The 56,309-nt window shown below is 65.9% G+C and carries 56 protein-coding genes and 1 tRNA gene (1 of these 57 only partly in view); 23 read left to right on the forward strand and 34 right to left on the reverse strand.

The features are described 5' to 3' along the window. Nucleotides 1–32 precede the first annotated feature (32 nt). The 10 genes from ABD002_RS01635 to ABD002_RS01680 form a co-directional block, all read right to left on the reverse strand. Entirely contained in the window at nt 33–896 is an 864-nt protein-coding gene (locus ABD002_RS01635) for a sulfurtransferase (RefSeq protein ID WP_343786453.1), read from the reverse strand. Continuing rightward, a complete protein-coding gene (locus ABD002_RS01640) occupies nt 896–1,525 on the reverse strand; it encodes a CoA pyrophosphatase (RefSeq protein WP_343786456.1) in 630 nt (209 codons plus the stop codon). The genes ABD002_RS01635 and ABD002_RS01640 overlap by 1 nt, the downstream gene beginning before the upstream one ends. Next, nucleotides 1,522–1,707 (reverse strand): DUF1289 domain-containing protein, encoded by a 186-nt coding sequence (locus ABD002_RS01645; RefSeq protein ID WP_343786458.1) that lies wholly within the window; start codon nt 1,705–1,707, stop codon nt 1,522–1,524. The genes ABD002_RS01640 and ABD002_RS01645 overlap by 4 nt, the downstream gene beginning before the upstream one ends. 127 nt (nt 1,708–1,834) lie before the next feature. Then, entirely contained in the window at nt 1,835–2,485 is a 651-nt protein-coding gene (locus tag ABD002_RS01650; protein WP_343786460.1) for an FKBP-type peptidyl-prolyl cis-trans isomerase N-terminal domain-containing protein, read from the reverse strand. Nucleotides 2,486–2,641: 156 nt separating this feature from the next. After that, nucleotides 2,642–3,181 (reverse strand): metallophosphoesterase family protein, encoded by a 540-nt coding sequence (locus tag ABD002_RS01655; protein WP_343786462.1) that lies wholly within the window; start codon nt 3,179–3,181, stop codon nt 2,642–2,644. Nucleotides 3,182–3,193: 12 nt separating this feature from the next. Next, nucleotides 3,194–4,051, reverse strand: a complete 858-nt coding sequence (locus ABD002_RS01660; protein ID WP_343786464.1) for a DUF1684 domain-containing protein — start codon at nt 4,049–4,051, stop codon at nt 3,194–3,196. A gap of 190 nt (nt 4,052–4,241) precedes the next feature. Further along, entirely contained in the window at nt 4,242–6,071 is a 1,830-nt protein-coding gene (gene mutL / locus ABD002_RS01665; protein ID WP_343786466.1) for a DNA mismatch repair endonuclease MutL, read from the reverse strand. Nucleotides 6,072–6,116: 45 nt separating this feature from the next. Continuing rightward, nucleotides 6,117–7,451, reverse strand: a complete 1,335-nt coding sequence (locus ABD002_RS01670; protein ID WP_343786468.1) for an N-acetylmuramoyl-L-alanine amidase — start codon at nt 7,449–7,451, stop codon at nt 6,117–6,119. Between the two features lie 112 nt (nt 7,452–7,563). After that, a complete protein-coding gene (gene tsaE / locus ABD002_RS01675) occupies nt 7,564–8,052 on the reverse strand; it encodes a tRNA (adenosine(37)-N6)-threonylcarbamoyltransferase complex ATPase subunit type 1 TsaE (RefSeq protein WP_343786470.1) in 489 nt (162 codons plus the stop codon). After that, on the reverse strand, nt 8,052–9,539 hold the full coding sequence (locus ABD002_RS01680; RefSeq protein ID WP_343786472.1) for an NAD(P)H-hydrate dehydratase: 1,488 nt from the start codon (nt 9,537–9,539) through the stop codon (nt 8,052–8,054). Before ABD002_RS01680 ends, tsaE begins: the two co-directional genes overlap by 1 nt. 76 nt (nt 9,540–9,615) lie before the next feature. Here ABD002_RS01680 and queG point away from each other — a divergent pair, with 76 nt between their 5' ends. Further along, on the forward strand, nt 9,616–10,713 hold the full coding sequence (queG, locus tag ABD002_RS01685) for a tRNA epoxyqueuosine(34) reductase QueG (protein WP_343786474.1): 1,098 nt from the start codon (nt 9,616–9,618) through the stop codon (nt 10,711–10,713). Nucleotides 10,714–10,856: 143 nt separating this feature from the next. Here queG and panD read toward each other — a convergent pair whose 3' ends face one another. From panD to pcnB, 5 genes are all read right to left on the reverse strand, one after another. After that, entirely contained in the window at nt 10,857–11,237 is a 381-nt protein-coding gene (panD, locus tag ABD002_RS01690) for an aspartate 1-decarboxylase (protein ID WP_343786476.1), read from the reverse strand. Nucleotides 11,238–11,525: 288 nt separating this feature from the next. Beyond that, on the reverse strand, nt 11,526–12,377 hold the full coding sequence (gene panC, locus ABD002_RS01695; protein ID WP_343786478.1) for a pantoate--beta-alanine ligase: 852 nt from the start codon (nt 12,375–12,377) through the stop codon (nt 11,526–11,528). Next, on the reverse strand, nt 12,377–13,192 hold the full coding sequence (panB, locus tag ABD002_RS01700; RefSeq protein WP_343786480.1) for a 3-methyl-2-oxobutanoate hydroxymethyltransferase: 816 nt from the start codon (nt 13,190–13,192) through the stop codon (nt 12,377–12,379). Before panB ends, panC begins: the two co-directional genes overlap by 1 nt. A gap of 145 nt (nt 13,193–13,337) precedes the next feature. Continuing rightward, nucleotides 13,338–13,838 (reverse strand): 2-amino-4-hydroxy-6-hydroxymethyldihydropteridine diphosphokinase, encoded by a 501-nt coding sequence (folK, locus tag ABD002_RS01705; protein ID WP_343786482.1) that lies wholly within the window; start codon nt 13,836–13,838, stop codon nt 13,338–13,340. After that, nucleotides 13,831–15,213, reverse strand: coding sequence for a polynucleotide adenylyltransferase PcnB (pcnB, locus tag ABD002_RS01710; protein ID WP_343786484.1), 1,383 nt, complete (start codon nt 15,211–15,213; stop codon nt 13,831–13,833). Before pcnB ends, folK begins: the two co-directional genes overlap by 8 nt. A gap of 76 nt (nt 15,214–15,289) precedes the next feature. Between pcnB and ABD002_RS01715 the strand changes: the two genes are divergently transcribed. Beyond that, nucleotides 15,290–15,365 (forward strand) — tRNA-Glu (locus ABD002_RS01715). 206 nt (nt 15,366–15,571) lie between these two features. Continuing rightward, nucleotides 15,572–15,895, forward strand: coding sequence for a ferredoxin FdxA (fdxA, locus tag ABD002_RS01720; RefSeq protein WP_343786486.1), 324 nt, complete (start codon nt 15,572–15,574; stop codon nt 15,893–15,895). A 73-nt stretch (nt 15,896–15,968) separates the two neighbouring features. Here the strand turns inward: fdxA and ABD002_RS01725 are convergent, their stop codons facing one another. Then, on the reverse strand, nt 15,969–16,634 hold the full coding sequence (locus ABD002_RS01725) for a hypothetical protein (RefSeq protein WP_343786488.1): 666 nt from the start codon (nt 16,632–16,634) through the stop codon (nt 15,969–15,971). 38 nt (nt 16,635–16,672) lie between these two features. Continuing rightward, the gene (dapA, locus tag ABD002_RS01730; RefSeq protein WP_343786733.1) at nt 16,673–17,575 is read right to left on the reverse strand and encodes a 4-hydroxy-tetrahydrodipicolinate synthase; all 903 of its coding nucleotides are present in this window, start codon (nt 17,573–17,575) and stop codon (nt 16,673–16,675) included. 265 nt (nt 17,576–17,840) lie between these two features. On the opposite strand from dapA, the gene ABD002_RS01735 reads away from it, so the two are divergent. From ABD002_RS01735 to ABD002_RS01745, 3 genes are all read left to right on the forward strand, one after another. Continuing rightward, entirely contained in the window at nt 17,841–18,401 is a 561-nt protein-coding gene (locus ABD002_RS01735; RefSeq protein WP_343786736.1) for a glycine cleavage system transcriptional repressor, read from the forward strand. 2 nt (nt 18,402–18,403) lie between these two features. Beyond that, entirely contained in the window at nt 18,404–18,865 is a 462-nt protein-coding gene (locus tag ABD002_RS01740) for a peroxiredoxin (protein WP_343786490.1), read from the forward strand. Nucleotides 18,866–18,998: 133 nt separating this feature from the next. After that, on the forward strand, nt 18,999–20,399 hold the full coding sequence (locus ABD002_RS01745) for a PhoH family protein (RefSeq protein WP_343786492.1): 1,401 nt from the start codon (nt 18,999–19,001) through the stop codon (nt 20,397–20,399). A gap of 34 nt (nt 20,400–20,433) precedes the next feature. Here the strand turns inward: ABD002_RS01745 and ABD002_RS01750 are convergent, their stop codons facing one another. After that, a complete protein-coding gene (locus ABD002_RS01750; protein WP_343786494.1) occupies nt 20,434–21,561 on the reverse strand; it encodes a hypothetical protein in 1,128 nt (375 codons plus the stop codon). A 261-nt stretch (nt 21,562–21,822) separates the two neighbouring features. Between ABD002_RS01750 and thiD the strand changes: the two genes are divergently transcribed. Further along, entirely contained in the window at nt 21,823–22,629 is an 807-nt protein-coding gene (gene thiD / locus ABD002_RS01755; RefSeq protein ID WP_343786496.1) for a bifunctional hydroxymethylpyrimidine kinase/phosphomethylpyrimidine kinase, read from the forward strand. A 22-nt stretch (nt 22,630–22,651) separates the two neighbouring features. On the opposite strand, the gene ABD002_RS01760 is transcribed toward thiD, so the two are convergent. Then, nucleotides 22,652–23,665, reverse strand: a complete 1,014-nt coding sequence (locus ABD002_RS01760; RefSeq protein ID WP_343786498.1) for an isocitrate dehydrogenase — start codon at nt 23,663–23,665, stop codon at nt 22,652–22,654. 227 nt (nt 23,666–23,892) lie between these two features. On the opposite strand from ABD002_RS01760, the gene ABD002_RS01765 reads away from it, so the two are divergent. Beyond that, complete coding sequence (locus ABD002_RS01765) at nt 23,893–25,014, forward strand: hypothetical protein (RefSeq protein ID WP_343786500.1); 1,122 nt, start codon at nt 23,893–23,895, stop codon at nt 25,012–25,014. 10 nt (nt 25,015–25,024) lie between these two features. On the opposite strand, the gene ABD002_RS01770 is transcribed toward ABD002_RS01765, so the two are convergent. Continuing rightward, entirely contained in the window at nt 25,025–25,393 is a 369-nt protein-coding gene (locus ABD002_RS01770) for a carboxymuconolactone decarboxylase family protein (RefSeq protein ID WP_343786502.1), read from the reverse strand. Then, nucleotides 25,390–25,653: a glutaredoxin 3 gene (gene grxC / locus ABD002_RS01775; RefSeq protein ID WP_343786738.1), complete on the reverse strand. Its 264-nt coding sequence runs from the start codon at nt 25,651–25,653 to the stop codon at nt 25,390–25,392. Before grxC ends, ABD002_RS01770 begins: the two co-directional genes overlap by 4 nt. A 203-nt stretch (nt 25,654–25,856) precedes the next feature. On the opposite strand from grxC, the gene ABD002_RS01780 reads away from it, so the two are divergent. The 11 genes from ABD002_RS01780 (at nt 25,857) to ABD002_RS01830 (ending at nt 38,569) form a co-directional block, all read left to right on the forward strand. Next, the gene (locus ABD002_RS01780) at nt 25,857–27,584 is read left to right on the forward strand and encodes a M48 family metalloprotease (protein WP_343786504.1); all 1,728 of its coding nucleotides are present in this window, start codon (nt 25,857–25,859) and stop codon (nt 27,582–27,584) included. 180 nt (nt 27,585–27,764) lie between these two features. Continuing rightward, entirely contained in the window at nt 27,765–28,454 is a 690-nt protein-coding gene (gene phoB / locus ABD002_RS01785) for a phosphate regulon transcriptional regulator PhoB (RefSeq protein WP_343786506.1), read from the forward strand. 292 nt (nt 28,455–28,746) lie between these two features. Further along, nucleotides 28,747–30,060, forward strand: coding sequence for a phosphate regulon sensor histidine kinase PhoR (gene phoR, locus ABD002_RS01790; protein WP_343786508.1), 1,314 nt, complete (start codon nt 28,747–28,749; stop codon nt 30,058–30,060). Beyond that, nucleotides 30,057–30,983, forward strand: coding sequence for a PstS family phosphate ABC transporter substrate-binding protein (locus ABD002_RS01795; RefSeq protein WP_343786510.1), 927 nt, complete (start codon nt 30,057–30,059; stop codon nt 30,981–30,983). Before phoR ends, ABD002_RS01795 begins: the two co-directional genes overlap by 4 nt. A gap of 29 nt (nt 30,984–31,012) precedes the next feature. Continuing rightward, the gene (ppk1, locus tag ABD002_RS01800) at nt 31,013–33,091 is read left to right on the forward strand and encodes a polyphosphate kinase 1 (RefSeq protein WP_343786512.1); all 2,079 of its coding nucleotides are present in this window, start codon (nt 31,013–31,015) and stop codon (nt 33,089–33,091) included. Between the two features lie 267 nt (nt 33,092–33,358). Further along, nucleotides 33,359–34,891, forward strand: coding sequence for a Ppx/GppA phosphatase family protein (locus tag ABD002_RS01805; protein WP_343786514.1), 1,533 nt, complete (start codon nt 33,359–33,361; stop codon nt 34,889–34,891). 274 nt (nt 34,892–35,165) lie between these two features. Then, a complete protein-coding gene (locus ABD002_RS01810) occupies nt 35,166–35,840 on the forward strand; it encodes a peptidylprolyl isomerase (RefSeq protein WP_379988259.1) in 675 nt (224 codons plus the stop codon). Between the two features lie 217 nt (nt 35,841–36,057). After that, complete coding sequence (locus tag ABD002_RS01815) at nt 36,058–36,333, forward strand: antitoxin MazE family protein (RefSeq protein WP_343786516.1); 276 nt, start codon at nt 36,058–36,060, stop codon at nt 36,331–36,333. Next, nucleotides 36,321–36,668, forward strand: coding sequence for a type II toxin-antitoxin system PemK/MazF family toxin (locus tag ABD002_RS01820; protein ID WP_343786518.1), 348 nt, complete (start codon nt 36,321–36,323; stop codon nt 36,666–36,668). The genes ABD002_RS01815 and ABD002_RS01820 overlap by 13 nt, the downstream gene beginning before the upstream one ends. A gap of 23 nt (nt 36,669–36,691) precedes the next feature. Beyond that, nucleotides 36,692–37,450, forward strand: coding sequence for a UDP-2,3-diacylglucosamine diphosphatase (gene lpxH, locus ABD002_RS01825; protein ID WP_343786520.1), 759 nt, complete (start codon nt 36,692–36,694; stop codon nt 37,448–37,450). Nucleotides 37,451–37,660: 210 nt separating this feature from the next. After that, on the forward strand, nt 37,661–38,569 hold the full coding sequence (locus ABD002_RS01830; RefSeq protein ID WP_343786522.1) for a right-handed parallel beta-helix repeat-containing protein: 909 nt from the start codon (nt 37,661–37,663) through the stop codon (nt 38,567–38,569). A 162-nt stretch (nt 38,570–38,731) separates the two neighbouring features. Here ABD002_RS01830 and ABD002_RS01835 read toward each other — a convergent pair whose 3' ends face one another. From ABD002_RS01835 to ABD002_RS01855, 5 genes are all read right to left on the reverse strand, one after another. Continuing rightward, nucleotides 38,732–40,129 (reverse strand): hypothetical protein, encoded by a 1,398-nt coding sequence (locus tag ABD002_RS01835; protein ID WP_343786524.1) that lies wholly within the window; start codon nt 40,127–40,129, stop codon nt 38,732–38,734. 72 nt (nt 40,130–40,201) lie between these two features. Next, nucleotides 40,202–40,708 carry a hypothetical protein gene (locus tag ABD002_RS01840; RefSeq protein ID WP_343786526.1) on the reverse strand — a complete coding sequence of 169 codons (507 nt, stop codon included), beginning with the start codon at nt 40,706–40,708 and terminating at the stop codon, nt 40,202–40,204. A 58-nt stretch (nt 40,709–40,766) separates the two neighbouring features. Further along, nucleotides 40,767–41,528 (reverse strand): hypothetical protein, encoded by a 762-nt coding sequence (locus tag ABD002_RS01845; protein ID WP_343786528.1) that lies wholly within the window; start codon nt 41,526–41,528, stop codon nt 40,767–40,769. A 371-nt stretch (nt 41,529–41,899) separates the two neighbouring features. Then, nucleotides 41,900–42,343, reverse strand: coding sequence for a type II toxin-antitoxin system death-on-curing family toxin (locus ABD002_RS01850; protein WP_343786530.1), 444 nt, complete (start codon nt 42,341–42,343; stop codon nt 41,900–41,902). A 12-nt stretch (nt 42,344–42,355) separates the two neighbouring features. Then, complete coding sequence (locus ABD002_RS01855; protein WP_343786533.1) at nt 42,356–42,577, reverse strand: AbrB/MazE/SpoVT family DNA-binding domain-containing protein; 222 nt, start codon at nt 42,575–42,577, stop codon at nt 42,356–42,358. Nucleotides 42,578–43,002: 425 nt separating this feature from the next. On the opposite strand from ABD002_RS01855, the gene ABD002_RS01860 reads away from it, so the two are divergent. The 3 genes from ABD002_RS01860 to ABD002_RS01870 are packed head-to-tail and all read left to right on the forward strand — an operon-like array spanning nt 43,003 to nt 45,224. Beyond that, a complete protein-coding gene (locus ABD002_RS01860; RefSeq protein ID WP_343786535.1) occupies nt 43,003–43,701 on the forward strand; it encodes a glycosyltransferase family 2 protein in 699 nt (232 codons plus the stop codon). After that, nucleotides 43,695–44,078, forward strand: coding sequence for a DUF2304 domain-containing protein (locus ABD002_RS01865; protein WP_343786537.1), 384 nt, complete (start codon nt 43,695–43,697; stop codon nt 44,076–44,078). Before ABD002_RS01860 ends, ABD002_RS01865 begins: the two co-directional genes overlap by 7 nt. A 12-nt stretch (nt 44,079–44,090) precedes the next feature. Further along, on the forward strand, nt 44,091–45,224 hold the full coding sequence (locus ABD002_RS01870; RefSeq protein WP_343786539.1) for a glycosyltransferase: 1,134 nt from the start codon (nt 44,091–44,093) through the stop codon (nt 45,222–45,224). Nucleotides 45,225–45,388: 164 nt separating this feature from the next. Here the strand turns inward: ABD002_RS01870 and ABD002_RS01875 are convergent, their stop codons facing one another. The 8 genes from ABD002_RS01875 to ABD002_RS01910 form a co-directional block, all read right to left on the reverse strand. Continuing rightward, the gene (locus ABD002_RS01875) at nt 45,389–46,774 is read right to left on the reverse strand and encodes a hypothetical protein (protein ID WP_343786541.1); all 1,386 of its coding nucleotides are present in this window, start codon (nt 46,772–46,774) and stop codon (nt 45,389–45,391) included. Beyond that, nucleotides 46,771–47,979: a hypothetical protein gene (locus ABD002_RS01880; protein ID WP_343786543.1), complete on the reverse strand. Its 1,209-nt coding sequence runs from the start codon at nt 47,977–47,979 to the stop codon at nt 46,771–46,773. The genes ABD002_RS01875 and ABD002_RS01880 overlap by 4 nt, the downstream gene beginning before the upstream one ends. Further along, nucleotides 47,976–48,794 carry a ferritin-like domain-containing protein gene (locus tag ABD002_RS01885; RefSeq protein WP_343786545.1) on the reverse strand — a complete coding sequence of 273 codons (819 nt, stop codon included), beginning with the start codon at nt 48,792–48,794 and terminating at the stop codon, nt 47,976–47,978. Before ABD002_RS01885 ends, ABD002_RS01880 begins: the two co-directional genes overlap by 4 nt. Before the next feature lie 224 nt (nt 48,795–49,018). Continuing rightward, the gene (gene purF / locus ABD002_RS01890; RefSeq protein ID WP_343786547.1) at nt 49,019–50,497 is read right to left on the reverse strand and encodes an amidophosphoribosyltransferase; all 1,479 of its coding nucleotides are present in this window, start codon (nt 50,495–50,497) and stop codon (nt 49,019–49,021) included. Between the two features lie 11 nt (nt 50,498–50,508). Beyond that, nucleotides 50,509–51,075, reverse strand: coding sequence for a CvpA family protein (locus ABD002_RS01895; protein ID WP_343786549.1), 567 nt, complete (start codon nt 51,073–51,075; stop codon nt 50,509–50,511). A gap of 106 nt (nt 51,076–51,181) precedes the next feature. After that, nucleotides 51,182–52,114, reverse strand: coding sequence for an SPOR domain-containing protein (locus ABD002_RS01900; RefSeq protein ID WP_343786551.1), 933 nt, complete (start codon nt 52,112–52,114; stop codon nt 51,182–51,184). 65 nt (nt 52,115–52,179) lie between these two features. Further along, nucleotides 52,180–53,475, reverse strand: coding sequence for a bifunctional tetrahydrofolate synthase/dihydrofolate synthase (gene folC / locus ABD002_RS01905; RefSeq protein ID WP_343786554.1), 1,296 nt, complete (start codon nt 53,473–53,475; stop codon nt 52,180–52,182). Nucleotides 53,476–53,621: 146 nt separating this feature from the next. Continuing rightward, complete coding sequence (locus ABD002_RS01910) at nt 53,622–54,254, reverse strand: rhomboid family intramembrane serine protease (RefSeq protein WP_343786556.1); 633 nt, start codon at nt 54,252–54,254, stop codon at nt 53,622–53,624. A gap of 348 nt (nt 54,255–54,602) precedes the next feature. Here ABD002_RS01910 and ABD002_RS01915 point away from each other — a divergent pair, with 348 nt between their 5' ends. After that, nucleotides 54,603–56,309 carry the 5' portion of a DUF1800 domain-containing protein gene (locus ABD002_RS01915; protein ID WP_343786558.1) on the forward strand. Its footprint extends 222 nt past the window's final position, so only the first 1,707 of its 1,929 coding nucleotides appear in the window; it begins with the start codon at nt 54,603–54,605; its stop codon lies beyond the right edge, outside the window.

Here is a 56,309-nt window from a genome sequence, read left to right on the forward strand (position 1 = left end):
AAAAGCGTGAAGCATCGCGGCTGAAGCCGCTCCTACACAGGATCGATGCCGGTTGCGACCGGGCGCGAGCGGTCACTGATCCATCCGCTCCACGATGGCGCGAACACGCGCGAGCCGGTGAGGCCGGCATGCTCCATCGCGAGCAGGTTGTGACACGCGGTCACGCCTGAGCCGCACATGTGCACGATTCCGTCAGCGGTGCGCCCGTTCCGCAATGCATCGAATTCGCGGCGCAGCTCGGCCGGTGGCTTGAAGCGGCCGCTCGCATCGAGATTTTCCGAGAACGGCCGGTTCAGCGCGCCCGGCACGTGGCCTGCCACCGGATCGATCGGCTCGACCTCGCCGCGGTAGCGCGGTGCAGCGCGAGCATCGAGCAGCAGCGCCGCGGCCTGTTCGCGGCAGCGCTGCAGTTCGTCGAACCAGACGACCTGGCTGCGATCCAGCGCAACCCGCGCACGAGTGGCCTTGCGGTGCACTGCACCGGCTTCCAGCCCGAATCCGGCCGCACGCCACGCAACGAGGCCGCCGTCGAGCACCGCGACACGCTCATGGCCGATGAGGCGCAGCAGCCACCACAATCGCGCCGCGGCGAGCGCACCGTTCGCATCGTCGTACGCGATCACATCGAGATCCGGCCGCCAGCCCCAGCGCGACAGGGCGGACGAAAACGCGTCGTCCTCAGGCAGCGGATGACGACCGAACCCGTGTTTGGAGAGATCGGAGAGATCGTGATCGAGGTGCGCGTAGACCGCGCCGGGAATGTGCGCGGCGGCATAGTCGCGTTCGGCCTTGCCGGCGTCGCCGAGATCGAAGCGGCAGTCGACGACCAGCACGTCGCCCTGCTTCTGCAGCGCGGCCAGTTCATTCGCGGAAACCAGCGTGCGCACCGTTGTCATCACGTGTTCTCCAGACGATCGAGCAGGTTTTTCAGGATCGCGGCGGTCGCGCCCCAGATGCGCCGTCCTTCCCATTCGAACGCGAAGATATCGCGTTCGCGCCCGCGCCACAGGATATGCTCGCGATGCAGGGTGTCCGGCGCCAGGATGAAGTCGAGCGGAACCTCGAAGACCTCATCGACTTCGGCGGCCTCCAGCCGCACCGAATAGTCGCCATGCACGAAGCCGGCGACCGGCGTTACGCAGTAGCCCGACACCGTGTCGAAACAGTCGAGATAGCCGAACGGCTCGACCAGCGCCGGCGCAATGCCGGTTTCCTCTTCGGTCTCGCGCAGTGCGGCGGCGATGGCATCGGCGTCGCCCGCATCGACTCCGCCTCCGGGGAAGCTGACCTGCCCGGCATGCTGGCGCAGATGTTCGTTGCGTCGCGTGAACAGCACGGACAGCGCATCGCCGCGACGCACGAACGGAACCAGCACTGCAGCCGGGCGACGCGACAGCCCCGGCTCGAACACGTCGGTGAGCTCGCCCGCATTCCAGCCTGGCGCGACCGGCGGATCGTCGAGGCTGCGTACCGCGCGGCGCAACCGTGCGGCATCACGCGGTTCGAGCGGCGGCGGCGTCATCATCGCGACGCCTCGCGAAGCGGCAGCACTTCGTCCATGAGGCGGCGGCGCTCGTGTTCGCCCATCGCCAGCCAGCGCGCGATCTCGTCGCCGCTGCGCAGGCAGCCGTCGCAGTAACCGTTTGCACCGAGTCGGCAGATGCCGATGCAGGGGCTCAGGACTGGAAGCTGGAGGCTGATGGTCATCGCCGATCCCTCAAATGCAAACGCCGCGTCTGACGCGGCGTTCGCTGTGTTTCCGTACGGCAATCAAGACGCTGGATCCCGCGTCATCGGCCATCCATGGCCTGCGCGGGATGACGCCATCCTGGCGTCACTTGGCGTCAATGATCTTGACTTCCCAGATATAGACCTGGTTGCCCGATGCCTCTTCCGGCGGCAGGAAGATCGTCCAGTGGTCGCCGACCTTCATCTTCTGGATCACTTCCGGCAGCAGCTTCGTGCCGAAGATGCCCGGCATGTCGGATACCTTCGCCTTGATCGGATCGCCGACGAACGAGCTGCGAATCTCGCGGCCATTGGTCAGCGAGACGCGTACATGGAACGTGACCTCGCTGGTCGGCACGATCGGCTTGCCGGCGCCGTCCTCGATCGCGCGGTATTGCACGCCGTTCGGCAGCGCGACCACGCCCTTCTTCGCGCGGTTGCCCGCCATGAACGTGTCGGCCTCACGCTTGTTGTCGGACAACGCCTTGCTGGCGTCGGCCTTCATTTTCTGGTCGAGCTTTCCGAGCGCGTCACGCATAGCGGCTTCCGGCACCGTCGGCGGCTTTTTCGCGAACGCGTCCTGCACGGCGCGCGTAACCGTCGCGATATCGACATCCATGTTGCGCTCGGCGAGGCCCGAACCGATCTGGTAACCGATCGCGTAAGAAAGTTTGCCCTTATCCGACGTCGTGTCCTGCGCGGACGCGAACCCTGCTACGAACAGCGCCGCGAGGGCGAGTGACCAACCGAACTTCATGCCTGTGTCTCCGGGGTGGAATTGCGAATCGTGTTTCGGACGGACCCGGACGGGTGTCGGGTCGCAAAGCGCGCTAGTGTAACCGAGCCCCGCCAAGGTCCAAAACGACCGATCTGTGAACTTGCCGGGCCGCCAAAGTTCACGGACCCGGCGCCATCATCCGGACCGAGCCTGAACAGCAGCCGAGGGCGGGCTGCTGCCGGCGAAGCGCGATAGCTCGATGTTCCACCGCCGCGCTGTGGCGGTCAGGCGCAGACAACTGGGGCCGCCGAATGTGCGCGCATGGCCGGCAGCACCGGGATTCAGCACCCAGGGCAGCGCGCCGTCGTCGATGACGATCCGATGACTGTGACCGTAGACGATCGCCCGTGCGCCGGGAAATGCCGCACGCAAACGCGCGTGGCGTTGCGCCGCCGGAAACCGGTCACCGTGCACAGCGACCAGGACGCCGCCCGGCAACTCGATTTCCGCATGGTCCTCGAGCGTGCGCAATGCGGCTTGTTCGCCGCCCCACTTCGCCGGTACATCGTTGTTGCCGCGCACCGCGATCACGCTCGGGCAGGCCTTGCGCAGGTCCGAGAGCACCTGCGCCGATCCGACGTCACCGGCGTGCACGACCAGATCGCTGTCGTGCGCGAGCGCCGCGATGCGCGCATCGAGCGTACCGTGCGTGTCAGACAGCAGCAGCACACGCACGATCGCAGGTTCTCAGTGACTTCCGCCGCGATACTTCTTCTCGCCCGCGGTCACTGCGAGATCGAGACGATTCTCCGGCGGCGCCAGCGGGCACGTCGCATAGGGCGTGAACGCGCACGGCGGGTTGTAGGCCTTGTTGAAGTCGATCACCAGCTTGCCGTCCTTCGGCAGATCGGCGTAGAGGAAACGCGCGGCGCCGTAGGTCTCCTTGCCGCTGGTGCGGTCGGCGAAGATGAACCAGACCTCTTTCGCATCCGCCTCCTCGAGCACCGGCAACAGCTCATAGGTCTTGCCGCCGTGCGTGAACACGGCCTTGCCTGGGACAGTCATCTTGTCGACGGTGCCAAGCACGGTCGGGATTTCGAGCGAATGCGCCGGCGTGAACGGCTCCCATTTCGCCTCGACGCGCCACGATGCATCGATCGGGAAATTGTCGATGCCGACGAAATGCGTGCGTGTTTCGGCGTTGCTGTCCTTCACGCGCAGGCCCTTCTTGCCGTTGCGGTCGATCAGATAGAAGCTCGCGGTGCCGAAGGCGACCGTCGTCGGCTTCTCGTGCGAGTCATCGAGCAGTTCGGAGGATTTCGCCTTCTTGCCGTCGATCGTCGCGTCGGCCTTTGCATCGAGCTCGATCGTCGCCTTGCCGTCCTTCACGTCGACGGCACCAAGATGTGTCGGCCCTTTCAGCAGCACGACATCATTGTCCTTCGCGCTGCCGACGGTGTTCCTGCCTTCCTTCAGCCAGTGCAAACCGATCAGGCTCAGCCAGCCGTTCGGTGCCTTCAATCGCTCGACGCGCTGCGCGCGCCAGGTTTCGATCTGCTTCGTGTAGTCGGCGGAGGGTTTGCTGGATTCGACGTTGGCGGACATGAGTTGCACTCCGGCGAAACTGGCAGCAAGTAGGAGGCTGGTCTTGAGCATCGTGGCTCCTCGGTGACGTGGATTTTGATTTTGATTGAAAAGTGCGGCCATGGAAGGCCGCTGGTAGATATCCCGAAGCCGAAACTTCCGCAAGCTGTTGCCGTCCTCGGTCGCGGCGATCCCGGACGGATCGCAAAAATCACCTGCCGCGCAGGAACAATCGGTCGAGCTCGGGAATCGCCAGCTGGACCCAGGTCGGTCGGCCATGGTTGCACTGACCGGAGCGTTCGGTCGCTTCCATCTCGCGCAGCAGCGCGTTCATCTCGGGCACGGTCAGGTGCCGGTTCGCGCGCACGGAACCATGGCAGGCCATCGTGCCGAGCAGTTCGTTCGCGCTTTCCTCGATGCGCCGCGTCTCGCCATGCACGGTGAGGTCGGCGATTACGTCGCGCACCAGCTGAGCGACATCGGCGCCGTCGAGCAGGACCGGAATGCGCCGCACCGCGACGCTCTGCGGTCCGCTGCGCACGACGTCGAAGCCGAGCGCGGCGAATGCCTCGCCCTGCTCCTCGACGACCGCCGCTTCGCGTTCGCTGATCGCCAGCGTCAGCGGGACCAGCAGCAGCTGCGAGCGGATGCCCTCGCCGTCCTGAGCAGTCTTGAGCTTCTCGTAGGTGATGCGCTCATGCGCGGCGTGCATGTCGACCAGCACCAGCCCGTGCGCGTTCTCGGCGAGCACGTAGATGCCGTGCAGCTGCGCAAGCGCAAAGCCGAGCGGCGGAATCCCATGCGCGTCACGATCGTTCGCAGGCGCACCCGCGGTCGAGCCCTGTTCACCGGCGAATGCGGACAGCGAAGCACGTGCCTCGCCGAACAGCGCCGCATAGTCGGCCAGTGGTTCGCGCACACCGAGCCCAAGACCGGCCTGACGCTGCGTCGCGTAAACATACGGCGCCGACGCAAACGTAGCCGATGGCGGCAGTGCCGCATCTACCGCATTCGACGACAGGCCCTGCCGCGGTGCACCCGCGCGCGCGCCGGACAGCGCATCATCGAGCGTGCGGTACAGGAAATCGTGGACCAGCCGCCCCTCGCGGAAACGCACCTCGTGCTTGGCCGGATGCACATTCACATCGACCAGCGCGGGATCGAGTTCGAGAAACAGCACGAACGCGGAATGGCGTCCGTGGAACAGCACATCGGCATAGGCCTGGCGCACCGCGTGCGCGACGAGGCGATCACGCACCAGGCGTCCGTTGACATGGAAATACTGCTGGTCCGCCTGCGCGCGTGATGCCGTGGGCAGGCCGACCCAGCCGGACAGCCGCAGACCCGCGGCCGCATGTTCGACGCGCAGGCTGCTGGCGAGGAATTCCTCGCCGAGCACATCGGCGACGCGCTGCGCATGGTCGCTGTCGTCGCGTGCCGGTTTCAGCAGGCGCACCGGCTTGCCGTTGTGGCTGAGGCGGAACTCGGCGGACGTGCGCGCCAGCGCGATCGACTTCACGAGTTCGTCGATATGCCCGAACTCGGTGCGTTCCGCGCGCAGGAACTTGCGTCGCGCCGGCAGGTTGTAGAACAGATCGCGGACTTCAACGTTGGTGCCCTGCGGATGCTGTGCCGGCACCCGCGCGCGCGGCTTGCCGCCATCGACCTCGATGCGCCACGCGGCATCAGCCTCGCGAGCGCGCGAAGTCAGCGCGAAACGCGACACCGACGCAATCGACGGCAACGCCTCTCCGCGGAAACCGAGCGTGCCGACGTGCTCCAGATCATCGAACGAAGCGATCTTACTGGTCGCATGCGCGGCGATCGCCAGCGGCAGATCCTCCGCGACGATGCCGCCGCCGTCGTCACGCACGCGGATCAGGCGCGCGCCGCCCTGCTCGATATCGATCTCGATGCGCCGCGCGCCGGCGTCGAGGCTGTTCTCGACGAGCTCCTTGACCACCGATGCCGGGCGCTCGATAACCTCGCCGGCGGCGATCTGGTTGACGAGTTCGGTGGGCAGCGAATGGATGCGCGACATGATGGAACCGCAGAGCGGGCTCGCATCATAGCCGAACGCGGCGGGTCAGCCGGACGGGATCTGCAGCACTTCGCCGGGGCGGACGCGCTCGTCGGCCAGTTCGTTCGCGGCGCGCAATTGCGCGGTGGTCATGCCATGTCGTGCGGCGATCTTGCGCAGCGTGTCGCCGCGGCCGACCACATAGCGCTGGGTCTTCGCACGTTCGGCTTCGCGCGAGCGGCCCTGCGCGAACAGGCTGCCCGGCGGTGGCGAGGCGCGGAAATAGTCGCTGACGCCATCGAGGATCGCCGACGCCAGCTTCTCGCGGTGTTCCGGGCTCTTCAGGCGGGCCTCCTCGGCCGGATTGCTGATGAATGCGGTCTCGACCAGGATCGACGGCACGTCGGGCGAGCGCAGCACCACGAAATTCGCGCGCTCGACGTAGGTACGATGCGTGGGACCGAGTTTGCGCAACGCGGCGAGCACCTGCTCGGCGACCGAATTGCTGGCGCCCATCGTCGCGCCCTGCGAGAGGTCGAGCAGCACCTTGGCGAGCGTGTCGTCCTTGTCGTCCAGCGAAATGCCGCCGACCAGGTCGGCGCGGTTCTCACGGTCGGCCAGCCAGCGCGACGCCTCATTGGTCGCGCCACGCGGCGACAGCACCCACACCGACGAGCCGCGCGCGTCGCTGCTGGTGAACGCGTCGGCGTGGATCGAGATGAACAGATCGGCCTTGGCCTCGCGCGCCTTGGCGTAACGCTGTTCGAGCGGAATGAAATAGTCGCTGTCGCGGGTCAGCACCGCGGTCATGCCGGGCGTGCGGTCGACCTGCTTCTTGAGCTGGCGCGCGACGGCGAGCGTGATTTCCTTCTCGTGCGTGCCGCTCGCGCCGGTCGCGCCGGGATCGTCGCCGCCGTGACCGGCGTCGATCGCGATGATCACGTTGCGCCCCTTGCCGGGCGCTGCCTCGACGGCGCTTTTCACCGGTACGGTTTTCGCGGTCGCGGGATACAGATCGAGCACGAGGCGATAGCCGAACTTGTCGGCCGGCGGCAACAGGAAACTCTTCGGATGCACGCCCTCGGCGAGATCGAACACGACTCGAGCGTCATTCTTGCCCTGCTTGCCGGCACGCAGGTTCTTGAGCAGGCCCTTCGCCGCAGGCGCGTTGAAGCCCTCGCCGAGCGTGCTGCCGTGCAGGTCGAGCACGATACGGTCCGGCTTGCTCAGCTCGAACAGCTTGTAATCGAGCGGCCCGGAGACGTCGAACACCGCGCGCGTGTACTCGGGTCCGGCCCAGACCCGCAGATTCTTGATTTCGGCCGCGCGCGTCGCACCGGCGGCCAGCAACAGCGTGGTCGCGCATGCGATCAGCCAGCGATGGTTACGGATCCCCCACATGGCGCGTATTCAACTCGAAAGCGTCGGGGGAAAGCAAGCTTTTTCCTTGAAAATCCGGAAGGTGCAGCGACTTCCTGAAACCTTGTTCAGGAAACACCCTCAACCGGGCGATTCATAACGCACGATCGACTGCCGGCCCGCCCTTCCAGACGTCCAGCAAGCCGCGCCCGCGTGCGCTGTGCGCAACGGCGTCGACGGTGCGCGCAAGGCCCGCATGGTGCAGGGCAATCGCCAGATCCGGGGGCGGCAATGCACCGGCGCCCCGCTCCGGCCACTCGATCAACAGCAATGCCGGAGCGCTCCACAGATCGCCCAACCCGAGCCATTCCAGTTCACCCGCACCGGCGATGCGGTAGAGATCGAGATGATGAATGTCGAGACCGGCGACGCAGTACGACTCGATCAGGCTGTAGGTCGGGCTCTTGACCCGCTCGCCGACGCCCAGCGCCCGCAGCAGCGCGCGGGCGAACGTGGTCTTCCCGGCTCCGAGCTCACCGGCCAGATGGATCACACCGCCACCGCGCGCGGCGGGCGCCAGGCGCGCGGCCAGTTCGGCGAGCGCGGCTTCATCGACATCATGCAGCACCACGCGAGCGCTCATCAGGCGAACCCGTTCGAAAACCGGCGCAAGGCGGCAAACAGGTCCGTTGCCAGCAGGCCACGTGGCGCCTCGCCAGCAGCGAGGTCGCCGGCGCGCGCATGCAGCGCGACGCCGAGGCGTGCGGCATCCCACGGCGACAGCCCCTGCGCGAGCAGCGCTGCGATGACCCCGGTCAGCACGTCGCCCATGCCGCCGGAAGCCATGCCCGGATTGCCCCAGCGGCAGACCGCCACACGCCCCTGCGGATCCGCGATCAGGCTGCCCGCTCCTTTCAGCACGACGACCGCGGCATGGCGCGCCGCAAGCTCGCGCGCCGCGGCGTAACGGTCGCGCTGGACGGCCGTGGCATCGCTGCCGAGCAGGCGTGCAGCCTCGCCCGGATGCGGCGACAGCACCGCGTGCGCAGGCAGCGCGCGCGGCACCTGCGCGAGCAGGTTCAGCGCATCCGCATCGACGACTGCCGGTTTGCCGGAATCGAGCGCCGCGGCATCCAGCGCGCGGCCCCAGGCGCCCTGCCCCAGGCCAGGGCCGACCGCGACGACGGTGGCGCGCTCGAGCAACACAGCGAGCGCAGCCGGATCGTCGACGCCGTGCGCCATCAACTCCGGTCGCGCCGCATTCAGGGCGAGTACGTGTTCGTGCCGCGTGGCGATACTCACCAGGCCCGCGCCGCAACGCAGCGCCGCCTCGCCGGTGAGGCGGATCGCACCACCCATGCCTTCGTCACCACCAATCGCGAGCACATGTCCAAAACTGGATTTGTTGACATTGAGGCGTCGCGGCGCGAGCAGTCCGGTGATCGAATCGTCGAGCAGTTCGGCGTCGGCGATGAACCCGGCATATGCATTCTCCGGAAGGTCCAGCGTCGCCAGTTCCAGTGCTCCACAACAGTCGACGCCGTCGGCGGTGAACAAGCCGCGCTTCCAGGCGACGAAGCTGATCGTCGCCTCGGCACGCACGCACGCGCCGAGCCGGCTGCCACTGTCGGCATCGAGGCCCGACGGCACGTCGAGTGCGAGCACCGTGCGCTGTGCGGCATTGAGCTTGCCGATCAACGCGGCGGCGACTCCCGTGACCGGCCGCGCCAAGCCGGTGCCGAACAAGCCGTCGACGCAGATGTCCGAGTCGGGGATTTCCGTGCCCGCGTCCGCGATCGTGATGTGGCCGCCCGCGGACTCGAACGCGTCGCGCGCACGTGCCGCATCACCGCCCGATCCGGCGGTCAGCGCAATCGCCTCGACCGCAAACCCTGCCTGCAGCGCCAGTGCGCCAAGCAGGAAGGCATCGCCCCCGTTGTTGCCGGAACCGGCGAGCAACGCGATGCGGCGCGCCGCGGGCCAACGTCGGCGCAGCAGCGCAAACGCAGCCGCGGCGGCACGCTGCATCAGCTCGAAACCCGGAATGCCGAGCTGCTCGATCGCGTGGCGATCGATGCCGCGCACCTGATCGGCGCGATACAGTGAAGTTGAGCGGGCATTCGCGGGCATCGCGCGATTCTATAGGCGCGTGCGTCGACGCGCAGCGCGCGCGCTATGCTGCGATTCGGACCATCGCCGCATCCGCATGACCTCGATCGACACCACAACCGTCAACTACGGCGCGCTGCTTGCCGACATCCGCCACTGGGGCGCCGAACTGGGCTTCCAGGCGGTCGGCGTTGCCGGCATCGAACTCGACGAGGACGAGACGCACCTGCTGAACTGGCTCGACGCCGGCTATCACGGCGAGATGGACTACATGGCGCGTCATGGCGGGAAACGCAGTCGCCCCGCGGACCTGCAGCCCGGTACGCTGCGCGTGATCTCCGCACGCATGGACTACGCGCCTTCCGGCATCGCGCACGCCTGGGACGTGATCAACGATGCGGAGCGCGCGTATGTCTCGCGCTACGCGCTCGGGCGCGACTACCACAAGCTTCTGCGCAGCCGTCTGCAGAAGCTCGCGGAGCGGATCGCTGGTGTGACCGGGCCGTTCGGCCACCGGGTGTTCACCGATTCCGCGCCGGTGCTCGAGAAGGCGCTCGGGCGCAATGCGGGGCTCGGCTGGATCGGCAAGCACACGCTGCTGCTCAGCCGTGACGCGGGCTCGTGGTTCTTCCTCGGCGAGATCTACACCGATCTGCCGCTGCCGGTCGATGCGCCGGCAACGGCACATTGCGGAACCTGCACGCGCTGCATCGAGATCTGCCCGACCCACGCGATCGTGGCACCGTACAAGCTGGATGCGCGACGCTGCATCTCGTATCTCACGATCGAACTGCGCGGTTCGATTCCCGAGGAACTGCGTCCGCTGATCGGCAACCGGATCTTCGGCTGCGACGACTGCCAGCTGGTCTGTCCATGGAACAAGTTCGCGCAGAGCACTCCGGAAGCGGATTTCGCGCCGCGGCATGGCCTCGACGGAGCGATGCTGGTCGAGCTGTTCGCGTGGAGCGAGCAGGAATTCCTCGATCGCACCGCCGGCATGGCGATCCGACGTACCGGCTACGAAGGCTGGCTGCGCAATATCGCGGTCGCGCTCGGCAATGCAGCGCCGACGCCGGCGATCATCGAGGCGTTGCGCTCACGCGCGCAGGATGCGTCCGCACTGGTGCGCGAGCATGTTGCATGGGCGTTGCGTGAGTGCGGACGCAAGTCAGCGGCTACGCCCGACGCGTCATGATGGCGTTGACTATGATGATGTAGGAGCGGCTTCAGCCGCGAAGCTCTTGGCATGTCACGGATGGTGAAAAAGCATCGCGGCTGAAGCCGCTCCTACACAAGCATCTACGCGGCAAGAAGGATGCCGGCCCAGCAACAGGCTTGTCAGGCTGCCTGCTTTGGAATCGAGCGGTTCGTGTGCGTCATCTTGTTGTGGCGATCCACGTACACGAGTTGCGGTTTGTGCTGCGCGGCTTCGGCGTCGCTGTAGCCGCCGTAGGCGCAGATGATGACGATGTCGCCCGGCTGCGCGCGATGCGCTGCGGCGCCGTTGATCGAGATGATGCCCGAGCCTTCGTCCGCGCGGATCGCGTAGGTCGAGAAGCGCTCGCCGTTGTTCACGTTGTAGATGTGGATCTGCTCGTACTCGAGGATGCCGGAGACATCGAGCAGGTCGCCGTCGATCGCGCAGGAACCCTCGTAGTGCAACTCCGCGTGCGTCACGGTGGCGCGATGGATCTTCGCCTTGAGCATGTTGAGGTGCATGGGATCTCCGCGGCTGACTGTTGCTTCCGCACAACAAGTGCGTGCGAAACAGTATATCAAAGCATGTGCTAGTGCAGCATCGGCGCTTGCATCAGCACAGGTCGCGCGCGCAACTCATTGATTCGTCTAAATCAGGGACAAAAAAAACCCTCGCGCGATTGCCGCTGCGAGGGTCTTAATCGGAGTGACGATTACCTAAATGCGCCCTGCGTGTCCTCGGGACTGGCAACAGACGTTGCGGAAATCCCTAAGACAGTTGGGAGAATACCACAAGCGAAGACAAAAATGCTACGGCCCGATCAGCAGGTTGTCGATCAGCCGCGTCGAACCCGACCGCGCGGCGATCAGCCCGACCAGCCCATCGCGTTGCCCGGCCGCCGGCTCGCCGAGGTCGTCGGCACGGCGGAGCACCGCATAGTCCGGAACCAGGCCCGATTGCTCGAGGTTCGCTCGCGCCCTTGCCTCGATCGCCGGCAACGGTTCGGCCGAATGCAGTACCTGCTCGCGCATCGACTGCAGGGTCGCGTGGATGCTGCTGGCGCGCTCGCGCTGCCCCGCGTCCAGGTACTGGTTGCGCGAACTCATTGCGAGGCCGTTCGCCTCGCGCACGATCGGCGCGCCGACGATGTCGATCGGCAGCCTGAGATCGCGCGCCATGCGCCGGATCACCAGCAACTGCTGGTAATCCTTCTGGCCGAACACCGCAAGCTGCGGTTGCACGAGATTGAACAGCTTCGCGACCACCGTCGCGACGCCGTCGAAATGTCCTGGCCGGATCGCGCCCTCGAGCAGGTCGGGAAGCTCCGGAACGCTGACGCGGACCGTGCGTTCCGCGCCGTACGGATACATATCCTCGACGGCGGGCAGGAACAGTACATCGCAGCCGCTTGCTGAGAGCCCGGCCGCATCGGCTTCGGGCGTGCGCGGGTAGCGCGCGAAATCCTCGTTCGGACCGAACTGGGTCGGATTCACGAACACGCTGGCAACGACGATGTCGGCGCGCGACCGCGCGATGTCGATCAACGAATAGTGACCTGCATGCAGGTTGCCCATGGTAGGCACCAGGCCGATGCGACGACCGCCGCGCTGGAACTCGGCGACCAGCGCATGCAGTTCGGTCGCCTTGGTGACGGTGCGCATCAGTAGCTGTGTTCCGCGGCAGGGAATTCGCCGCTGCGCACCGCGTGCGTGTACGCCGCGATCGCATCGACGACGGATTGGGTGCTTGCGAGAAAATCCTTGGTGAAGCGCGGCCGCTTGCCCGGCGTGATGCCGAGCAGGTCGTACACGACCAGGACCTGACCATCGCAGGCCGCACCGGCACCGATGCCGATCGTCGGGATGCGCAGTTCCTGCGTGATCTCGGCGGCCAGCGTGGCCGGCACGCACTCGAGCACGAGCAGGTCCGCGCCGGCGTCCTGCACGGCTTTCGCGTCCGCCTTCAATCGCTGCGCATCGGCGCTCGCGCGACCCTGCACGCGGTAGCCGCCCAGGCGATGCACCGATTGCGGCGTCAGACCCAGATGCGCGCAGACCGGCACCTCGTGGCGCTTCAGCGCATCGATGACCTCGCAGACCCAGCCAGCGCCCTCGAGCTTGACCATCGCGGCGCCGCCTTCGGCCATCAGGCGCGCCGCGTTCGTCAGTGCCGTCGCCGGATCGCGGAAGCTCATGAACGGCATGTCCGCGACGAGCAGCGCGCGACGCAGCCCGCGTGCCACGCAGGCGGTGTGGTAGACCATTGCATCGACCGTGACCGGCAGCGTGCTCGTGTGTCCCTGCACGACCATGCCAAGCGAGTCGCCGACCAGCACGAGATCGACACCGGCCTCGTCCGCGCGCGCCGCGATACTCGCGTCATACGACGTAATCGAGACGATTTTCTCCGCACGGCGCTTGCGCTCATGGAGGTCCGGCACGGTGACCGGGGCGCCGGTCGCGGCATTCGCATACATCGGGGGCGGCTATCCGCTGGAATCGGAACGCGCATTATTCCCCGCATGATCCGTGTCGCCAAGCGATGGGTTCATTGAACCGGCGCGGCGACCACTGGCGGGCGGGCAAATGCGGAACCGGATGTTCACGGATTTGCCCTTCGGATCAATCAATCGGCACGCATTCGTTCGCATCGACGCGCGCGAGCAGGTCGCGCACGATACCGACGCCAGGTATCACGAGATCGGCATCGAGTTCCGCCAGGGGCACCAGCACGAACGCGCGGTCGGCGATGCGCGGATGCGGCAACTCCAGTCCGGGCTGCGTCGATTGCATCCCGCCCCAGATCAGCAGGTCGAGATCGAGCGTACGTGGCCCCCAGCGCATGCCGTCACGACGGCGCCCCTGCTCTCGCTCGATCGCGAGCAGGGCTTCGAGCAGTTCGCGCGGACCGAGCGCGGTCGCAAGCTCGGCGACCGCGTTGACGAACGCGGGCTGCTCCGTGATGCCCCACGGTGCGCTGCGATACAGGCGCGACCGGCGCAGCAGGCGCGTGTCGGGAATCCGGCCGAGCGCTTCGAACGCGAGCCTGATCTGCCGCTGGGGTTCGTCGAGATTGCTGCCGAGCGCCACGTACGCGCGCTCGACTGCGCGCGCCTCATTCACCGGTGTCTTTCACCGAGTTCGGTGTTCCGGCCGCCGTGCCTGCCTTGCGACGACGACGGCGCGAACGCTTGCGCTTGCCGCCACCAGGCGCAGCATCACCGGGCCCGGCAGGCGCCGTCGCCAGTCGCTCGATGAGCTCATCGTGACCGAGTTGCTGCGCGTCGGTCCACCACGCCGCGAGGTCGGCGAGTTCCGGCGATTCCCCGGAACGCAGCACGAGGAAATCGTAAGCCGCGCGAAACCGCGGATGCTCGAGCAGGCGGAACGCGCGCTTCTTCGTGCGCTGCGCGAAACGTGGCTGCAGGGACCAGATCTCCTCGATCGTGATCGTGAAGCGGCGCGGGATCGCGACACGCTGCGCCTGCTCGCGCAACACGCGATCGACCGCATGCTGCCACGCGACGGCGGCATCGGTGCCGTTGTCGACCATCGCCTGCGCAGCGGTGCGCACCGGCTCCCACAGCATCGCGGCGAACAGGAAGGCTGGCGTCACCGGCTTGTCCTCGCGCACGCGCGCGTCGGTGCTTGCGAGCGTCTGTTCAAGGAGTCGTCGGAATGGCGAATCGGGGTGACCGTCGAGCACGCGCGCAGTCGCCGGAAACACATGCTTCAGCAGACCGTGGCGCTCGAGCGAGCGGAAGCTCGCCAGCCCGTGTGCGCCGAGAAAGAGTTTCAGCGATTCGTCGAACAGGCGCGCCGGCGGTGCTTCGGCCAGCAATGGCCCGAGCGCCGCAAACGGCGCCGCAGTGGCCGGCTCGACCTCGAAGCCGAGCTTCGCCGCAAGACGCGCCGCGCGCAGCATGCGGACCGGATCCTCGCGGTAACGCTGCTCCGGATCGCCGATCAGGCGCAGGACCTTGTGCTCGAGATCGGCCATGCCGCCTACCGAATCGCGCACGCTGAAGTCGGCGATGTCGTAGTACAGCGCGTTCACGGTGAAGTCGCGGCGCACCGCATCTTCCTCGATGCTGCCGTACACGTTGTCGCGCACCAGGCGACCGTCGACGAGATGGCGATCGCCGCTGCCGTCGTCGCTGCTGCCGCGGAAGGTCGCGACCTCGACGATCTCGCGTCCGAACACGACATGCGCGAGGCGGAAGCGTCGGCCGATCAGGCGGCAGTTGCGGAACAGCGCGCGCACCTGCTCCGGCGTCGCGTCCGTTGCAATGTCGAAATCCTTGGGGTGGCCACCGAGCAGCAGATCGCGCACCGCGCCGCCGACCAGCAACGCGCGGTAACCGGCTTCGTGCAGGCGGTAGAGCACACGCAGCGCGCCCGAGGAGATGCTCTTGCGTGAAATCGAGTGCTCGGCGCGCGGGATGATGCGGAACGACCCGGCGGTCGACGTGTCCTGTTCGATGCGTTCCGAATTCATCCGTTGCTGCTGCTCCAAAGGTTTGCCGCGTGTTACTGATTCGTTATACTACGCAGCTCGGCTTTTCCAAAACAGCGCTCCCTTCGTCTAGTGGCCTAGGACACCGCCCTCTCAAGGCGGGAACACGAGTTCGAACCTCGTAGGGAGCGCCAATAGTTTTTGCGTTCGTCCATGAACGCTGCAGTTCCGAACGTCGCATAGCCTTGATGGCCTTGATCGCACCGGAATCCAGAGCGGCCATCCTTGGCCGCACTTTTCAACTAACATCCGCTTCGAGCCAGCCTCGACGCTGGCTCGTTTGAAGATTGCGCTCCTTCGAGTTTCGAGCGCATCAACAACCCCTTGAACCGACCTCATCATGCCCTTCGTCGTCACCGAGAACTGCATCAAGTGCAAGTACACCGACTGCGTCGAGGTCTGTCCGGTCGACTGCTTCCATGAAGGGCCGAACTTCCTGGTCATCGACCCGGAAGAGTGCATCGACTGCACACTGTGCGAGCCGGAATGCCCGGCCAATGCGATCTTCCCGGAAGACGACGTGCCGGCCGGCCAGGAAAGCTTCATCGCGCTGAACGCGGAACTCGCCAAGGCATGGCCGGTGCTGACCGAACGCATCGATGCGCCCGCCGATGCCAAGGAATGGGACGGCAAGACCGAAAAACTGAAACTGCTGGAACGCTGAGCGTCAACCGCTGACGCAATGCCGCCGCATTCGGTTCGCGCGCGGGTACCGCGCGCGACCATGGACAACCTTCTCAGGACAGACGCTTGCGCAGCGTCTCCAACAGTGACTTCGCAGCGTCCTTCGAGGCATCGTCGGTCGCGCCTTCGATGCTGACCTTGCTGCCCGCGCCATCGGCGCTGACGCGAACGGTCAGGCCGACCTTGGCCGTGACCTTGTTGCCGGCATGGCCGAGCGTGATCGCCCTCTTGAACCAGCCCGCCTCCGCCGTGGTTTGACCGGTGGTCTCGACCGTGTAGGTGCGACCGGCCTCGTCTCGTCCCTGGATCGTCGCCGCGCCGGAACGCTCGAGGGCCAGCCCGACCCGCGACCAGGTGCTCTCGACCGTGTCGGCCACGTGCAGCCCGCCGCCACTAAGGGCAACGCCCGCGGTGGTCGGCGCAACCAAGGCCGGCGGCTGGGTGGAGGACGAAGTCGCCGCGGCCGACGCCGATGCAGGCGGCGCCGAAGAAGTTGTTGTTGCGGAAGCAGCGCTCGACACCGCAGATGTCGACGGGATAACCAGCGCGCCGCTGCTGTTCGGCGTATCAAGGTCCGGCGGCACTTCCAGCGGTCGCTCCTCGACGGACTTCCGGTACTCGGCATCCTTGTGACCGAAATGGCGATGCATGAAATCGCAGCCGGTCAGCAGGGAACCCGCAGCAAGCACGGCCAGCAGCGCGAAAGGAGTGCGTCTCACGAATACCATCCTGTTTTCAGTCATCCGCGTAGTCTACCTTACCCGGCGTCACGCGCCGCCTCGCCCAGTCCGAGACCGTTCAGCACATCCTGGCCGACCGCATGATGGACCACGGAAAACGGCACCAGTGGCAGGCGTAGCGTCGCCTCGCCGACGCCGAGCTCGGCCAGACACCACTTTACCGGGATCGGATTCGGTTCCATGCCGAGCACCGCGTACAGCGGCCGCAGCCGCTGGTCGATCGCTTCGGCGCCTTGCGCGTTGCCGGACGCGCAGGCTTCGCACAGCATCGCGAACAGGCGTGGTGCGACGTTCGCGACGACCGAGACCACACCGTCGGCACCAGCCAGCAGCGCGCGCATGGCGCTCGGATCGTCGCCCGAGAGCACCCGGAAGCTTGCGCTGCTGAATTCGAGCAGCGCGCTCATCCGCGCCGGATCCGGCAACGCTTCCTTGATGCCGACGATATTGCCGTGTCCAACCAGACGCGCGACCGTCTCCGGCAGCAGGTCGCAGGACGTGCGCGAGGGCACGTTGTAGAGCACGACCGGCAGGCCGCCACGGTCGGCGACTTCACTGAAATGCCGATACAGGCCTTCCTGGGTCGGGCGCACGTAGGCCGGCGCAACGACCAGCGCGGCATCGGCGCCGGCAGCGCGCGCGCGCTGCGTCTGCACGATCGTCTTGCGGGTGGCCGACAGGCCGGTGCCGGCGAGCACGGGTACGCGCGCGGCGACGCGCGCCACGGCGAATTCGATCAGTGCGGAATATTCCGCGTCGTCGAGCGCGGCCGCTTCGCCGGTCGAACCTGCGGCCACGAGCGCACGCGTGCCACCGGAAAGCTGATAGTCGATCAGACGACCGAATGCGTCGAGGTCGAGCACGTCGTCGCGCGCGCGCAGCGGCGTCGCCAATGCACAGATGCTGCCGGAAAGGATCAAGGGAGAATACAAGCGCTTGCGGAGCGCCAGATACTACTTGGGAACGTCCGGGCGAGTCCATCTGCGGCCCGCGGACGCGTGCCGGGACCGCATCGAACATGGCCGTCCTGCCGGCGATCCGTCCAGGGATCGCAGAACCTGAAGCGGCACGCGGCTTCCCTTGCGACCCCCGGAACTCGCCAGTATTCTGCGGCCGATGGGTGCCGGTGGTCGGCGCCGGCATCGACAGGACGATGGAACCGTGAAGCAGGCAGGAAAGCAGGCTTTGAGCGACAACACGCCGCGTCCCGCGTCCAACGAAAATTACCTGCTCATCAGCGCATTCAGTGCGGCCGAGAAATCTCCGCTGGTCGCGGTCAGCAAGCGCATCTCCGAATGCGGCTGCAATCTCGCCGAGGCTCGCGTGTCGACGCTCGGCAACGAGCTCAGCGTGCTCGCACTCGCGCAAGGCGCGTGGGATGCGATCGCGAAACTCGAGAACGCGCTGGCGCGGCTCGACCGTGACGGCGAGCTCCGCCTCACCCATTTCCGGACCAGCGCCAAGCAGCAGCAGTCGAACCTGCTGCCGTACGTCGTCGAGGTCGTTGCCGCAGACAAACCGGGCGTGCTGTTCCAGCTTGCGGAGTTCTTCGCGCAGCAGAACATCTCGATCGAGCAACTGCACTCGACGCGCTACCGCGCAATGCAGACCGGCGCCGACATGTTTTCCGCGCAGATCACGATCGGCATTCCGAACACGACACATATCGCGGCGCTGCGCGATGATTTCCTCGAGTTCTGCGACGGCCTGAATCTCGACGCGATCATGGACCCGATGAAGTTCTGACGATGCTCGAGACGGGCAAGAAAGTTCCGAAACTCAAGGGCGTCCTGCAGGACGGCAGCACGCTCGCGCTTTCCGACCTGCGCGGCAGCCACGTCGTCGTCTATTTCTACCCGAAGGACGCCACGCCGGGCTGCACCAGCGAGGCGCACGCATTCCGCGACCTGTACCCGGCATTCCGCAAGCACGGCTGCGAGATCGTCGGGGTCTCGCGCGACTCCGCGGCGTCGCACGTGAAATTCCGCGACAAGCACGAGCTGCCGTTCCCGCTGGTCGCAGACACCGACGAGACCTGGTGCAACGCGTTCGGCGTGCTCGGCGAGAAGGCGCTCTACGGCCGGCGCTTCATCGGCGTGATCCGCAGCACCTTCCTGATTGACGCCGACGGTGTGCTCGTCGCCGAGTGGCGCGGCGTCAAGGTGGCCGGCCACGCGGCCGCCGTGCTGGAGCGGCTCACGCACTCGTGATCGTCGTTTCGTTCTGCTGTTCCCGGTTTGCGGCTCACGTACTCGTGATCGTCGCATGGTTCTGCTATTCCTGGTTCCCGGTCCGCCCGGCTTCAGCCGCGCGCTCCGCCCTGCCCTCTCTCGAGAATCCCGCATGACCCGAGGCAAGCGCATCTACGTGCTCGACACCAATGTGCTGATGCACGATCCGACCTCCCTGTTTCGCTTCGAAGAACACGACGTGTTCATCCCGATGACAGTGCTCGAGGAACTGGATGCCGCCAAGAAAGGCACTTCGGAGACTTCGCGCAACGCGCGCCAGGTCAGCCGATTCCTCAATGAGCTGATGGTTGCCGGCAACGGCCATCCGATCGAGCAAGGCATCGAACTGCGCCAGCCGCAGGGGCTGCAGCTGGATCGCCGGCCCAAGGCCGGGCGCCTGTACTTCCAGACCACCGCACACGTCGTCGCCGACAAGAGCACGTTGCGCACATTGCCCGACAACCTGATTCTCGCGTCGGTCGTCGCCTTGCGCGAGGCGCGCCCCAAGGAAGCGGTCGTGCTGGTGTCCAAGGACATCAACCTGCGCATCAAGGCGAAGATCTACGCGATCACCGCCGAGGACTACGAGAACGACCGCGCGCTGGATGATTTCAGCCTGCTCTACAACGGACTCGCCGAACTGCCGGCCGATTTCTGGGAGCGCCATGGCGAGCTGCGCTCCTGGTCCGAGCGCGGCCGCACGTTCTACGAACTCAAGCGCCGCAAGGACGAAGACTGGCACCCGAACCAGAGCCTGTACCTGCCCGGCGAGGACGAGGTCGAGCTGCGCGTGCTGCGCCTCGACGGCCCGAAGGCGGTGCTGCAGATCGTCGACGACTACCGCCTCGGTGCCTCGCACTCGGTGTGGGGCATCCAGGCGCGCAACCGCGAGCAGAACTTCGCGCTGAATGCGTTGATGGATCCGGAGATCGACTTCGTCACCCTGCTTGGCACCGCCGGCACCGGCAAGACCCTGCTCGCACTCGCGGCGGGGCTCGCGCAGGTGATGGACCAGCAGCGCTATCGCGAGATCATCATGACGCGCGCGACGGTCTCGGTCGGCGAGGACATCGGTTTCCTGCCCGGTACCGAGGAAGAGAAGATGACGCCGTGGATGGGCGCGCTGACCGACAACCTCGAAGTGCTGACGAATCCGCAGGAGGGCGGCGCCTGGGGTCGCGCGGCGACCAACGACCTGCTCGCCTCACGCATCAAGATCCGCTCGATGAACTTCATGCGCGGGCGCACCTTCCTCAGCCGCTACGTGATCATCGACGAGGCGCAGAACCTGACGCCGAAGCAGATGAAGACGCTGATCACGCGCGCCGGCCCCGGCAGCAAGATGATCTGCCTCGGCAACGTCGAGCAGATCGACACGCCGTACCTGACCGAGACGACCTCCGGCCTGACCTACGCAGTCGACCGCTTCAAGGACTGGCAGCACAGCGCGCACATCACGCTGCGTCGTGGCGAACGCTCGCGTCTGGCGGACTACGCGTCGGAGATGCTGTAACGGGCCACCCGGAACGGGCGACGCGGTGCGCTCGTCAGAAGCGCATCGCCCAGATCGCCTCGAACTCGAACTGGCTCGCGGTACCGTCGCTGCGCGAAAGATAGCTCGGCATCAGCAGATAGTACGGCGAACTCGCGTAGCTCGCGGTGAAACTCAGGTTCGAGCTGGCGCCGAAGCCGCGCGACCAACCCAGCGAGATCATGTCGTTCGCAGTCGCCGGAGCGAGCGCATTGGCGAGCAGCGTCGAGGTCGGGATCGGCTGCTGGCGGGTCGTATAGCGCAACTGCACATCGCCGACGTCCTCGTCGCGCAGGGTCCAGCCGATGCTGTAGACGTTGAGGTCGCGCCACGCGAACACCGGACTCGAACCATCGCCGAGCAGGGCCAGGAACCGCGTCGGCAGACTCGAGCTCGTGAATGGCTTGATCGCGCTGTACATCACGCGCTGCACACCGATGTCGACCGCGAACTGCGGTGTCAGCGCATAACTGAGGCCCGCTGTCGCGCTCGCGGGGATGTCGAAATTGCCGGCATCCGCGAAGACGCCGCGATAGTTCGCGAATGCGCCCATGCCGACCCGCGACTGGTAGCCGACATCCCAGCGCAGACGACTGCCGATCGCACTGCCAACGTCCACGCGCGCGCCGGCGCCGTACGAACTGTCGCTGAGCCACGGCGGTGGTGGCGCCCAGCCATCGGTGGCCGTCATGCCCAGGCCGAGGCTCGCGAAACGCTGATAGGCAAGCACGCCGGTCAGGCGCAGCGTGCCCCGGTCGCCCCAGTCGCTCGCGAGCGTCGGCGCGATGACCGTGCGCTGCAGGCCCGGTTGCGGCACACCGATCAGGTGCGGACTCGGGTTCGGCAACACGGCCGGCGTGTCGGCGACCGTGCCCGTCGCGACCGAAATGCCGAGCCGCGTCGCCGAGGTTTCCCTGGCCTTGAACAGCGGCGCGCGCGCGACATCACCGGAATAATTGTCCAACAGCTGCGGCGCGCCATATGAGGGCGGCAGCACCGCCCAGGAGAATTGCGGCGTGATGCTCGACAGCGCGTAGTCGTGCCAGCGCCCCAGAACGGGTTCGTCTGCGGCGGCTTCGACTCTGGAGGAGGACGCGGAAGACGCGGCAGCAAGCCCGCCGTCGAAAGCGACGGCATGCGCCATCAAAGAAAATGGGAGCGCCAGCCCTGCGCTTAGCGCTCCCATCCATCTCCCTGCGATTGCTGTTGCCCGCTGCATAGCCCCTTGCTGCGGTAGTGGAACGGCTGTGGTGTAATCGGTCTCGGATTTTGGCGAAAACGCAACAGAAGTCAAGCGCCGCGTCGATATTCCTTGCGATCGATCGCCGCCAGCCCATCCAACTCTCGGTTTTTCAATCGTTTCGTCCGCGAAGCGGGTTTGCCTCCAGCGTTGCAAAAATACGACATGACCTCGAAACGCCTCCCTCGCCCCATCGCACTCACGATCGCCGGTTCCGACTCCGGCGGCGGCGCAGGCATCCAGGCCGACTTGCGCACGTTCGCCGCTTTCGGCGTTCACGGTACCTGCGTGATCACCGCGCTGACCGCGCAGAACACGCGTGGCGTGACCGCAATCCATACGCCCCCTCTGGCGACGCTGCGCGCGCAACTCGATGCGGTGCTCGCGGATTTTCGTGTCGGCGCGATCAAGATCGGCATGCTGGCGACGCCGGGCATCGCACGCGAAGTGGCCGCAGCGCTCACGCGCCATCCGCGCATTCCGGTGGTACTCGATCCCGTACTGGTCGCCACCACTGGCGCAAAACTCGCCAGCAACGACCTCGCCGGAGCGCTGCAAAGGCATCTGCTCTCGCGCGCGGATCTGCTGACGCCAAATATTCCCGAAGCCGAGCGGCTGCTCGAACGGTCGATCCGGACCACCGGCGACATGCACGATGCTGCCGCCGCATTGCTGGAACAGGGCGCACGCGCGGTGCTGCTGAAGGGCGGCCACCTCGCCGGCAATGAAGTCTCCGATCTCTTGCTGACGAAGGCCGGCGAGCACTGGTTTCACCAGCGGCGCATCCGCGGCGAGAGCCACGGCACCGGCTGCTCGCTGTCGTCGGCGATCGCAGCCGGCATCGCGAGCGGCCTCTCGCTCGAGGACGCCGTCGAGGAGGCGGTCGGCTTCGTCCACCGCGCGCTGACGCTGGGCTACCGTCCCGGCAAGGGCGCGCTGCGCGTGCTCGACCATCTTGCAGCCATGCACTGACGCATGGCTGCATTGCGCTTCGTCAGGCGCGCAAGCGCTCGATCAGCGCGTCGGCGAACGAATCGGTCGTGCCGTTGCCGCCGAGATCCGGCGTGACGCGGTCGCGAGTGGTCAAGGTGGCGCGGATCGCCGTGCGCAGGCGAAGGGCTTCGTCGCCGAACTCCAGGTGATCGAGCATCTGTGCCGCGCCGAGCAGCAGCGCGCAGGGATTGGCGATGCCCTTGCCGGCGATGTCCGGTGCGGAACCATGCACGGCCTCGAAGATCGCGGCATCGGCGCCGATGTTCGCGCCCGGCGCGAGGCCGAGGCCGCCGACCAGGCCGGCGCAGAGATCGGAAATGATGTCGCCGAACAGGTTCGTCGTGACGATCACGTCGAACTGCTCCGGCCTCATCACCAGTTGCATGCAGGTGTTGTCGACGATCATCTCGTTGCAGGCGATGTCCGGATACTGCGCGGCGACCTCGCGAGCGACCTTCAGGAACAGGCCCGAGGTCGACTTCAGGATGTTCGCCTTGTGCACGACGGTGACCTTCTTGCGTCCGGTGCGACGCGCCAGATCGAACGCATAGCGCACGATGCGCTCGGAACCACGCCGCGTGACCTTCTGCGTCAGGGTCGCGGTCTCGCCATCGGCGGAAACCTGCTGGCCTTCACCGATGTAGGCGCCTTCGGTGTTCTCGCGCACGGTGACCAGATCGACGCCTTCCGGAAAACGCGAGCGCGTGTTCGGAAACGAGATCGCCGGACGCACGTTTGCGTACAGATCGAAACGCTTGCGCAGTTCCACGTTGATCGAGCTGAAGCCCTCGCCGACCGGCGTGGTCAGCGGGCTCTTCAGCGCGACGCGATGCTTCGTGATCGCATCCAGCGTCGCCTGCGGCAACAGCTCGCCGAATTTCTCCTGTGCGGCAAGACCGGCTTCGACGAAGTCGTACTGGAAACCCAGCTGCAGTGTCTCGAGGACGCGCAGGGTCGCTTCCATGATTTCCGGGCCGATGCCGTCGCCGCGGATCACCGCAATGGTCTTGCTCATCAGACGAACTCCGTGCTGCGCGAATCGGGTATCGCGCTCGAAAGAAAACTGGCTGTGTGCCGATCGGTACCGCGGGCGCGGAGGCGATGGCTGGCGCGGCGGACGCGCCTACTTTGCAAGTTTGCGGCGACCGCGATCGTCGGGATGCCAGGAAAAAACCTTGCGCAAACAAGGTACTCCTGCACGCCCGACTTGCCCAAGCCCGCAGGGTCGCGCATTATCCGCGAATGTCACCGAGTCGTACAACAAAGCTTGCAGCGCGGATCGCAGGCAGCGCCCTCGTCTGCGCATTGCTGCTGGCCTGCGTCAGCGCGCAGGCCGCCGACGACGCGACGCCGGAACTGCGCATCCTGCTCGCCACGCCGACGGCGACCATGGTGCAGCGATCGCCGCAGATCAATCTCTTGGGTACGGCACCGGCGCGCTGCATGCCGACGATCGAGCGCGTAACCCTTGACGGCACCGATCTCAGCGTCGAGCTGAAGTCGCCGACCACCGGATGCGACAGCCAGCACCCGCTTCCGTTCAATTTGCGCGTCGATCCGACCGCGAGTGCGGGCGTGCCAATCCTGCCGGGGCAGATCTACCACGTTCGCGTCTATGCGATGAACGGCGCGGCGTCGCTGCTTGCGTTTCACCTGATCGACACCGGCGCGCCCGCATCGGCGCCCACCCCGGAAAACGGATTCTGGTGGTCGGAAGCCAGTGCCGCGAGTGGTCCGATGTCCGCTGGCAGCGGCGCGAGCATCGAACTGCAGGACGGCCAGCTTGCCGTCGGGCTGTTCGGATTCGCGGAGTCGGGCGCGCCGACCTGGTATTTCGGCAGCACACGTCCGACCGGACGTGTCGCCACGGTTTCGCTGGTGCAGCTCGCCAACGGTGACCCGATGTTCGCACCCACCGGTAGCCTGCCGTCTGCGCAAGCCGGTCCGCGCCTCGAGCTCGAGTTCCTGTCGCCGACCCACGCCCGCGCCTATCTGGTCCGCAGCGAAGGCGGGCGCGACGTCCAGGTCCGCGCGCTGACGCTCGCGCGCTCGCGTTTCGCGACCGGCCCGACCGGCAGCGCCTGGAGCGGTCAATGGGTACTCGTTCCCGACGACAACGGTGCGCCACGCATCTTCGAATTCACCGAGCCGAGCAGCCAGGATGCGGAAACCTTCCACCTGGGCGATACGGACAACAACGCCAGCCTCGATTGCCGGCTGGCGATTGGAACCCGGCATCCCGAGGTCTGCACGCTTTCGGTTGCGGCAACGCCGATCGCCGACTTCGACCAGGTCGGCCTCGACCGCCTCAGCGGCCACGGCAGCAATGGCGCGCGAGTGAGGTTGCTGCGGGTGCCGCGCTAGCAGCTCAGTTTCACGGCGGGGCGCCCGCTTCTGCATTCCTGCCGAGCATCTGGTCGAGGAAATCGACCGCGCGGCGCAGGTGCGGAATCACGATCGATCCGCCGACGACCAAGCCGACGCTGAACACCTCGAAGAATTCGTCCTCGCTGACGCCGGCCTCGACGCACTGCGCGACGTGATAGCTGATGCAGTCATCGCAACGCAGCACCAGCGAGGCGACCAGACCGAGCATCTCCTTGGTCTTCACGTCGAGCGCGCCGGCCTTGTAGGTCTGCGTGTCCAGCGCGAAGAAACGCCGCACGACCTGATTGTCCTGGGCCAGGATGCGCTCGTTCATGCGCTGGCGGAATGCGGTGAACTCGCCGATGCGATCGCTCATTTCGCGGCATCCACCAGTTCGCCCAGGCGGCCGCCGCGATCGGCCACGACGAGATCGTCGTAGCCGCCGATGTGCACGCCGTTCACAAAGATCTGCGGCACGGTGCGTCGCCCGAGGCTGCGCGAGAGCATCTCCTCGCGACGCGCGGAATCGTGGTCGATGCGGATTTCCTCGTAATCGAGGCCCTTGTGCTTCAGGAAATTCTTCGCCATGACGCAGTAAGGGCAAATCGCCGTGGTGTAGATCTCAACGCGGTTCATCCACCTGTTTCCGTACGGAAAAACAATGCGGCAAAGAGTGCGGCCAGTACGGGCGAGTTGCAAGTTCACGGTCGCGGGCGGATCACGGATGAACGCGCACTGAGCGCCGCCCGCACGTCCACCTGCGAATGTGCAAACCAGGTGGCGGTGGAAACCATGCCGCGCTAATGTGGTCCGAAGCGAGTCTTTCCGTTGGTATTGCCATGCGCCTGCTTCGAGGCTTTTCCGTCCTGACCGCCGCCTGCATCGCCGCGCTTGCCGGCGCGCGCGAGCCGGAGGTCAAATTGCCCGACATCGGCAGTTCCGCGGCCGGCATCATGTCGCCGCAGGACCTGCACGACTACGGCGCCGCGATGCTGCAGGAAATACGCGCGTACAACCTCGTGCTCGACGACGCGCTGCTCAATGACTACATCAACGCGCTCGGCTGGCGGCTGGTCGCGAACAGCGATCATCCGGACATGTCGTTCACGTTCTTCATCGTGCGTGACGAACAGATCAACGCGTTCGCGGCGCCCGGCGGCTTCGTTGCCGCGAACGCGGGCCTGCTCACCGCGATGCAGAGCGAGGACGAACTCGCCGGCGTGCTCGCACACGAGATCTCGCACGTGCAGCAGCAGCACATCCTGCGCGCGTTCGAGGACCAGAAGAAGATGTCGGTGCCGATCATGCTCGCCATGCTCGGCGTGATGCTCGCGACCGCGCACCGCAGCGACGACGCTGGCGTGGCCGCGATGATGACCGGCACGTCGCTGATCCAGCAGCGCCAGATCAATTTCACGCGCGGCGAGGAAGCAGAGGCCGATCGCGTCGGCATCCAGACGTTGGCGCGCAGCGGCTTCGATCCGCTGGCGATGGCCGGCGCCTTCCAGACGCTGCAGAAGATGATGCGCGTGAACGGCGTCGACGTGCCGGAATTCCTGCTCGACCATCCGCTCGACACCAAACGCATCGCCGAGGCGAAGGCGCGCGCGGAACAACTGGGTTGCCCGAAGGTGACGCATCTGCCACCCGCGTCCGCGCCGATCCGGACCGGAAACCTGGATCTGGCGTTGCCGGCGAGGAGCAGCGCGGCCACCGAAACGAGCCCGCCGGACCAGGCGAGTGCCGTTGCCGCCAGCAACGCGGCAACGATGACGGTCGATGCCGGCAGCGGTGCCGGCAAGACCCTGCCACGCGTTTCCGTCACCACCTGCTACGTGCGCGGCAAGGCCGTGCTCAGCGACTTCGAGCTGATGCGCGAACGCGCGCGCGTGCTGAGCGCAGGATCCGCTACCGCGATGCGCGCCTACTACGCCGACAACCTGCGCGACAACAAGGCCTTCGACACGATCGCCAACCGCTACGGCTATGCGCTCGCCTTGATCGACACGCACGAACCGCAACGGGCGGTCGCGGAACTCAGGAAACTCACCACACAGCAGCCGACCTCTCAAGTGCTGCGGCTCGGGCTGGCGAACGCCGAGGACCAGGCCGGCAACCATGCCGATGCACTGACTATCTACGAACGGCTGAGCAACGAGTTCCCCGGCAACCGCGCGATCACTCTCACCTATGCGGACGCGCTGCTCGCCAAGGCCGACGACAAGAGCGCGCGCCGCTCGCTCGAGCTGCTGCGCCCGCTGGTCGAACGCTACAGCGACGATCCGGACCTGCAGAAGAGCTACGGCCGCGCGAACCAGCTCGCCGGCGACAAGGTGCGTGCGGCCGAAGCCTATGCGGAGGCGGCGTACCTGACCGGCCATGCCGAGGATGCGCTGAACCAGCTCAAGGCGCTTTCCAGGCAATCGGACCTGACCTACTACCAGCGCAGCCGCATCGACGCGCGCATCACCCAGCTCACGCCGACCGTGCTCGAGCTGCGCAAGCGCGGCGCCCCTTCCACCCCGGATTCGCTGACCCCGACGTTCACCTGCTGTCAGCCGCACTGATCCGCTGCGCCCGTCACGACGCATGAAACTGTAATATTCCCGCAACACGGAGGGCTTGGCGCGGCGGCTCCAGTGCGTGGTTGGCGACCTCGCAGGGGACAATTGTCATTCAGGTGTAACCGTTTTGCTGCAATGATGCCGTCATGAAGCGCTCCATCCGGGCCGCCCAGCGGTGACGACGTGCAAAAACACATCCTGATAGTCGAAGACGAAACCGCGATCCGCGACATGGTCGCGTTCGCGCTGCGCAAGGCCGGCATGGAAGCGATGCACGCGCCCGACGCGCGCGCCGCGCAGACCGCGATCGGCGAGCGCGTGCCGGACCTGATCCTGCTCGACTGGATGCTGCCCGGCATGAGCGGCATCGACCTCGCGCGCCGCCTGCGCAAGGACGACCTCACCCGCGAGGTACCGATCATCATGCTGACCGCGCGCGGCGAGGAGACCGACCGCGTCGGCGGCCTCGATGCCGGCGTCGACGACTACGTGGTGAAACCGTTTTCGACGCGCGAGCTGCTCGCACGTATCCGCGCGGTCATGCGCCGCACGCACGGCGAGGACGCCGAGGGCGTGGTCGAACTCGGCGGACTGCGCATCGACAGCGCGGCGCACCGCGTGTTCTGCGGCGAGCAGCCGGTGCATATCGGCCCGACCGAGTACCGCCTGCTGCACTTCTTCATGACCCACGCCGAGCGTGTCTACACGCGCAGCCAGCTGCTCGACCATGTCTGGGGCGGCGGCGTCTACGTCGAGGAACGCACTGTCGACGTGCATATCCGGCGCCTGCGCAAGACGCTCGAACCATTCGGCCGCGATGAGCTGGTGCAGACCGTGCGTGGCGCCGGCTATCGCTTCTCGACCAGCGTGTGAGCTGCGGGCGTAACATCTGTACGTGATTCTCCGCCGCTTATCGACTGCTCAACACAGTGCCCGCCATGCACGCAACGACCGAGGCATTCCCGCGCTCCGCGACGGCATCGATTCGCACCCAACCCTCGTCGGTTGACCTGCATCGATCATCGCTTTCGGTGCCCCCCCACGATGCACTCTGCGCGACGCCCCACCCCTTCACCCCAACCCTCTCCCCCAACCTCGGGTTGGGGGAGAGGGAGTTCGAGGTGTCGCCGCCGCATGCGTTGATGCGTCCCGCGAGGGGGTGCTGATGCCCTCACGCCTCGGCCGAGCGTGGCGATCCAGCGCCTGGCGCCTCGTGCTGCCGGCGCTGGTCGCGCTTGCGTGTGGCTGGTGGCTGCACGCGATTGCGCAGTGCCTGCTCGCGGTCGCGATCGCTGCGCTCGCGTACGGAATGTTCAGGCTGACCCGCCTCGGCCACCTGCTGGCCAGCCGGCACCGCCTGCCGGCCGCCGACGGCGCCGGCATCTGGGACGAGATCCAGAACCTGTTCCGGCGCCGCCAGCGTGCGGCGGTCGACGAGAAACGGCGCCTGGTGCGCCTGCTGCGCGCGTTCCGCGACGCCGCCGCGGCGATGCCGGACGCGGTCGTTGCACTCGACCGCGAGCAGCGCATCCAGTGGTTCAACACCGCGGCCGGCCATCTGCTCGGCCTGAAGTATCCGAACGACATCGGCGGCCCGCTCACCAACCTCGTACGTGCCCCGCGCTTCGCCGAGTGGCTGCGCGCGGAGAGTGCGGAGCCGCTGACCGACCTCGCCGCGCCGGTCGACGAGAACGTTCGCCTCAGCCTGCGCCTGATCCGTTACGCCGGGGACCGCGCGCTGCTGGTCGCGCGCGACGTCAGCCAGCTGATGCGCCTGGAACAGGTTCGGCGCGATTTCGTCGCCAATGTCTCGCATGAATTGCGCACGCCGTTGACCGTCGTGCACGGCTACCTCGACATGATTGAACCGGAATCGATGCCGGAGTACGAACCGATCCTGCACGAGCTGCGCAACCAGTCCCGGCGCATGACCCAGATCGTCGAGGACCTGCTGACGCTGTCGCGGCTCGAGGCACAGGGTGAGCTGCCGCAGGAACGCATCAGCCTGCGCTCGCTGCTCGAGGCGCTGCGCCGCGAGGCCGTCGCGCTCAGCCAAAGCTCGCACGCGGTCACGACCGAACTGATCGGCAAGCACGACCTGTCCGGATCGACCAAGGAACTGCACAGCGCATTCTCGAACCTGGTCAGCAACGCGGTGCGCTACACGCCGGCCGGAGGACGCATCACCCTGCGTTGGGAAAGCGACGCGAACGGCGGGCGCCTGTCGGTGATCGACACCGGCCAGGGCATCGCGCCTCAGCACCTGCCGCGGCTCACCGAGCGCTTCTATCGTGTCTCGACCAGCCGTTCGCGCGAGACCGGCGGCACCGGCCTCGGCCTGTCGATCGTCAAGCACGTGCTGCAGCTGCACCAGGCGCACCTGGAAATCCGCAGCGAACCGGGCGTCGGCAGCACGTTCACCTGCGTGTTCGGACGCGAACGCCTGCTCGAGCCGCTGGCACTGGCCGAAGCGCCATGAGGCGTGCGTTCGCCGCCCTGCTCGTCATCGCCGGCCTGCACACCGGCATGGCAGGGGCCGACGATCGCCTTTCCGGGAGCCTGACCAGCGTCGGCTCGGACACCGCAAGTGCGCTGGTCACACGCTGGGCCGACACCTTCCACGCGCGGCATCCGAAGGCGCGCTTCCAGATCCAGACGCCCGGCTCGGCGAGCGCGCCGAATGCGCTGATCGAGGGCGCGGCCGATCTCGGCTCGATGAGCCGGCCGATGAGCACGGCCGAGGAAACCCGTTTCCACGCGCGCTACGGCTACGCGCCGACGCGCCTCGTCGTCGCGCACGACGCGATCGCGGTGTTCGTGCATCCGGACAATCCCCTGCAACGCATCACGCTGGCCGAGCTCGATGCGATCTATTCCGATACACGCCGCTGCGGGGCGCCGCGCGCGATCCGGCGCTGGCGCGACCTGGAACCGGACGCGGACGCCACGCTCGGCGCCGCCGAGCCACTTGCGACGGGGCGCAACAACAGCTCCGGCACCTGGGAGATGTTCCGCGAATCCGCGTTGTGCGGCGGTGATTTCCGCGCCGAAGTCATCGCCTGGCCCGGCAACGGCGCCGTGGTCGCCACGGTGGCGACCAACCGCGAGGCGATCGGCTATGCCGGGCTCGGTTACGTCAACGGCCTGGTGAAGCCGCTGGCGATTGGCCCTGCCGATGCCGGCGTCGTGCCGGATCCCGCAAGCGTCACCCAGGGGCGCTATCCTCTCTCACGCGTGCTGTACATCTACGTCAATCGCCCACCGGGCCGCGCGCTGGCAGAATTGCCGCAGGCCTTCCTCGCGTATGTGCTTTCCGACGAAGGCCAGGCGCTGGTGCGCCAGGAAGGGTTCCTTCCGCTGGAACCGGACGAGCGTGTCGCGCAGCGCGCGCTGCTCGAATGAGAGACGGCACATCAACGACGGACCGCTGCATGAATCGCGAAGTACAACAGAACCTCAAGGACCCCGCGCTGCACCTGAACCGCGAGCTGGCGCAGCTCGAGTTCAACTTCCGCGTGCTCGCACAGGCCGAGGACGCGAGCGTGCCGCTGCTCGAACGCATGCGCTACCTGTGCATCTCGTGCACGAACCTCGATGAATTCTTCGAGGTGCGCGTCGCCGTGCTGCGCCAGCAGTCGGCGCTCGGCGAACTGCGCCCGGGGCCGGACGCGACGCCGCCGAGCGAGGTGCTCGCGCGCATCCGCGAGCGCGCGCTGACCCTGGTCAAGGCGCAGTACGATTTCTGGAACACGATCCTACTGCCGGAACTCGAACGCGAAGGCGTCCGCTTCTCGAAGCGCGACACCTGGACGGTCAAGCAGAAACGCTGGTTGCAGGGCTATTTCCGCAACGAGATCCTGCCCGTGCTGTCGCCGCTCGGCTTGGATCCGGCGCATCCGTTCCCGCGCATCCTCAACAAGAGCCTGAATCTCGCGGTCGTGCTGAAGGGTCGCGACGCGTTCGGTCGCGAAGGCCACATGGCGCTGGTGCGCGCGCCGCGCTCGCTGCCGCGCCTGATCCGCCTGCCTGCCGAGGTCGCCGAGTCGGCCTACGACTTCGTGTTCCTGTCCAGCATCCTGCACGAGTTCATGGATGAGCTGTTCCCGGGCATGCAGGTGAAAGGCTCGTACCAGTTCCGCGTGACGCGCAACAGCGAGCTGTTCGTCGACGAGGAAGAGGTCGAGAACATCGCGCTCGCGCTGCGCGACGAACTCAGGGGCCGCGGCTACGCGAAACCGGTACGCCTCGAGGTCGCCGACAATTGTCCGAAGGGGATCTCGGACATGTTGATGCAGAACTTCGAACTGACCGAGCCCGAGGTGTACCGCTGCGAAGGCCCGGTCAACGTGAGCCGCGTGAATGCGGTCTACGACCAGCTCGACCGACCCGACCTCAAGTTTCCGCTCTTCCTGCCGCGCGTGCTGCCGGCCGTCATCGAGGAGCAGAGCCTGTTCGAGGCGATCCGCGAACGCGACATCCTACTGCACCACCCGTTCGAATCGTTCGGCCCGGTCATCGAACTGGTGCGCGAAGCCAGTGTCGATCCGGACGTGCTCGCGATCAAGCAGACGCTGTACCGCGTCGGCAACGATTCGCCACTGGTCGACCATCTGATAGAGGCCGCGCGCCAGGGCAAGGACGTCACCGTCGTCATCGAGCTGCTCGCGCGCTTCGACGAAGAGGCCAACCTGCGCCTCGCCAACCGCCTGCAGGAGGCCGGCGTGCAGGTCGTGTACGGCGTGGTCGGCTACAAGACGCATGCGAAGATGCTGCTGATCGTGCGCCGCGAGCAAGGCGTGCTGCGCCGTTACGCGCACCTGTCGACCGGCAACTATCACCAGATCACCTCGCGCCTGTACACCGACTTCGGCCTGATGACCTCGAACCCGGACATCGGCGAGGACGCGCACCTGCTGTTCCTGCAGCTCTCCGGCCTCGGCCCGATCATCAAGCTGAAGTGCCTGCTGCATTCGCCGTTCACCCTGCACAAGGGCCTGATGGAGAAGATCGAGCGCGAGATCGAGCACGCGCGGGCCGGCAAGCCGGCGCGGATCATCGCCAAGATGAATGCGCTGAATGAGGGCAGCGTGGTCGAGATGCTGTACCGCGCCTCGCAGGCCGGCGTGCAGATCGACCTGATCATCCGCGGCGCCTGCACGCTGCGGCCCGGCCTGCCCGGCGTCTCGGAGAACATCCGCGTGCGCTCGATCGTCGGCCGCTTCCTCGAGCACAGCCGCGTGTACTGGTTCCAGAACGACGATACGCCGGAGGTCTACTGCTCCAGCGCGGACTGGATGGAGCGCAACCTTCTTCGCCGCATCGAGACCTGCTTTCCGATCCGCGATCCCGATCTGGCCAAACGCGTCTACGACGAATCGCTGGCGAACTATCTCGCCGACAACACGCTGGCCTGGCGTCTGGAGCCGGATGGCAGCTATACGCGCCTGGCGCCCGGCGACCATCCGCCGCATTCGGCACAACAGACGTTGCTGACGCAGTTCACGCAGTAAGTGTCCTGGCAGTGCCGAAGTTCAGCCGGCCTGCCCATCTCCCATCGGGAGACAAAACGGCAGGACAGCCGTTTTGCATGGCGAATGCCGCCCGCAGGGTGAGCGCCAAGGATGGCGCGGATGCACGAGGCGCACAGCGCCGGATGAGGTTTCCGGGCGAGTACGATGCGCCACCTTCGCACCGAACCCTAACACTCACCCCTCTCTCGGCGGGAGAGGGGCTTTAAAGACATGCGACAATCCAGATCTCCCATGCGAGCGGATCATGTGACGGACGCCATTGCCACGGACATCCGCGACGGTGAGCTGCTCGCCGCGGTCGATCTCGGTTCCAACAGCTTCCACCTGGTGGTCGCACGCTACGAGCACGGCAGCCTGCGCCTGATCGACCGCCTGCGCGACAGCGTGCGCATGGCGATGGGCCTGCGCGCGGACGGCAGCCTCGAACCGGAACGGCGCGAACGCGCCCTCGCCTGCCTCGCGCGCTTCGGCCAACGCCTGCGCGCGTTGCCGCACGAGCGCGTGCGCGCAGTCGCGACCAACAGCGTGCGCCGGCTGGCGAACCCGCAGGCATTCCTGCTGCCCGCCGAGACCGCCCTGGGCCATCCCATCGAAGTCGTCGCCGGTCGCGAGGAAGCGCGCCTGATCTACCTCGGCGTCGCGCACGATCTCGCAAAGTCGAGCCAGCGCCGCCTCGTCGTCGATATCGGCGGCGGCAGCACCGAATTCATCATCGGCCAGGGTTTCGACGCACTCGAGACCGAGAGCGTGCAGATGGGTTGCGTCGCCAGCACGCTGCGCTTCTTCGGAGATGGAAAATTCACGCTGAAGCGCTGGCGCCAGGCGCAGACCGAGATGGCCGTCGAATTGCAGCAGTTCGCCGCGGATTACCGAGCGCGCGGCTGGGGCGAGGCGATCGGCTCGTCCGGCACCGCGAAGGCGATCGGCAGCATCGTGCAGGCGAACGGCTGGAGCGAACAGGGCATCAGCGCCACGTCGCTGGCGCGCCTGCGCGACGCGATCCTCGCCGCCGGCAGCATCGGCAACCTGCGCCTGGCCGGACTCGCCGAGGACCGCACGCCGATCATCGCTGGCGGTGTCGCGATCCTCGAGGCGGCCTTCGCGACATTCGCGCTCGACCACATGGGCGTGTGCGAGACCGCGATGCGCGAAGGCCTGCTCTACGACCTGGTCGGCCGCGCGATGCACGGCGATCCGCGCGCCGGCAGCATTGCAGCGCTGGCTTCGCGCTACGCGGTCGATCGCGCACAAGCCGCGCGCGTGCACCACGCGGCCATGGAACTGTTCGACCAGGTCGCCGACGCTTGGCAGCTCGGCGGGCTCGAACGCGACCTGCTCGGCTGGGCCGCCGATATCCACGAGATCGGCCTCGCGATCGCGCACAGCCTGCACCATATCCATGGCGCCTACATCGTCGCGAACTCCGACCTCGCCGGCTTCAGCCGACAGGGGCAGCAGGCACTCGCCGCGATCATCCGCTCGCATCGCCGCAAACCAGACCGCGAAGTGATCGACGCGCTGCCGGAACGCCTGCGGCGCGAGGCGCGTCGCCTGACCGCGCTGCTGCGCCTCGCCGCCCTGCTCGAACGCGCACGCACGACGGAAGCCATGCCGCCGCTGCGCCTCGTTGCCGACGACAAGGCGTTGCGCCTGGAACTGCCGCCGGGCTGGCTCGACCAGCACCCGCTGACCCGCGCCGACCTCGAACAGGAGCGCGACCACTTCAAGATCCTCGACCTCAAGCTGCAGGTGCGTGCGCGGGAGAGGGTGGCCGCATAGAGCGCTAGCGTGACGAGCGCGGCAGCGTTGCAGGAGTCCGTAGGAGCGGCTTCAGCCGCGATGCTTTCAAGCCCTCCCCTTCAAGGGGAGGGTTGGGTGGGGATGGTGTCCACCGCGCCACGCTACAGGAAGCATCGCGGCTGAAGCCGCTCCTACAAAAGGCAAAGGCAGCCTGACTGCACCATGCGTGCGCTGCGTCCCCGCATGACGAAGGCGCCCGCACCGCCTATCATTCGCGACTCCATTTTCCCGCTGCCTCTTTCCGGAGATTTCCATGTTCCGACGCCTGCTGCTCGCACTTGCGCTGATCGTCCCGACATTTGCTTTTGCCCAGACGACCGCGCCGGCAAAGCCCGCGACAACCAAGGCCGCCGCGAAAGCCACGAAGCCGGCCGCGAAGGCCCCCGCGAAACCCGTCGAGAAGCCGGCCGCCACCGACGCGCAAACCGTCGCGTCGAAGGTGCTGCTCAAGACGAGCATGGGCGACATCACGCTCCAGCTGTATCCGGACAAGGCGCCGAAGTCCGTCGAGAACTTCCTCGCCTACGTGAAGAGCGGTTTCTACGACGGCACGATCTTTCACCGCGTGATCGGCAACTTCATGATCCAGGGCGGCGGCTTCACCAAGGACCTGCGCCAGAAATCGACCAAGGCGCCGGTCGTCAACGAGTCGAAGAACGGCCTCAGCAATCTGCGCGGCACGCTCGCGATGGCGCGCACGCAAGACCCGAACTCGGCCACCGCGCAGTTCTTCATCAACACCGTCGACAACCCGCGCCTCGACTACACCAGCGACGCCAGCCCGGGCTACTGCGTGTTCGGCAAGGTCGTCACCGGCCTCGACGTGGTCGACAAGATCCGCGCCGTCGAGACCGGCCCGCAGGGTCCGTTTCGCAGCGACGTACCGGTCACGCCGGTGGTGATCGAGAAGGTGACGCTGGCGCCGTAGCACAACGGCTCCTGGGGAAATTTCTGAACAAGTCGAAGCTCGTCATTCCGGCGGCTCCCAACAGCGAAGCTGGTCAAGCCGGAATCCAGCAGGGCTGGATCTTGGCTTTCGCAGAGATGAAGACTTGCTCGGAGAATTGCGGCATCGCTATGAACGGCAGATTTGGTGATGTGCATACGTGATATGATCACGTTATCAGCCATTGTGGAAAGCCATGATGACCACCAACAAGCCCGGGAGCGGACGCGCCGGTCGCTCGACGACGACAGCCAAGCCACGCAAGCCACCGACGATGACCAAGGAAAGCCGCTACCGCGAAGGAATGCGCCGTCGCGGCTTCCGGCTGGTCTCGATGTGGGTGCCGGATACGCGCAATCCGGCGTTCCGTGCCGAATTGGAACGCCAGGCTGCGTTGATCGCGCGCCAGGAATCCGCCGCTGATCTTGCGTTCATCGAATCGGCGTTGACCGAGATCGATGGGTGGACCGCTTGAAGCGCGCCGAGGTCAGGCGCGGTGATCTCGTAACCGTCGCCTTGCAAGGTGACCTCGGCAAGCCAAGGCCTGCGCTGGTCGTGCAGACCGATCTGGTCCCGGACTATCCCTCTGTCGTTGTCTTGCCGATGACGACAACGCTCGTTTCCGCGCCGCTGGTCCGCATCACCGTCGAAGCCATGCCGGAGACCGGGTTGCGCACGATCAGCCAGATCATGATCGACAAGCCGAGCACAGTCCCGCGTCAACGCTTGGGACCGACGGTCGGACGCATCGACGACGATACCCTGGGCCGCGTATCGCGTTCGCTCGCGGTATGGCTCGGCCTGGCCTGACCCTTGTGGCAAAAAGGTCATCCATGACCACCCTGTTCATCTCCGACCTGCACCTCGACGCCAGCCGCCCGCACATCACGCGCCTGTTCGTCGAGTTCATTCGCACCGAAGCCGCGCAGGCCAAAGCGCTCTACATCCTCGGCGACCTGTTCGAGGCGTGGATCGGCGACGACACCCAGGATGAGACCGCGGATCAGGTCGCCGCGGCGCTCGCCGACCTGCATGTGCGCGGCGTGCCCTGCTTCTTCATCCATGGCAACCGCGACTTCCTGCTCGGCGACGCCTACGCGCGCCGGGCGTGCATGACGTTGCTGCCCGATCCCTGTGTCATCGAGATCGAAGGCGAGCGCGTGTTACTGATGCACGGCGATACCTTGTGTACGGACGACGCGCCGTACCAGGCGTTTCGTGCGCAGTCGCATACGCCAGCGTGGCAGCGTGGGTTCCTGGCGCGTCCGATCGAGGAGCGACAGGCATTCGCGGAGCAGGCGCGTGCCGAGAGCAAGCGCTATACGCGATCGGTCGGGGATGCGATCACGGATGTCAATCCGGAGGCTGTGCGCTCGGTAATGCGGCGACACGGCGTGCCGCGATTGATCCACGGACACACGCATCGGCCCGCGGTGCATCGCATCGACTTCGACGGAGTACAGGTCGAACGCGTCGTGCTCGGAGACTGGTACGAGCAGGGAAGCGTGCTTCGATTCAAAAACCATGACGCAACGCACCTGAGCTCGATCGACCCGCTCCCATACGAGACAAACCGGGAACCGATGCCCTAGATTTGCGGCCGCGCGAAATCCCCGATCCCGGAATTCTCCCCCTAGCGCCACCGCCCACTTGCCGCTTTCACGCCTGTGCCATCCGGCCATCGCGCTGCAGCATTTTTCCATAATTATCGTGCCACACTATGCCGACCTGGCACTGCTTCCGGTCATGACATGTCAGGTATCGATTTGCTTTGCACGTGTCTCAATTAAGGGGGTTTGACCATGAACATGTCTGTAGCGTTACGTACTCTTTTGGTCGGCAGTTTCCTGTTCCTGGGGGTCGGGTTCGCTCACGCGCAGGCCACCCGCACCTGGGTGTCCGGTGTCGGCGATGACGCCAATCCATGCAGCCGAACGGCACCCTGCAAGACGTTTGCTGGCGCAATTTCCAAGACGGCGCCGGCCGGAATCATCGACGTTCTGGATCCGGGTGGCTTCGGTGCGCTCACCATCACGAAATCCATCACGCTGGAAGCCGTCGGCACGGTTGCCGGCGTGCTGGTCTCCGGCACCAACGGAATCGTGGTTGCTGCAGGCGCCAGCGACGTCGTCACCCTGCGCGGGCTGTCGATCGAGGGCCTCAACACCGGACTCAACGGAGTGCGCTTCATCAGCGGAGCCAAGCTCGTCATCGAGAACACCGCCATCCACGGCTTCACTCAGAACGGAGTGGACATCGAACCATCAGCCGACGCACAGGTGCTACTACACAACGTGACGGTGGGAGGTTCCGGGAATGGAGCTGTATGGGTATTCCCAACCGCAGGTGTCGCCTCTGTCGCTCTTGATAATGTAAAACTCTCAAACAACAAGTACGGCCTGTTTGTCGTTTCCGGCAAGGCCTCTCTCAAGAATTCCGTGGTCAGCGCCAATAGCAGTCACGGCGTGAGCGCTTCGTCCAACGGCACTTTGGTGAGGGTCAATGTAGACGGCTCGCTGATCAGCGATAACGTTGGAACTGGCGTACGCTCGATCGGCGCCTCGTCAGCAGTGTATGTATCCCGTTCCAGCATCACAGGCAACGCTACCGGGCTCAACGCGGCCTCCGGATCGCTGAACTCGTATGGCAACAATCGGGTGTTCGAGAACACGACCAACGGTGCGTTTACCGCGACGCTCATGGAGCAGTAGCGCATGCGGCTCGTTGGCACGTCCGCAACTTAAAGGATGTGGCAGTGCACAGCGGATCGAACGCTTCAACGCCGCTGCCTCCGACCCATCGAGTATAGGCAATGGCGGGACAAAATCGGTCCGCGCATTCAGCGAATGCGCGGACCGATGAGCGCTGAGAAGCTACTTCGCAATGATCTTCTGCGCGCCAGTCAGCGGCTGCTTCTCACCGTTGCCCTTGACCATCCCGATCGAATACCAATAGACCTTGCCCGATTCGGCGGAGTTATCGCGCCACTGGTACGAGCCTGCGGCATTTCCACCATCGTCGATCACCCTGATCATTTCCTTGTTGATGCGCAGGAACGGACCGGTCTCCGCATCCGCCCGATAGACGATATAACCGTAGATCGAACCTTCATTGGCGACCGACCAACGCAATAGCGGGCCCTTGCCAGGAGGCGGAACATCCGCTTCCTTGTTCACGGTCTGCTTTATCGCTTGTGTGATATCGATACCTTTCGGTTGCGTGGGACTTGCAGCGACTGACTGTGCGGCGCCCTTTGCCTCGCGCGCCTTTTCCACTTCTTCGTTGAAGTCATGCACTTTTACTTCGGGACTCAGCAGCATGCCGACCACCTCGATCGGCAAGGTACGCTTGAAATCCGGCAATTCGACGTTCAGGACGCCCTGCAAACGACCCAGCGCCTGATCGTTGGTGACACGGAGGCGAACGAGCTTGCAGCCGCTCTCTGCGGGCACGCACGGGACAACATCGGCTTTGCCCTTCAAGCGCTCCAAGGTCACCGCACCGACCTTGAAATCCTTGCCAGATCGGCTGGTCATGCGAACCAGGAATTCATTCTTGTTGTTGGTGCGCATCAGGCCTAGTGAAAACGGATCGCCGTCCGGAACCACCTCGCCTTGGGCATTGGCGTCAACGCTGATCCAGGCTTCGGGTTGCTGCGGCGCGTTGATCTTGAGTTTGATCTTGTCGTGGAGCTGTCCCCAGGGCGCATCCTTGCGCAGGGTGGCATGCACCGTGCGTCCATCGGGGCCCAGCGATGCGTCGAGATAGTCGGGTTTCGATAGGATCTCGAGGATGCGGAAATCATTGACCTCGCGGCTTGCCAGGGTGATCGATTTGCTCGGCAGAGGTCCATCCAGCTTGACCATACCGAAATCGATCGTCGGCGCGCTGTCGTCGAGTACAGTGGACACGAAGGCATTCACGTTCGAACCTCGTACAGCCAGGATGCCCGGTTCATCGGTCGCGAAACGGAAAGAATGTTTGACGTAACCGGCATTGTCGCGCAAAGACGCTTTCGCCTTGATGTAGGCGACGCCATGCGCCGGTACGGTGATCACTCCGGTTTCGATGCTGTCCCAAGCCATCGCGGCCTCACCCTTGGACACATGGATCGGCTTGTCGCCAGTGTTCTTCAGCTCGATGTCACAGGTGATGACCTCGAATTGCTGGTGTTCGCCGGCATCGCAGGGGGCGATCACGAGATTGGAATGGGGTACTGGCGCCGGTGCGGCCACCAGCAGGGAAAAAGCCAAAGCTGAGAGAGAAAGCATGAGGAATCATCCCAAAAAAAAACCCACCTGCGTTGCCGCAGGTGGGTCGTATCAAAAGCGGTAAGGCAGTGCTTAGCCGACCGTGAAGTTCTGCAGCGTGACCGGCAGGGTGCCATTCGCCGTAGCGGTAAACACACCACAAGCACCCGTCGTGTCGAAGTCTGCGCCAGTGACGATCATATAGTAGGAGTTCGGCGGCAGATTCGCATGCTTCGCTGTAACCGTACCGCTCGCCGACGTTGTGCACGCTGCATTGGTGTTACAACCCGATGCCTGCGGAATAAAGTACGCGGAGTACGTGTAGCCCGCACCACCGGTGAAGGTGATGGTGGTGAAAGTACCGGCGGCAGACACATTGATCAGCGCCACGTATGCACGAGCCGGGGCATTGAAGGTGCTCGCACAAACGCTGGTGATACCCGTTTCATGCCCACACGTCGTGTCAGAAATCGCCGGAAGGCCAGCGGCATTGGGACTCCAAGAAGCCGGTGCGGCACAGGTCTGAGCGCCAGCGGACATGCTGAACGCAGTCGCGACCACCGTCGCACCGATGGCGGACAGCAAGATATTACGTTTCATTATAAAGTCACTCCTAATCGGCTATGGCTATTATTGGTTGCAGATCCAGCGTTCTAAATTAGTGACCGATGTATGTTTGGCGACGCGAATCGAAGGCATCGAACCCAGCAATCTGGTTTCCGTGCGTATCGGCGAACGTTTGCGTTGGTGCTGCTAATCCGAGACTTGCCGCCGAGACGCCACCCCAAGCTGCGTTGTTAAGATTCGCGATCGTGCCCGACGCAGCCGGTTCAGTGGTTCCGGCCGCAGCATTGACCCAATACGTGAAGCTGCCCGCGGCACCTGCGCCAACCGTCAATTTGCCTTCGATGCGGTTCACGCCCGGAAGCAAGTCCGTGGCAAAACTCTGTGCACAGAGAAAACCTGCCGAACCGCACTGGGCGATGAAACGGACGCGCTTCGCACCCGCCGGGCCGGCCACGAGAGAGACGCGCAAGAGACGGTTGAATCCGTTAGCCGCGGTGGTTGCCGGGGCCTGGAATATAACAACGCTGTCGGTAGCATTGAAAGCACTGAAGGCGGAAGGATCCACCAGGAACTGGAAACGGTAACTCGGCTCGGACGCCGCGTGGGTGTAACGGACTGCTGCCGAAGCAGAAGTGGTCGGGGCCAGAGCCGACGTCAGTTTGCACGCTGAGCCATCAAGGCCACCGGCGACGATTGCAAGCGGCGAAGAAGTAGCATCCGGCAACTGGATCGCGCTTGTCCACGCACCACCCTGCGCCGTTGTCGGACCCGCCGGGCAAGCCGCCATCGCGCTACCCGCGAAACCGCACAGGCCGATCAGCGCGAGCGAAAGCACTTTCATCTTCGTGTTCATGAGACATCTCCCAGAGTGTTCGGGCGGGTTGCAGTCCCCATCCCCATCGATTGTTAACGTTGGTTAACCAAGCCCGAGCCGGCCGGACGATAGTGAAGTCATATCACCATGTCAACACGGGCGGGCGTGGGCCTGGGTAACCATGCCAGATACGAGACGGAGCCCCCAACTGCATGCGGTCCTGTCCCGGCCAGCGGCGTGTACGCCTCCGGCCCACGGAGCTGTATGACGCACGAGCGAGCAGGAACCGGACAGTCCGCCACGAAATTTTTCACCCCCACCATGGCTGGGCGGGCTTGCTTCCTCCGCTTCGGGCTGGAGATGGTGAACAACACCATCCCCACCCAACCCTCCCTTGAAGGGAGGGCTCGTCAACGCGACGGTGCGCGGGCCGCGTAGCCCGCCGCAGGCTCCTGCACCCGCCCGTCGCCGACCGCGACGGTATGGCTGCGCAGCCAGGCGGCGAAGTCCTCGGCGGGGAGGCTGCCTTCGGCCAAGCCGAGATATTGCGGATAGAGTTCCACGTCATCGGCGACCAGGTCCACCCCGTTGAGATTGAGGAAGGTTTCGCAGGCGACCGCGGCGGTGCGCTTGTTGCCGTCGAGGAACGGATGGTTGCGGGCCAGGCCGTGCGCCAGCGCCGCCGCGAGGTCGGCGAGGTCGGGCGCGGGCTCGCCATAGGCCAGCAGCTGGCGCGGGCGCGCCAGCGCCGATTCCAGCAGCGCTTCGTCGCGCACGCCCTGGGTACCGCCATGCTCGGCGATCTGGCGCTCGTGGATGGCGAGGATGAGCGCAGGTTCCAGCCAGACGATCATGGCGCTCTCCCTCTATTCGGCCAGCTTGCGCAACAGCGTGCGACGGCGGCGCATGACCTTCTCAGCCGCGTCCATCTGCGCCGCGAATTCCGGATCGTACGAGGCCAGCTTGATGCCATCGGCGAGTTCGGTGACATACAAGGTATCGCCCTTCTCGACGCGCAGCTTGGCGAGCAGCTCCTTGGGCAGGACAACGCCAGCGGAGTTGCCGACGGTGGTGATCTTGAGTTTCATGGGCGCCGGTCTCCGAATGGCCTTGGACGGCCGCGATTATAACGCATGTATGTACGAATGGGCCGATGGTGGCTTTCACTGTCTTGCCGAAGGGGAGACAAGGCGCTGGGTCCCGGCGTTCGCCGGGACGACGAAGAGAGGGAACCTGATCTCGGCTCCCATTGCTCCGGCCAGAAGAAATTTGAAGGTTCAATTCATCGTCATCCCGGCGAAGGCCGGGATCCAGCTATTGCGCAATTTTGCGGTAAATGTTGGATTCCGGCTTGACCAGCCACGCGGCTGTTGAAAGACGCCGGAATGACGAACTCCAATCCCGCGCCGTTGACCTGATCCGGCGTGATCCGCAGAATCGCGATCCCCTTACGCTCGCCCTCTCCGTGGCCTACCCCGCCTCTGCCCCTCTCCGCTCCGCCGACTGCCTGGCGGTGATCCCCGCGCGCGATGAAGCCGCAACCGTCGCGGCTGTCGTCGCCGGCGTGCGCAAGGCGCTCGGCTGCGCGGTGCTGGTCGTCGACGACGCGAGCACGGACGGCACCGGCGCCAAGGCGCGCGAGGCCGGTGCCGAGGCGTTGACCCTGCCGCTCGGACTCGGCGCCTGGGGCGCGACCCAAGCCGGCATCCGCTATGCGCTGCGCAACGGCTACGCCGGCGTGATCACGCTGGACGCCGACGGCCAGCACCTGCCCGAATCGCTGCCCGCGCTGTTCGCCGCGCAGGCACGCAATGGCGCGAACGTGATCATCGGCACCTGCGTCGAGCGACTGAGCCGCGCCAAGCGCATCGCCTGGCAATACCTGCGCGTGCTGACCGGGCTGGGCCTGGGCGACTTCACCTCCGGGCTGCGCCTGTACGATCGCCGCGCGATCGAGATCCTGGCCGGCCCGACCGCGAGCCTGCTCGACTACCAGGATGTCGGCGTACTGATGCTGCTCGCCAAGAACGGACTGACCATCAAGGAAACCCCGGTGCCGATGCTGCCGCGCCGCGAAGGCCATTCGCGCGTGTTCGCCTCGTGGCCGGTGGTCGCCCGCTACATGCTGCATACGACGGTGCTGTGCATCGCGCAGATCGATGCGGGTCGTCGCCATCACCAGACCCTTGCCGGGGGTGGCCGCGCATGCTGACCGGCCAGATCACCTCGGCGATCCTCGGCGCGGTACTGGCCGGGGCGATCCTGTTCCTGGTCCGGCGCGACCATCTGCACGGGCCGTATGCGGTCTGGTGGTTCGCGGTCGCGGCGGCGACCTTCGTGCTCGGCGTGTTTCCGGGCGTGGTAGTCTGGCTCGGTCACGTGACCGGCATCGGCTATGCGCCGGTGCTGCCGATCATCATCGGCCTGTCCCTGGTGCTGATCCGGCTGCTCAAGCTCGATATCGACCGCTCGAAGCAGGAACGCCAGATCCGCCGCCTGACCCAGAAACTGGCGATCCTAGAAGAAGAGCTGGATCGCGCCGGTGGACGGCCAGCGCGTGAGCCGCGCGACGAAGACGACGCGGCCTAGCGCACGCGGCGCATGCGCATCCTGCACATCGGCAAGTACTACACGCCTGAGCGCGGCGGCATCGAGCGCTATGCGCAGGCGCTGGCCGAGTGGTGCGTGGGGCTCGGGGACAACGTCGCCGCACTGGTGCACCAGCGGCCGGGCAACTGGCGGCGCGCGCAGGAAAGCATCGGCGGCGTCGAGGTGCGGCGCGCAGGTTGCATCGCGGCGCCGGTCTACACCCCGCTGAGCCCCACGTTTCCGCTCGAACTCGCGCGTGCACTGCGCGAATTCCGCCCGGAGCTGCTGCATCTGCACTTCCCGAACCCGTCCTGCTTCGCGGCGCTGGCGAGCCCGGCCGCACGACGCCTGCCATGGGTCGTGCACTGGCACGCCGACGTGCCGCCGGACACGCCAGACTGGCGGCTGCGCACCGCGTACCGCGCCTACCGACCGTTCGAGCAGGCGACGCTGGCGCGTGCACACGCGATCGTTGCGACATCGCGACCCTATCTGGCCGCGAGCGTCGCGCTGAAACCGTGGCGGGCGAAAACCGCCGTGGTCCCGCTCGGGATCGCCGCGACCGAGGCTGCCGTGCCGGCGCCCGGCTTGTGGCCGACGCAGGCGGGTCTGCGTCTGCTCGCCGTCGGCCGGCTCAGCCGCTACAAGGGTTTCGATGTGCTGGTCGAGGCGCTCACGAAGATCGAGGATGCGAGCCTGCTACTGGTCGGCCACGGCGAGTGCGAGCGTGAGCTTCGCGCGCTGACGACCGCGCGCGGCCTCGATCGGCGCATTGCGTTCGCGGGCGAACTCGACGATGCCGCACTCGGCTCGGCCTACGCCGCGGCCGATGCGTTCGCGCTGTCCTCGCTCGACCGCGGCGAAGCGTTCGGCCTGGTCCTGCTCGAGGCGATGCGTGCCGGATTGCCGGTGATCGCCAGCGCGATTCCCGGTTCCGGCGTCGGCGAGGTCGTCGTCGACGGAGAAACCGGCGTGCTCGTCGCGCCGGGCGACGCGACCGCGCTTGCCGGCATGATCGGGCGGTTCCGCGATGCGGATCTGCGAGCACGCCTCGGCGCTGCCGGCCGCGTGCGCTGGGAACAAACGTTCACGCTGGATCGATCCGCGCGAGCCATCCATTCCATCTACCGCGCCGCGTTGCGCTAACCGCTCGTGGCGCAGAGCAGTTGGGGCGGGGTGAGCCTGCGGCTGCGCAGGCGGGATGCGGGAGCGAACATTCAGGTAGCGGATGGCCGCGGCAGAAGCAGCCCATAACCCCGACGCTTCGCATGTTGGGCATCGCTGTGCTCAGCCCAACCTACGGCGCTGTATCAGGTTTCCGGTTGCGAGGACTCCGACCGCTGCGCGGCCAGGATCAACAGGGCTGCCAGCATCGGCGTCAATTGCAACAGCAATCGATTCACCGCTGAGTAGCTCTGCGCATAACGCGCTGCCGCGGTGAACACGAAGAGACCCGCGATCAGCAGGAACGACACGCCCGCCAGGACCACGAGCCGACGCGTCGTCGCCGAACGCATCCATGCACGGCAATTGCCGACCAGAACCACCGGCAACGCGAACCACAGCAGATGCCAGTTTCCCTGCGCCCACAGGCCATTACAAAACGCGCCGAGCGAATCGGAAACGTCGGCAAGGTTGAAGGCGGCGCTGTTGCCGATATAGCGGCGCGCGACATCGATCCAGGCGGCACCGAAGGCGCCGGACAACAGGATCAGCGCGGTCGCGAACGCGACACCGAGCAGGAACCGCCGCCGCCGCGGCCATGCCGGCAGGGACGAGAACACGCAGGCGGCGCCGAGCACGATCGCCCACACCGCGCCCTCGAGCTTGACCATCGGCAACAGCACGATGATGCCGATCACGACGCCGAGCTGGCGTCGTTCGGCGCGACAATGCCAGCGCAACCAGGCGAAGCCGGCTTGCGCGAACAGCGCGGCGAGCCAGAGGTCGGCATAGCCGCCGAGCGCGACATGTGATTCGAGCAGCGGCAACGAACCCAGCACGTACACGCCAATCCACGCGCGTCCGCTCTCGACGCCAAGCGCGCGCAACTGACCGTATTGCGCAATCAGCAATGCGATCCACAGGCCGAACCAGGCGAGATTGATCCACGGTTCGATCCACCCGCCGGCGCCGGCAAACCAGACGATCGCCCACGGCAGCAGATCCGGATAGCTGTAGCCGACGCCGGTGCGCAGGACTTCGTTCGGATGCGTCAACCAATCGTTGAAGGAAACGAACGGCGCGATCTGGCCGGCCAGGACCCAGGTCTTGGCCTTGGCCTGCCATGCGGCCCACGCATCCCACGGCAAGGTCGGATGCAGCAGGATGTCGCTCGCCAGCAGCCAGCCGCGCCAGCCGAGCAGGACCAGCGCCAGTAGCGCCCATGGCCACCATCGCGGTTCGTGCGGCGGCAATGCCGCGACCGGATCACCCCGGCACCACCACGCAACCAGCCAGCTGCTCGCGCCGATCAGCGCCGCCCAGGGCGAGACGTGCATCAGCACATGCGCCGGGTCGGTCGCAGCGAGCAGGCGTGCGAGCACGCCGCACAGCAATACGCCGACGATCCAGCCGAGGCCCGTCGCGACCAGGCGCTCACCACGACGACACGGCCAGCCGACGACCAGAACATACAGACCGCTGCCGAGCAGCAACGGCACACACCAGGTCGCGAGCATCGCCAGCGGATTCATCGCAGCACCGCCGTGATCGCGTAGACGCCCAGATCCGGCCGCTGCTCGATCGTGCGCACTCGCATGGTCATGCCGCCGAATTGCAGCACACCGTTCTTCACTTCGTCCTGATCGTCCGCGTAACGCACGACGATCGTACCCGCCGCCGCGCGCTCCACATCCGCGCCGGCCAGCACGCCGATGTTGAGCGGGGCCGCGTGATAGATCAGCCGCAACGCGGCGTACGGCGTCGGCGCACCCACCAGGACCCGGGTCGAACTCGGCATGCCGGCCAGCGTCGAACGGATGTGCAAAGCGACGTCACGCAGCTCCGCATCGGGGACGCGGTCCTGGCGCGCGGCGAGCGGTGCATTCCCCCAGATATCGCGATCCGTTGCGCGCTTGTAGGCGAGATCGCGTTGCCACGCCAGATCGCAGACGATCCATGCGCAGGCGGTGCCGACGAACAGCAGACGCCGCAGCGCCTTGCCGCGCAGACGCAGGATCGCCCAGCCGAAAATGCCGATCGGCAACAAGCCCAACGCCAGCATCAGCGGCAGGCGCGGCGAGTGCGGCGAGCTGTCGCCGGTCTCGGCCGGGCCGACGGCGCTGACCGAGATCAACTGCCAGGGGCGGCGTTCGTGCCATGCACTGATCAGGGCTTCCAGACGACCGCGCCAGGAGAGCGACTCCAGCTGCGCCCCCACCAAAACGAAGGGGCGGAATCCCTCGACCGGCGGCACCAGTTGGGCGGTCGGAAATTCGGCGAACCCCAGCTCGGTAATCGTGCCTTTCCAGGACGGGATCTGCGAGAGATCGAATACCGCCTCACGCCGATCGATTCGAGGCAATGAAATCGACTGCACGTCGTCGGGCGCCTCGGCAGTACGAAACACCAGTGAAAGCTCCAGCGTGCGCGGAAATTCGTCGAAGCGATAGCGCAGGATGGGAAAATCACCGGCCGCGATATTTGCCAGCGCGGTCGATTGCAAGGCCGAGAAATCCGCCGCGGCCGCATCGACGCGCAACCGCTGCGCCTCGGGATTCGCCGAACCGAACACCGCATGGAAACGGCTGCCGGGCAGGGACAGCTCCGTCGTCGCAACCAGCGGCGACCCTGCGTCGACGCGCGCCGCCCACAACAACAGGACCAACCAGCTCAGCGCGAGCGCGGCGCCAAAGGCCGCAACGACGGAGATCCCTGCTGCAGAAGGCACGTGCCTCATGCGGCGAGTTCATCCAACCGCGCGAGTTCGTCGCGCGTGAACCCGGCGCGCAGCCGTGCATCGACATTGAACGGTCCGCGCAAACCGCCGCGCAGATGGGTCTGGAGCAGATGCTGGAACGTCGATTGCGCGTCGACGCCTTCGCGCGCGCAGCACCAGGTGAACCAGCGCGAACCGGCCGCGACGTGCGCGACTTCCTCGCGCAGGATCGTCTCGAGAATCGCGACAGTCGCGTTGTCATCGACGCTGCGCAGGCGCTCGATCATGCCCGGCGTGACATCGAGTCCGCGCGCCTCCAGCACACGCGGCACCAACGCCATGCGTGCGAGGCAGGAGTCGGCGGTACGCATTGCCATGTCCCAGAGCCCATCGTGCGCGTCGAAATCGCCGTAGGCGTGCCCGAGTTCGGCGAGTCGCGCGGAGAGCAACGCGAAATGGCGTGCCTCGTCGGCCGCGACCTGCGCCCAATCCGCGTAATAGTCGGCCGGCATGTCGCGAAAGCGATAGACCGCGTCCCAAGCGAGGTTGATCGCGTTGAACTCGATGTGCGCGACCGCATGCACCAGCGCCGCCCTGCCCTCGGTGGAACCGAGACCGCGCGACGCGAGCGCACGCGGCGCGACCAGACGCGGACGCAAGGGACGCCCGGGTGCACCGATCGGCGCCGGCGCGCTCGAAGCCGGAGCCATGTGCAGCTCACCGGCCGCCAACGCGGCAACCGCCGCCTGCGTCAGCGCGAGCTTCTGTCCCGGCTCGGCGCAAGCGAGGCAGCGTTCGGCCGCATCAAACAGATTTCCGGTGGCCCCGCTCGCCATGTCCTTTCATGTTTCCCTATGCCGTCCATCGACCGCATTATCCATGACAACGACGGCACGGAACGCGGCAAGCGGACACGCTTTGCGCTAAGGAAACGTTTGAAACCTGCCGGGAGAACCACGATTCGTGCGGGCCGGATGCACTAGCGCATCCCCCGAGGAACGCGATGGATCACGGGCAGTGCCAACACATTACCGGCGAAGCCCGTTCGCGGCGCAGCCGTTCAGCCCGCGCCGCGGCGTTGCGATTTCGCGGAATCGGAACGCGCGAATTCGAGATCGGCGAGATAAGTCGGCTCGACACCGGTCACGTACTCGCCGGAGAAGCACGAGGTATCGAAGTGCTTGAGGTTCTCGTTGCCGTCCTGCACGGCCCAGATCAGGTCGTCCAGGTCCTGGTAGAACAGCTTGTCGGCGCCGAGGATCTTCTCGATCTCCTCGACGGTTCGGCCATGCGCGACGAGTTCGGCGACCACCGGCATGTCGATGCCGTAGATGTTCGGATAACGCACCGGCGGCGCAGCGGAGGCGAGATAGACCTTCTTCGCGCCGGCTTCACGCGCCATCAGGATGATCTGTTTGGACGTCGTGCCGCGCACGATCGAATCGTCTACCAGCAGCACGTTCTTGTTACGGAACTCGAGGGCGACCGGATTGAGCTTGCGGCGCACCGATTTCACGCGCTCGCTCTGCCCCGGCATGATGAAGGTGCGGCCGATGTAGCGGTTCTTGACGAAGCCCTCGCGCACCGGCACGCCGAGCGCCTGCGCGAGCGGACCTGCGGCGGTGCGCGAAGTGTCCGGGATCGGGATCACCGCGTCGATGTCGTGGTCGGGCATCAGGCGATGGATCTTCTCGCCGAGCTTTTCACCCATGCGCAGTCGCGCCTTGTAGACCGAAACGTCCTCCATCATCGAATCGGGCCGCGCGAGATACACATATTCGAAGATGCACGGCGCATGCATGGCCGGTTCCGCGCACTGGCGCGTGAACAGTTTGCCGTCGAGCGTCATCAGCACTGCTTCGCCCGGCGCGACGTCGCGCAGCAGCCTGAAGCCGAGGATGTCGAGCGCGACCGACTCGGAGGCGACCGCATATTCCTTGCCGGTCGCGGTTTCGCGTTCGCCGAGCACCAGCGGACGGATCCCGTGCGGATCGCGGAACGCGAGCACGCCGTAGCCGAGCAGCATCGAGACGACCGCGTAGCCGCCGACGCAACGCGCATGCGTGCCGGCAACTGCCTTGAAGATGTGATCCGGCGACAGCGCGCGGCGATCCTGGATCTGCAGCTCGTGCGCGAGCACGTTGAGCAGCACCTCGGAATCGGAATCGGTGTTGATGTGGCGGCGATCGTCCTCGAACACTTCGCGACGCAGCGCCGCGGTGTTGATCAGGTTGCCGTTGTGCGCGAGCGCGATGCCGTACGGAGAGTTCACGTACAACGGCTGCGCCTCGGCGGAGCCTTCCGAGCCGGCGGTCGGATAGCGGCAATGGCCGATGCCGACGCTGCCGCGCAGCCCGAGCATGCTGTCGCGGTCGAACACGTCGCGCACCAGGCCGCTACCCTTGTGCAGTCGCAGGCGGTTGCCATCGATGGTCGCGATGCCGGCCGCGTCCTGGCCGCGGTGCTGCAGGACGGTGAGCGCGTCGTAGAGCGCCGAGGCGACTTCCGACTGGCCGACGATGCCGATGATTCCGCACATGGTTTCGATACTTAAGTGGCAGGCGATTTCGGGGGCGCTGCCGGCTTGTTCCGGACCGGCGGCGCTGCAAGCGGCTTGATGAACTCCTCGACCGGATCGAGGTAACGCGCCACCTCGGCCGGCAGGCGCGCGCCGAGCCAGCGCGCGCCATTCTCGAAACTCGGCAGCAATTGTGACTGATGCCACCACGGATCGCGCGGAAACGGCGTGAAGCCGAGCAGCAGCACGACCAGCACGACCAGCGCCAGGCCACGCACCAGGCCGAACACCATGCCCAGCAGGCGATCGCTGCCCGACAGGCCGCTGCCTTCGACCAGCTTGCGCATCAGGAAGGTGACGATCGCACCCGCGATCAGCACCGCGATGAAGCACAACCCATACGCCAGCAGCACGCGCACCGACGGCGTGGATATGCTGGCGGAAAACCGTTCCGCAAGGGGCGGCCCGAGCAGCCAGGCGACCCAGAACGCACAGGCCCAGCACGCCAGCGCGAGCACCTCGCCGATGAAACCGCGCCACAGGCCCATCAGCACCGACAGGCCCAGCACCGCGAGGATCGTGTAGTCAGCCCAGTTCATCTTGAAGCGGGGAATCGGGAATGGGGAATCGGGAATGGGAAAAAGCGGTTCGCGAAAAGCCGACCTGCTTCTGCGATTCCCAATTCCCGATTCTCCATTCCCGGCTTCACTGTGTAACGATCATGCCGTCGAGCTTCAGCTTGTCCTTGATGCTGGCACGCAGCTTGTCGGCGGCGCCGCGATCGGCCTCCGGGCCGGCGCGCACGCGCCACAGGGTCGCGCCATTCGCGTCCACCTTGTCGACGAAGGCGGCAAATCCTGCGTTCTTCACGCGATCGCGCAGCTTGTTCGCGTCCTCGGACGTCTTCAGCGCGCCGAGCTGCACGGCCCAACCACCGGCGCGGTTCGCCGGCAGCGCGCTGGCCGGCGCGTCGGCCTGGGCGTCGGACGTGAGCTGGACCACGCTGCCCGGCAGCGTCGGCTTCAACTGCTTGATGCGCAGGCGCGCTGCCTCGGCGGCGGCGCGGTCCTCGAACGGTCCGACGCGCACGCGCTCGGCGGGCTTGCCCTGGTACTCGCTCGTTTCCGCAAACGCCGGGAATCCACCTTTCTTCAGGGTCGCGACCAGTTCCCCGGCATTCTTCGTTGCCGCATACACGCCGAGGTGCACGAAGAAGCGTCCATTGGCGGCCTGGCCGGGCACGGGTTTGGCCGGTTCCGGTGTCACAGGCGCCACCCGTTCGGGCTTGGCGGGTGTGACCTTCACAGGCTCGGGTTTGGCGGCAGGCACCGGGGCTTCCGGCGTCGGCAAGGCCTCGGGCTTCGGTGCGGTCGAGGTATCGACCGTCGCGATCTTGTCGCCGCCAGCGGCAGGCTGCGCCGGCGCCGCCGGCGGAGTCGGATTCCGCGCGGCGGAATCGACCGGCAGCATGCGGGTCTGGAACTCGCGGTCCGGCGCCGGCGGAATCGCAAGACTCGAGGTCTCCATCTCCGCGGATTTCTGCGGCGCCGAGCCGGACATGAACATCGGCACGAAGATCACGGCCAGCGCGATCAGCACAGCGGCGCCGAGCAGGCGCTGTTTCAGCGACAAATCCATGAGGAATCCAAAGTGGGCGTCGGCAAACCGTCGCAATTATACCCGCCCGCCACGCTGTATCGACGCTAAGCGGTGCGCAGTCCGCTTTCCGCCGCGAACTGCAGCGCAGACGCCGCGACGAAGAACGAGCCGAATGCGAGCACGCGATCGCCCGGCTGCGCGCTGGAGAACGCCGCGGCGAGCGCGGCGGTGACGTCGGCATGGAGCCAGGGAATCGCCTGCGCCGCGAGCGAAGTGGAAAGCAGTTCACGCAGCGCTTTGGCATCGAGCCCGCGCGGCGAGTCGCTGTCAAGGCCGGCCAGAAACCATTCATCGATGCGGCCGGCGAGTGCAGCAACGATGCCACGCACGTCCTTGTCGCCGAGCGCGCCGAACACCGCCAGCGTTCGGCCCGGTGCAGGTTGTTCATGCAGCCACTCGGCCAGCACGCGTGCAGCCTGCGGATTGTGGGCGACGTCGATGACGAGCTCCGGCCCGCCGCCGAAGCGCTGCAGGCGCGCGCCGATGCGCGCGTCTTCCACGCCCTGCCCTATCGCCTGCGGATTCCAGCCAACGCGCGCGCGCAGGGCATACAGCGCGGCGACGGCGGCCGCGGCGTTGTCGATCTGGCACGGCGCGGCGAGTCGCGGCAGCGGCAAGGCAAGCTCGATCCCATCACCGCGCCAATGCCAGCCATTGCCATCGGCAGCGCGCTCGAACAGAAAGTCGCGCCCGGCAAGGCGCAGATCGGCGCCGATACGTTCGGCGTGCTCGATCAGCGAGCGCGGCGGATCGATCTCGCCGACGATGGCCGGACGGCCGCTGCGGAAAATCCCGGCCTTCTCGCGGCCGATGCTGCCGCGGTCGTTGCCGAGCCAGTCCTGGTGATCGAGATCGACGGTGGTGACGATCGCCGCATCGGCGTCGACGATGTTCACCGCATCGAGACGGCCGCCGAGACCGACTTCGAGCAGCGCGACGTCGAGCGTGTTGTGCGCGAAGATCCACAGCGCAGCCAGCGTGCCGTACTCGAAATAGGTCAGCTCGATGTCGCCGCGCGCCGCTTCGATGCGCGTGAACGCATCGATCAACGCGACGTCGTCGGCGTCGCGGCCCGCAATGCGCACCCGCTCGTTGTAGCGCAGCAGATGCGGCGAGGTGTACGCGCCGACGCGCTTGCCGGACGCGGTGAGCATCGCGTCGAGGAACGCGACGGTCGAACCCTTGCCGTTGGTTCCGCCAATCGTGATCACGACCGGGGCCGGCGCCGGGGCTCCGAGGCGCTGCCAGACTTCGCGCACGCGGTCGAGACCGAGCGCAATCGCACGCGGGTGGACGCGCTGCTGGTGGTCGAGCCAGTCGGCGAGCGTGGTCGGGAGCATCCGGGGTCCGCCTGAGGGCATGGGGTCGCGGCGAGCTGCTTTCAGGTCCGTTCGCACTCAGCGTAACGCAGCGAACTCGAAGCGTCGCCGCCCTTCGACTTCGGCCCGGCGCTCAGGAGCGAACGGTCGACGATACGATTCCCGCCCTACCTCATCAGGATCCGCCGCGGTTTCAGCGGCAGCTTGCCGCGCCAGTACTCGATCAGCACAAAACCGACCGCCATGCCACCGAGATGGGCGAAATGCGCGACGCCGGCCTGGGTGCCGGTGACGCCGAGGAACAGCTCGATCGCGCCGTACCCGGTCACGAACAGCCAGGCCGGCATCGGGATCGGCGGAAACAGCAGCATGATGCGTGCATGCGGATACATCATGCCGTAGGCGAGCAGCAGCCCGAAGATTCCGCCGGATGCGCCGAGCGTCGGATAGAAACCGCCCGTGAAGAAATGCACGACCGCAAGCTGGGTCAGCGCCGCGCCAATCACGCAGACGAAATAGTACAGCGCGAATGGCCGTGATCCGAACAGGTTCTCGATCGCGCCGCCAAACATCCACAGCGCGAGCATGTTGAACGCGATGTGGGTGAAGCCGCCATGCAGGAACCCGTAGGTGACGACCTGCCACGGCTCAAAGCCGGGTACGTCGGCAAACTGTGAAGGACCGAGCGGCCACAACGCGAAATGCACGATCAGCGTGTCGCCGGTCAGCATCTGCACGAGATAGATCGCGATGTTTGCGAAGAGCAGCGCGCGTGTGACGGGAGGAAGGTCGATGGCCATGAATGTCCAGGAAAAGGCGCGCTGCGGCACGGAAGCCGCCTTGGCGTCGGCACGAAGCGCTCAGGATGCGGCCAGCGACGATCCGATTCAATACGTGTGGCAGGATGCGCCGCGAAACCCGCAGCCGGCGTCGCGAGTCTTGTCTCGCGCGGGCTTCAGGGCGACCCCACCCCGCTGCGCGTCTCCATGCGCGGCCGCGGCCTCGTGAAAGACCGGTTTCATGACAATCTGATTGATGCCCGCTGCGTTACGAACTGTGCGCGCCGTCATTGTTGTGTCCCGCATGGACTGCTAGCGTAGCGATCGTCGCCAAGGGGCACGTTCATGCCAATTTCCATTTGTGCATCTATGCGCAAGTTGCTGCCGAAGTGGGTGGCTTTCGGCGTCGGCGTGAGCCTCGCCGCCGCCGCATCCGCGCAGACGGGACCGAGCCACGCGCCGGACATCATGTTCCACGACGGTTTCGAAGGCGTAGCTGCGGGACCATTCAGCGATGCCGACGCCGCACGGTTCCTGGCCCAGGCCACATTCGGGCCGACGGATGCGGATATCCACCACCTGCGCGCGATCGGGTACCAGGCCTGGCTCGCCGAGCAATTCGCTGCGACGCCGACACTCGAGATGAGCTATCTCAACTGGATCGGCACCACACTCCACGAGCAGATCGGCCAGAACAATCGGCAGGAAGCATGGTTCCTGGGTGCGCTCGGTGGCCCTGATCCGCAGAACAACAACATCGTCCACACCGATCAATTGCGCCAGCGCATGGCCTTCGCACTGAGCGAGATCATGGTCGTTTCCGACCAGAACACGACGCTCAACGGCTTCGCTCCGGGAGTGGCGTACTACTACGACATTCTTGCCAGCAATGCGTTCGGCAACTATCGCACCCTGCTCGAACAGGTGACGAAGAGTCCGGCGATGGGCGTCTATCTCAACATGATGGGCAACCAGCGCGCCAACGCTGCGTTGAACATCCATCCGGACGAGAACTACGCACGCGAGATCAATCAGCTCTTCAGCATCGGGCTGGTGATGCTGAATCCCGATGGCACGGTGAAACTCTCCGGTAGCGGTCAGCCCATCCCGACCTATACGCAGAGCACGGTGTCGGCGTTCGCCCACGTGTTTACCGGCTGGAACTGGGCCGACTGCGATGCGAATGGCAGCGACAACTTCAACGGCTGCGGGCCGGACTACACCACCGGCGCCAACTTCCTGACGCCGATGGTCGCGTTCGATACGACCAACCCGCTGTATCCGGCCATTTCACCGAGCTACCACGACAACGGCACCCGCCTGCCCGACGACATTTCCAACAAGCAGCTGTTGAGCTACCCCGGCGCCGCCAGCGGCGGTGTACTCGCGAATGGCGGTACCGCGCAATCGGACCTGAGCTTCGCGCTCGACAACGTCTACAACCATCCGAATGTCGCACCTTTCATCAGCAAGCAGCTGATCCAGCGCCTGGTGACGAGTAATCCCAGCCCGGCCTACGTGCAGCGCGTGGCGACAGTATTCAACAACAATCGGCAAAGCCAGAACCAGCTTCAGTCCGTGGCGCAGGCGATCCTGCTCGATCCCGAATCACGCAACGGCCAGTGGCAGAGTCCGGATACCTTCGGAAAACTGCGCGAACCCTTGTTGCGCCTGACCCATCTTTGGCGCGCGATGGGCGCCCGGCACGCCTGCGGACAGAACCTGCCGGCGAGCGGAACCACGGCAGCAATCAACTACGCCAACCAGCCGTACCGCTACGGCGGCAATGCGTGGAACACCGCGGATACCCAATACGGAAGTGGTGTGGCCCAGGCGTCACTGGACGCGCTGACCGTGTTCAACTTCTTCAAACCGAGCTTTCTGCCACCGGGCGAGATGGTGACGCGCGGTCTGCTCGGGCCTGAATTCCAGATCAACACCGACAGCATCATCTCCAATAGCAGCAATGCGTTCGAGAACTATGCGTTGAATTCGGATATTGCGGACGCATGCGGTTCGACCGACCAGTTTGGCGACGTGAAGATCAACTCCGCACAGGACTTCGCACTGGCCGGC

The organism is Dokdonella soli, assembly GCF_039523175.1.
GTDB lineage: Bacteria > Pseudomonadota > Gammaproteobacteria > Xanthomonadales > Rhodanobacteraceae > Dokdonella_A > Dokdonella_A soli.

Excerpts from the sequence above, each read along its gene's own strand:
- ABD002_RS01635 (WP_343786453.1), bottom strand. The coding sequence starts at position 896 with ATGACAACGGTGCGCACGCTGGTTTCCGCGAATGAACTGGCCGCGCTG.
- ABD002_RS01640 (WP_343786456.1), bottom strand. The coding sequence starts at position 1,525 with ATGATGACGCCGCCGCCGCTCGAACCGCGTGATGCCGCACGGTTGCGC.
- ABD002_RS01645 (WP_343786458.1), bottom strand. The coding sequence starts at position 1,707 with ATGACCATCAGCCTCCAGCTTCCAGTCCTGAGCCCCTGCATCGGCATC.
- ABD002_RS01650 (WP_343786460.1), bottom strand. The coding sequence starts at position 2,485 with ATGAAGTTCGGTTGGTCACTCGCCCTCGCGGCGCTGTTCGTAGCAGGG.
- ABD002_RS01660 (WP_343786464.1), bottom strand. The coding sequence starts at position 4,051 with ATGTCCGCCAACGTCGAATCCAGCAAACCCTCCGCCGACTACACGAAG.
- mutL (WP_343786466.1), bottom strand. The coding sequence starts at position 6,071 with ATGTCGCGCATCCATTCGCTGCCCACCGAACTCGTCAACCAGATCGCC.
- ABD002_RS01670 (WP_343786468.1), bottom strand. The coding sequence starts at position 7,451 with ATGTGGGGGATCCGTAACCATCGCTGGCTGATCGCATGCGCGACCACG.
- tsaE (WP_343786470.1), bottom strand. The coding sequence starts at position 8,052 with ATGAGCGCTCGCGTGGTGCTGCATGATGTCGATGAAGCCGCGCTCGCC.
- ABD002_RS01680 (WP_343786472.1), bottom strand. The coding sequence starts at position 9,539 with ATGCCCGCGAATGCCCGCTCAACTTCACTGTATCGCGCCGATCAGGTG.
- queG (WP_343786474.1), top strand. The coding sequence starts at position 9,616 with ATGACCTCGATCGACACCACAACCGTCAACTACGGCGCGCTGCTTGCC.
- panD (WP_343786476.1), bottom strand. The coding sequence starts at position 11,237 with ATGCACCTCAACATGCTCAAGGCGAAGATCCATCGCGCCACCGTGACG.
- panC (WP_343786478.1), bottom strand. The coding sequence starts at position 12,377 with ATGCGCACCGTCACCAAGGCGACCGAACTGCATGCGCTGGTCGCCGAG.
- panB (WP_343786480.1), bottom strand. The coding sequence starts at position 13,192 with ATGTATGCGAATGCCGCGACCGGCGCCCCGGTCACCGTGCCGGACCTC.
- pcnB (WP_343786484.1), bottom strand. The coding sequence starts at position 15,213 with ATGAATTCGGAACGCATCGAACAGGACACGTCGACCGCCGGGTCGTTC.
- fdxA (WP_343786486.1), top strand. The coding sequence starts at position 15,572 with ATGCCCTTCGTCGTCACCGAGAACTGCATCAAGTGCAAGTACACCGAC.
- ABD002_RS01740 (WP_343786490.1), top strand. The coding sequence starts at position 18,404 with ATGCTCGAGACGGGCAAGAAAGTTCCGAAACTCAAGGGCGTCCTGCAG.
- ABD002_RS01745 (WP_343786492.1), top strand. The coding sequence starts at position 18,999 with ATGACCCGAGGCAAGCGCATCTACGTGCTCGACACCAATGTGCTGATG.
- ABD002_RS01750 (WP_343786494.1), bottom strand. The coding sequence starts at position 21,561 with ATGGCGCATGCCGTCGCTTTCGACGGCGGGCTTGCTGCCGCGTCTTCC.
- thiD (WP_343786496.1), top strand. The coding sequence starts at position 21,823 with ATGACCTCGAAACGCCTCCCTCGCCCCATCGCACTCACGATCGCCGGT.
- ABD002_RS01760 (WP_343786498.1), bottom strand. The coding sequence starts at position 23,665 with ATGAGCAAGACCATTGCGGTGATCCGCGGCGACGGCATCGGCCCGGAA.
- ABD002_RS01765 (WP_343786500.1), top strand. The coding sequence starts at position 23,893 with ATGTCACCGAGTCGTACAACAAAGCTTGCAGCGCGGATCGCAGGCAGC.
- ABD002_RS01770 (WP_343786502.1), bottom strand. The coding sequence starts at position 25,393 with ATGAGCGATCGCATCGGCGAGTTCACCGCATTCCGCCAGCGCATGAAC.
- grxC (WP_343786738.1), bottom strand. The coding sequence starts at position 25,653 with ATGAACCGCGTTGAGATCTACACCACGGCGATTTGCCCTTACTGCGTC.
- ABD002_RS01780 (WP_343786504.1), top strand. The coding sequence starts at position 25,857 with ATGCGCCTGCTTCGAGGCTTTTCCGTCCTGACCGCCGCCTGCATCGCC.
- phoR (WP_343786508.1), top strand. The coding sequence starts at position 28,747 with ATGCCCTCACGCCTCGGCCGAGCGTGGCGATCCAGCGCCTGGCGCCTC.
- ABD002_RS01795 (WP_343786510.1), top strand. The coding sequence starts at position 30,057 with ATGAGGCGTGCGTTCGCCGCCCTGCTCGTCATCGCCGGCCTGCACACC.
- ppk1 (WP_343786512.1), top strand. The coding sequence starts at position 31,013 with ATGAATCGCGAAGTACAACAGAACCTCAAGGACCCCGCGCTGCACCTG.
- ABD002_RS01810 (WP_379988259.1), top strand. The coding sequence starts at position 35,166 with ATGTTCCGACGCCTGCTGCTCGCACTTGCGCTGATCGTCCCGACATTT.
- ABD002_RS01815 (WP_343786516.1), top strand. The coding sequence starts at position 36,058 with ATGACCACCAACAAGCCCGGGAGCGGACGCGCCGGTCGCTCGACGACG.
- lpxH (WP_343786520.1), top strand. The coding sequence starts at position 36,692 with ATGACCACCCTGTTCATCTCCGACCTGCACCTCGACGCCAGCCGCCCG.
- ABD002_RS01830 (WP_343786522.1), top strand. The coding sequence starts at position 37,661 with ATGAACATGTCTGTAGCGTTACGTACTCTTTTGGTCGGCAGTTTCCTG.
- ABD002_RS01835 (WP_343786524.1), bottom strand. The coding sequence starts at position 40,129 with ATGCTTTCTCTCTCAGCTTTGGCTTTTTCCCTGCTGGTGGCCGCACCG.
- ABD002_RS01840 (WP_343786526.1), bottom strand. The coding sequence starts at position 40,708 with ATGAAACGTAATATCTTGCTGTCCGCCATCGGTGCGACGGTGGTCGCG.
- ABD002_RS01845 (WP_343786528.1), bottom strand. The coding sequence starts at position 41,528 with ATGAACACGAAGATGAAAGTGCTTTCGCTCGCGCTGATCGGCCTGTGC.
- ABD002_RS01850 (WP_343786530.1), bottom strand. The coding sequence starts at position 42,343 with ATGATCGTCTGGCTGGAACCTGCGCTCATCCTCGCCATCCACGAGCGC.
- ABD002_RS01855 (WP_343786533.1), bottom strand. The coding sequence starts at position 42,577 with ATGAAACTCAAGATCACCACCGTCGGCAACTCCGCTGGCGTTGTCCTG.
- ABD002_RS01865 (WP_343786537.1), top strand. The coding sequence starts at position 43,695 with ATGCTGACCGGCCAGATCACCTCGGCGATCCTCGGCGCGGTACTGGCC.
- ABD002_RS01870 (WP_343786539.1), top strand. The coding sequence starts at position 44,091 with ATGCGCATCCTGCACATCGGCAAGTACTACACGCCTGAGCGCGGCGGC.
- ABD002_RS01875 (WP_343786541.1), bottom strand. The coding sequence starts at position 46,774 with ATGAATCCGCTGGCGATGCTCGCGACCTGGTGTGTGCCGTTGCTGCTC.
- ABD002_RS01880 (WP_343786543.1), bottom strand. The coding sequence starts at position 47,979 with ATGAGGCACGTGCCTTCTGCAGCAGGGATCTCCGTCGTTGCGGCCTTT.
- ABD002_RS01885 (WP_343786545.1), bottom strand. The coding sequence starts at position 48,794 with ATGGCGAGCGGGGCCACCGGAAATCTGTTTGATGCGGCCGAACGCTGC.
- purF (WP_343786547.1), bottom strand. The coding sequence starts at position 50,497 with ATGTGCGGAATCATCGGCATCGTCGGCCAGTCGGAAGTCGCCTCGGCG.
- ABD002_RS01895 (WP_343786549.1), bottom strand. The coding sequence starts at position 51,075 with ATGAACTGGGCTGACTACACGATCCTCGCGGTGCTGGGCCTGTCGGTG.
- ABD002_RS01900 (WP_343786551.1), bottom strand. The coding sequence starts at position 52,114 with ATGGATTTGTCGCTGAAACAGCGCCTGCTCGGCGCCGCTGTGCTGATC.
- folC (WP_343786554.1), bottom strand. The coding sequence starts at position 53,475 with ATGCTCCCGACCACGCTCGCCGACTGGCTCGACCACCAGCAGCGCGTC.
- ABD002_RS01910 (WP_343786556.1), bottom strand. The coding sequence starts at position 54,254 with ATGGCCATCGACCTTCCTCCCGTCACACGCGCGCTGCTCTTCGCAAAC.